This is a genomic window from Pseudoalteromonas sp. SCQQ13, assembly GCF_015864415.1.
Taxonomy (GTDB): Bacteria; Pseudomonadota; Gammaproteobacteria; order Enterobacterales; family Alteromonadaceae; genus Pseudoalteromonas; species Pseudoalteromonas nigrifaciens.
Window position 1 is genome coordinate 2657 of record NZ_JADYXG010000010.1, and the last position, 42486, is coordinate 45142.

Consider the following 42486-nt stretch of genomic DNA (forward strand, 5'->3'; position numbering starts at 1 on the left):
ATTCTATAAGCAATGGTATTTACTTATACTATAAATTAGTATTTTATTACTCTGCCACTTTATATAAAAGTGGTGCCCGAGGCCGGAATTGAACCGGCACGACTTGTTAGTCGAGGGATTTTAAATCCCTTGTGTCTACCAATTCCACCACTCGGGCATCGAGTTTGCTATTTAAAGCAAGTGGATAAAACTAATATGGAGCGGCACACGAGGCTCGAACTCGTGACCTCGACCTTGGCAAGGTCGCGCTCTACCAACTGAGCTAGTGCCGCATCATATTAGTTCTAAATTAAACATTTTATAAATTACACTTGGTAATGTAATAAAACCACAAAGTGGTGCCCGAGGCCGGAATTGAACCGGCACGACTTGTTAGTCGAGGGATTTTAAATCCCTTGTGTCTACCAATTCCACCACTCGGGCATCGAGTTTGCTATTTAAAGCATGTGGAGTGTTGCTATGGAGGCGGAACCCGGAGTCGAACCGAGGTAAACGGATTTGCAATCCGGTGCATGGCCACTCTGCCATTCCGCCTTAACAATGAGATAAACTGGAGCGGCACACGAGGCTCGAACTCGTGACCTCGACCTTGGCAAGGTCGCGCTCTACCAACTGAGCTAGTGCCGCATTTAATATTATTCAGTAAGCTTTCTATCAACTTGCAACGTATTGCAGTAAATATTCAGTAACTGATTAATTACCATTTAGTTTATCTTGGGGGCTATGCCCTCTCAACACGGACGCATTCTACAGAGATTATTAAACGCGTCAATACAAAAAATGCCACTTTCGAACTGTTTGATTATTTTTTATCTAATATGGTGCGTTATTAGACGTTTAGAATCAATTTTTGGTCAATTCACTCCATGCCGATACCAAATATTGCATCATAGAACTCAATGTTAGGAAGGTCGCAATATACAACAAACCAAAACTTAAATAATTCATCCAAGCATCGTATTGCCAAATTAGACCGATAATGGCTAACATTTGTGCTGCTGTTTTTATTTTACCCATATTAGATACAGCCACGTTATCGCGCTTACCTTGTTCTGCCATCCATTCACGCAGTGCAGAGATAACAATTTCGCGGCTTATTATAATAAGTGCTGGGATAGTCATATACATAGACTGATAATGCTCTGATAACGCGACTAAGGCAGCGCACACCATAACTTTATCGGCAACGGGATCTAAAAACGCACCAAAGGGGGTTGATTGCTCAAGTTTACGTGCTAAATAACCGTCGAGAATGTCGGTTATTGATGCAAACCAAAAAATAAAGGCGGCAGCAAAAAGCGCCCATGAATAAGGCAAATAAAATACCACCAAAAAAATGGGGATAAGAAAAAGTCTAAAGGTTGTGAGTGTGTTTGGAATATTCCACATAACTGCTTGGGTATGTCTTTTTTGCTATATTCGCATGAAGGGCTAACCCTTGTCATGCAAATGGTTAAATATCTTGTCAGCCATGTCAGGGCTGATCCCCGGTACTTTCTTTAACTGTTCTATATTAGCAGCTTTTACCCCTTGCATGCCCCCTAAATATTTTAATAATGTTTGTCGGCGCTTAGCACCTACGCCATTTATTTCTTCTAATAATGATTGCGTTCGTTGTTTTTGGCGCTTATTACGGTGCCCCGCAATAGCAAAACGATGTGATTCGTCGCGTATATGCTGAATTAAATGCAGTGCAGGTGCATCTGAATCCATTGGAATAGTTTTTCGACCACCGTCTATTAACAGTGTTTCGAGGCCGGGTTTACGGCTTGTACCTTTAGCTACACCAACTAACAAGGGCATTTTTGCATGTGGCCAAGTAGCAAAATACTGCTCTGCACGCCCTAATTGCCCTTTACCACCGTCTATAAAAATCACATCGGGTATTTTATCTTCATCAACTAATTTGTTGTAGCGCTTATTAAGCGCAAACTCCATGGCAGCATAATCATCTCCACCGGTTATTCCAGTCACGTTGTAACGCCTATACTCTTTAGTATTGGGTCCTTGTGAATCAAATACCACACAGCTAGCAACCGTGTTCTCCCCCATAGTATGGCTTATATCAAAACATTCCATTCTGGTTATATCATCAAGGCGTAGGGTAGCTTTTAATTGCGCATAGCGTTTATTAATAGAGTCTTGGGTGCTTTGCTTAACGGTAATACTATTTAATGCGTTTTTATTGGCTAACTGCAAATACTGGGCACGCTCACCCCGAGTAACTACTTTAAGAGTTACTTTACGCTCACTTATTTGCGTAAGTGCTTGGCCTAATACGTCGCTTTCTTGTATTTCGAACGGCAAAATGATTTCTTTTGCGATACGCCCAGTTGCCCCCGGCGCTAAATAGTACTGGCCTAAAAACGAAGTCAATATTTCTTGTTCACTTGAGTCTTTTGGCACTTTTGGAAAGTAGGTTTTACTGCCCAATACTTTATGGTCGCGGATCATCAATAAGTGAATGCCATTTAAACCATTTAGGTGTGCAAAGCCTACAACATCCATTTCTGCAAAATTACCCGAAATAGACTGTTGTTCCTGCATTTTACGCAGCAACATTATTTGGTCACGCACTTTTGCAGCCAACTCAAAATTTAGCTGCTGGCTAGCTGCTTCCATTTTTTTAATGAGATCGGCGATTACCTCATGTGATTTACCCGTTAAAAACTTACGCACATAATCAACTTGCTCAGTATAATCTTCATCTGAAACTTTATTTACACACGGGGCTGAGCATCGTTTGAGTTGATATTGTAAGCATGGTCGGCTGCGCGCACGGTAATAAACATCTTCGCATTGACGAATGGGAAATATTTTTTGCATCAGTCGTAAGCTTTCTGATACCGCCCCCGCACTTGGAAATGGGCCAAAATACTCACCTTTTACTTTACGACTGCCACGATGAAACGCTAATCGAGGATGTTTATGATTAGTAAGTAATATATAAGGATAGGATTTATCGTCGCGTAATAAAATATTGTAACGAGGCTGATACTTTTTTATCAGATTGTTTTCAAGTAATAGCGCTTCGGTTTCGGTATTAGTAAGCGTTACTTCAACATTACAAATATTACTGACTAAAACACGGGTTTTGCTGTCGGTGATGTTACTTCTAAAGTAACTACTCACCCGTTTTTTTAAATGCTTTGCTTTACCAACATAAATTACTTGATTGTCACTATCGAGCATACGGTAAACCCCGGGCTCACTCGATAGTGTTTTTAAAAACTGGGCGTGATCAAATTCAGACATAAATTATGATTAGTACGATACGTCTATATCAATCATTTTATAGCGAATAGCTAAATGAGTCAGCTCTACATCGCCACTCACATTTAGTTTTTCAAACATACGATAGCGGTAGCTATTAACTGTTTTAGAGCTTAAATTTAAACGCTCAGCTATACTTTGTGCTTTTTCACCTTTGGTGATCATTAGCATTATTTGCAGTTCACGCTCTGACAAACTCTGAAATGGACTTTCATCTGTGCGCCCACTTACCTGTGCTAATGCAATTTGCTGTGCAATTTCAGGTGCAATATAGCGCTGTCCTGCATGCACACAGCGTATAGCACGTACCATTTCATCAGACCCAGCACCTTTAGTTAAAAAGCCATGCGCGCCAAGCTGCATTACGGTGCTAGGATACGGATCTTCACAATTAACAGTAAGCACTATAATTTTTACATCAGGGCAATAACGACAAATCTTTTTCGTCGCCTCAAGGCCACCAATACCGGGCATATTCATGTCCATAAGTACTATATTGGGTGAGTGTTGACGACAAAATTGCACAGCCTCTTCACCTGTTTTAGCTTCTCCAACAACTTTAAAGCCTCGTACATCGTCAAGAATCCGCCTGATCCCTGTTCGTACCAACTCATGGTCATCAACTAAAAGTACATTAATCAATGGAACATCCTCACTAGCCTAATAAAATGCAATTTAATAATATTAATTTGCCACAGTAACACAGTTAAAATAAAACAATAACCGATATTATTTCATCGTTTAAGGTGTGTTAATACATGTATATTAACAGATTAACACACCCAGTTTATTATGCTTTTTCGCTAAAGCGATCTACCCACAAAGCAATAACGCCATCACCGGTTACGTTACACGCAGTACCAAAACTGTCTTGGGCTAAATATAGTGCAATCATTAAAGCTACTGCGCCTTCATTAAAGCCTAGCATAGTTGTTAATAAACCCAGTGCCGACATTACTGCACCACCTGGTGCACCTGGTGCGGCAATCATTACTACACCTAACATCATAATAAATGGCAACATGCCCATTAATGAAGGTGCTTGCATGCTTGGTGATAAAAACATGACCGCCATTGCACAGGTTACAATTGTAATTGTAGAGCCCGATAAATGAATTGTCGCACAAAGCGGAACCGTAAAATTGGCTACGTCTTCTTTTACACCATTCGACTTACTTGATTGTAATGATACTGGAATTGTTGCAGCGCTAGACATTGTGCCCAAAGCGGTAAAGTACGCTGGTAGCATATTTTTAATTAATTCGATTGGGTTGCGTTTTAGTAACAAGCCTGTAGATACATATAAAACAGTAAGCCATAACCAGTGCATAACCAGCGCTGCAATAAGTACTACGCCAAATGCTTGTAGGGTATCAACAACTGTTCCTGCTACCGTCATTTCGGCAAATACACCTGCAATATAAAATGGTAATGCCGGTATTATCACCTTAGATAATAAGCTATCAACAATATCACGCCCCTGATCAGACACTGTTTTAAGCGTAGTCAATTCAAGCTGGCTCATGCCAATACCAAATATAAATGCGCTCATTAATGCAGTCATCACGCCCATTAATGGCGGAATTTCTAAATCAATAAAACTACCAACTTGTGTCGCTGATTCAGCTTCAAATGTAATACCGCCACTTAAAAATGGAATTACTGTGCTAACCAGTAAAAAAGCCAGTGTGCCAGCAATAACAGTAGAGCCATAAGCAAAACCAACTGTTTTACCTAATAAGTGCCCTGACCCTTTTGGTAGTCCAGCAATACCCGATGCAATAAAAAATAAAATGATCAGCGGTATAGTAAAGGAGATCAATTGTCCAATCAGTTCTTTAACAGTATATAAAAGTTCAACGCCTATTAGTGGTAAATAGAGTCCAGCTAAGATACCGGCCACAATACCGGCAATTAATTTTAAGATTAACTTCATTGTGATTGCTTTCTTGAATTTAGATACTGTGTTTTTATCATGTTTTGCATAGCTTGTATCATAAAACTGTTCAACTGCAGTTCATTTGCACAAATAAGCAACAATACGGTGAGTATTAAGTCTTTAATAGATTAATTGTTAGAATATAAATAAATATAACACGCCTTTCAAAAGTTTATTTTTCTACTTAATCTGAACTCTGATTAAGAGATTTACTAACGTATTGAATCATAGTTATATTTAATTTTATTTTCTCTAGCCAGAAGTTTTCAATGAAAACAAGGCGAATTTACGCGTCAATAGCTGGCCTATTGCAAGTAAATTCAACGCAATTAGCGCTGAAAATAGCTGCTTGAGATAGATTTATTATCCGGAGCTCAGGTTCCTTAAGTAACACTTGCAATGATCACGAGGCCAAGTTTTTATTTAATTAGGGTTTATTTATCTTTTAAGCGTCGTTAGCGTCAATTAATGGGCAGTAACCACATTAAGAAGGCCCTGCATAGCTCAAAAATCAACCACACCGCGGTAAATTCAAGCTTGAGAAATAAACACATCCTCGTTATAAGCCCAATAAATATATGTTATAGCCAAACTTTACTTTAAATTTTTTAAACTCACAGTAAAGTATGCTTATATAGTTAATAGCAAAACTACTAACATGTTAAGCGGATTGTATCCAAAGGAACATTATGTCTACTATTTTTGAAGATAACTCACTAAGCATTGGTAATACACCGCTGGTAAAACTTAACCGTGTTACCGGTGGCAACGTATACGCAAAAATTGAATCTCGCAACCCAAGCTTTAGTATAAAATGTCGTATTGGTGCATCAATGATTTGGGAAGCTGAAAAATCAGGGCAGCTAACGAAAGATAAAGAACTAATTGAGCCTACATCTGGTAATACCGGTATTGCGCTGGCGTTTGTGGCAGCATCTCGTGGTTATAAACTAACCCTTACCATGCCAAATACTATGAGTTTAGAGCGCCGAAAACTGCTCAAAGCATTAGGTGCAAACCTAGTACTAACCGACGGCGCAAAAGGTATGAACGGTGCAATTGATAAAGCAAAAGAAATTCAAGCAACCGCTCCCGATAAATATATTTTATTACAACAATTCGAAAACCCGGCAAACCCTAAAATTCACTTTGAAACCACCGGCCCTGAAATTTATGATGCCCTTGATGGTAAAGTAGACTTTTTTGTTGCAGGCGTTGGTACTGGCGGTACTATCACTGGTGTTAGTCGCTACCTTAAAAACGAAAAAGGTCTCAATGTAAAATCGATTGCTGTTGAGCCAACAAATTCACCGGTTATTAGCCAAACGCTAGCAGGTGAAGAAATTAAGCCTGGGCCACATAAAATTCAAGGTATTGGTGCTGGCTTTATTCCTGGTAACTTAGATTTAAGTGTGATTGATGGTGCAGAGCAAGTATCTAACGAAGATGCTATTGCGATGGCACACCTACTAATGAGACAAGAAGGTATATTAGTAGGTATTTCATCTGGCGCAGCGGTTGTTGCGGCGAAACGTATTGCTGAAAAGCCTGAAAATGCAGATAAAAATATAGTGGTTATTTTACCAAGTGCCACTGAGCGTTATTTATCAAGCCCCATGTTTGATGAAGAGTTTAGTGAACAAGAGCTCGTACAATAAGTATTTTGTTTGAAAAAAGGATGCTCTTAGCATCCTTTTTTATTACTTATTTATTCACCCCCCTTTACATCCGTGCAATAAAGCCACACACTTTGTAAAGAATGAATAAATTATATTGATGATGAAAAAACTAACCTCTTTTTTAAGCTTAACTTTTTGCCTATTTATTATTAGCTGCACTGAAGAAGTTGCCCAAGTTAATAGCACGCCGGGCGATGCTGCAACGGCTTATTTTGACGCGCTTTATAATCAAAAAAATCTGCATAAAGCCAGCACTATGGCAACCCCAAACCTTGCCCGCATTATGAAATCATATGGTACTGCTAAGCAATTTTCTCGCACCTTATTAAACATGCAATATGATCAAGTGGTTATAGAAGTTGATATGTCTAATATGAGCTTACGGGAGCAATATGGCGACTCGGCTAAAATTAATCTTATATTCACCGGCACTCTAAATGGTAAAAAAATTGATGATATGCGCAGCGTTAAAATGCGTCATAAAAAAGGCCTATGGTATATAGATAAAATAGTGACCGATCCTTACGCTCGTTAACTTAAATGAATTAAACGCAAAAAGGCCTTACATTTGTAAGGCCTTTTCGTTTTAGTTATTACTTAAAGCACTGCGTTATAGCTCACCAGGTTGAAAGTTATCAACTGCTATGGCTTGCTTTCTTAATTTATTAGCATGATGCATTGCATCGGCATCGGTTTGCTTTAATAAATCGTTTTCAAGCGCATAATTAATCGCCCCCTCAATATCAAGCGTAGCGGGTACCTTCCCTTTACGCTGCCATTGTTTTAGATCTTTAAATTGTGTTTGCATATCATGCATTGCTAAAAATGCACTTTCCATTACACCCGTACCCGCGTTTTCATCCACATAACATAAATGCGTTAAACGGTTTCTAAACACACCTGGTTGAGTCATATGTTTACAAATACTTTGTGCAATGGCATCACTTGGTTTGTGATAATGATTACCGAGTGGGAATACAATACGTTTGAGCACAAAGTTAACCACCGGGTTTGAGAAATTTTTAAAGAAACCATCAAATGCTTGGCCAATTTCATACAATGACGTTTCTATTGCGTATTTAACAAAGGGTAAGTCGGCTTGTTGACGCCCTTCGTCTTCAAAACGTTTTAGTACGGTTGACGCTAAGTACAAATGGCTTAATACATCACCTAAACGTGCCGATATCATTTCTTTACGTTTAAGTTCTCCGCCTAACATGAGCATGGCTACATCTGTACATATGGCAAGGCCACGGCTCATTCTTGTCAGTTGCTTATAGTAAACTGCTGTTTCGCCACTTACCGGTGCTTTAGCAAAACAACTACGCGTTAAACCATGCACAAGTGCCATGCTGGCGTTGCACGCGGCAAACATAATATGGTCCATTAATAAACCATCAAATTGCTCTAATGCAGCGTCATCATCTTCCATCGCTGCCGCTTCCATTTCTTTTAATACAAACGGATGACAACGTGTGGCACCTTGGCCAAATATCATTAAATTACGCGTTAAAATATTAGCGCCTTCTACCGTAATCGATACCGGGATCCCCATATAGCCATGCGCTAAATAGTTATTTGGACCAACCTGAATGCCTTTACCTGAATGAATATCCATCGCATCGTTCATTACTGTACGACCCATTTCAGTCATATGGTATTTAGCAATAGCGGTAACAACTGAAGGGCTGAGTTTTAAATCAATTGCACCTGCCGTCATTAAACGACACGACTCAAGCGCATAGGTTAAACCACCAATACGTGCAAGTGCTTCTTGTACACCTTCAAATTGACCAATAGACACACCAAACTGTTGGCGCACCATGGCGTAAGCTGAGGTCATTTTAGCGGCTAAATGCCCTGTTGCTGTACTTAATGCTGGCAATGAAATGCCACGCCCTGCACTTAAACACTCAACCAACATGCGCCAACCACGTCCAGCGCCTTGCTGCCCGCCTATAATCCAATCCAGTGGAATAAACACATCTTCACCGTACGTTGTGCCATTCATAAACGCCATATTTAGTGGGTAATGGCGCTCGCCAGTTTCAACCCCAGGGTGATCAGTAGGGATAAGCGCACAGGTAATTCCCAGCTCTTTTTCTCCACCTAATAAACCATCAGGGTCATACATTTTAAAGGCAAGCCCTAAAACCGTTGCCACAGGCGCAAGCGTAATATAACGTTTTGACCAATTTAAACGCAGGCCTAAAACCTCTTCGCCATTATGCTCCCCCATACACACCACGCCTGAGTCAGGAATGCTTCCTGCATCAGATCCGGCTTCTGGACCTGTTAGTGCAAAACAAGGTACATCTTCACCAGTCGCCAACGTAGGCAACCAGCGGTTTTGTTGCTCTGTAGTACCGTAATGTAGCAGTAATTCACCTGGGCCTAAGCTATTAGGTACCATTACGGTAACAGCTGCTGTTAAGCTTTTTGTGGCAATTTTTGACACTATAGTAGAGTTTGCAATCGCAGAAAATTCACGCCCACCAAATTTTTCAGGAATTATTAATGCAAAAAAACCTTCCGATTTTAAGTAATCCCAAACATCTTTTGGTAAGTCTTTATCTTTTTGCACAATTTGATAATCGTCAAGCATAGCCAATAAAGTCTCTACTTGATTATCCATAAAGGCGTTTTCTTTATCACTTAGCTCAGGCTTAGGAAAGCGGTGCAGCTTTTGCCAGTCTGGGTTACCACTAAATAACTCACCATCCCACCAAACATCACCAGCTTCCATTGCCTCGCGCTCGGTTTGTGATAACGGCGGTAATACTTTTTTAAACATTTTAAAGGTAGGTCGACTGATTAAATTGAGGCGAATATTTTTAACTGCAAATATAACCACCACCACGACCAGCAATATAATAAAAAATGTCATGTGCATATTCCTTGATACATTGAATGAAAATAGTGGTTTAATTATGACCGTTCTCAAGTTAAATACAATCATTCTTCAGTCGTAAGTTATGCTTAGTTTATTTAAAGATCACCTCTTTTAACTTTCTGCATAGCTTTAGTTATTATTTTTAACTCAATTACTTACTTTAAAAATACAAAAACCCCGCTTAGTATTAAGCGGGGTTTGTTTTTACTCTTAAGTAAATTAACTATAAGCCTTAATTAAAACTGAAAACGCATGTTAGCAAAGTAAGCATCGTTGCCTGAATCATCAGCATTGTTACCGTAACCAACTTTAATACCTACATTTTCATTAATGAAATGCTGAGCACCAAAGCTGTAAGCATCTTGCTTGTTGTAGTTAGCAAATACAGATGTTGCTTTTGAGAAGTAGTAGTTAGTTTCTGCTACCCATTGGTTTTCTTTATCATCAATGCTCTCGTACTTACCTTCAAACGTTAAGAAGTTACCTTGCTGCAAGTCAATAAAGTATTTAGCTGCTACTGCACGGTAATCAAAGTCGTCATCAGCGGTTACTGTTACACCAATGTAGTCAGTGCTGTTTAGCATGTGGTTGTAAGCTAAATCAAATAACGCAAAATCTTCACCGTTTTTGTTTTCAACTAAAGTTACTTTAGCCAGTAAGTTTGGGTTAAAAAAGAAACCACCTGAAAGCGTGTAAAACTCATTGTGCGAACCAGTATCAAGGTTACTGTAAGATGCACCTACCACAAAGTTGTTAATAAAGTATTCGCCACCAACTGAAGTTACGTCACTAGAGTCGTCGTCAGCGTAGCTGCCATATACATTACTTTGTTTATTTATGTATTCAAACTGATCGTACGGGCCTAATGTTTTTTTAGGCGATAAATAGTAAATAGAATCCACCGCAACGGTATTGTTATTGCTGCTAGTTTCATGCTTAAAGCCTAGGTTACTAATTGACTGATAGCTATCTGCTGCCATTGCAGTGGTTGCAGCGCTAGATAATAAAATACTTGAGATAATAACTGCTAACTTTTTCATTATGATAAATCCCTATTTATATGACTTTTTTATGTCTTAGCTGGGTAGCTGAGATCGAGGGACATGCTAACGCTGTGAAACTGAATGAAAACTTAACTAAGCACTTGTATTCATTAAGTTAATTGTAATGAAGTGTAGGTATGTGTAAGATTAAAGTAATTGCAACACCATGCTAACAACTACTTTAACTAAACTAAGTATTACAGTGCATATTGGCTAATAATACGATAAACATCATTAATATTATCGCCAGACTTAAAGTCTTTACTAATAGGTGTAGAGTCTGAGCCAACCCATATTTTCAGCTCGGCATCTAGATCAAAATGCCCTGCGCTTTCTTTACTAAACTTTGTTATTTTTGAGTAAGCTATGCTGATCATTTCCATTTTAGAACCAGTAACACCTTGTTTATCTATCAAGATCAATCGCTTGTTAGTAAAAATAAACATATCGCGTATTACTTTATAAGCCTTTTCAACCTGTTCGCCTTCTATTAAGGTATTTAATAATACTTTTTCTAAGTCGGCATCATCTACTTCGCTAGCGTTACCCATTAACCCACTGAATAATCCCATTATAATTTCTCCTGTTTAAAAATTTGATTCTCTAGGGTGTGTCCGTTCACAAGCTGCCTATATTGCCAGTTATGCTGATGGCAAAAGTTAAGCAATGCAATATCAAGCGGTTCACCTGTAGGCTGGTACTCAATTACAAACTCTTTATGTTGGCTCATATATACACGGCTTATACCTGCTATCGATTGCAACTGCTGCTCTACATTTTGATAATTTTCATTAAGCATTAGGGTATAAAAATGTGTATCTGACTTGTTTTCTTTGGTTTGATGCTCGCTTAAAACGCCTTTATCTAAATGCAATACTTGCGAGCAAAGTCGCTCCAGCTCAGTTAAATCGTGCGAGCTTAAAATAAAAGTAGCCTGCTCACTTAAATCAGAAACCAGCTCGCGTACTTCTCTGGCATGAATAGGATCAAGCCCCGCAGTGGCTTCATCAAGCATCACTATTTGCGGCTCACCAATAAGCGCCTGTGCTATGGTTACACGTTTACGCATACCGTGTGATAAGTCCCCTGCACGCTGCTTTGCAATCTCTTTTAGACCAACCAAGTCAAGTACACGTAGCGCCTCAGTTTGGCTTTGCTTAGCGCCCATACCCTGTAGTTTTGCATAAAAGGCAAGTTGCTTGTCTATATTAAAACGAGGGTCAAGCTGCGCGTCTTGCGGTAATGCACTTACTTTATTAAATAAAGCTGCGCTGCCAGGCTTATGCCCTAATATTTCAAGACTGCCTTTACTGGGCGCTATATAGCCGCATAACAAACTAAATAAGGTGGTTTTACCCGCGCCATTTGGCCCAACAAGCGCCACTGGCGCACCTTTATTTATTTCAAAGTTCACATTATTAAGCGCAAGTTTTGCGCCATACGATTTACTCAAACCGCTGCCTGTAATTAATGCTCTCATAGTGAGCTCCTTGCAAAAACACGCTGAGCAACGCTTAGTAATACCGCTGTTTGGATCAGTGGAATAGCCACCGCGCTTAGTAATGGTAAATTTTGTCCAGCTAATAGCTCTATTTGTACACCCGGAAATAAATAATCAAGCATACCTAATGCGGGGATTTGCCACTGCAAAATACCAACAACAATACCGCCTGCCGTAAAATATAAAATTGCCAACACTATAGATAAACGCGATGAGCGAGCAAAGGTATTTATCAACGTCATAAGAGCTACAAATGGGCACAGAGTAACCACTAATATTAAAAATATAGAAAGTGCGCGGGCAAAGCCACCAGCAAGTAAACTAGGATCTCTAAACCCCAGCACAGCGAGCGTAGCCACCAGGGTAATACCTACCAAGCATGCTAATACCGCTAATTGCCCTAAAAAACGGCCAAAGAGTATTTCAAAACGTGTTGAACGCAGCGATAAAAAACGAAGTGTGCCACGCTCTCTATCGCCTACTGTTTGGTCGCTGCAAATAAACACACTAAATATCGGAAAGCTATACAAAGCAATCAGCCAATACATAGCAAATTCGGCCTCAGGCCAATCAAGTAATTTACTTAAACCTATGGAGCCAGATATGTCACGGGCAATTTGTTCAAAATCGGGCGCACTTACAATGCCTACCGCTTGCCCTATCGGGTAGCGCAGTATTATTAGCCACACCAATGCAAAGGCAGCTAATGCAATGAGCCCACGTTTAGTTAAAAACATACGTACGAGCTCAAAGCCTGCTATTTGCGTTAGTCGCCCTATGTTTATCGGTAATGGTGTTGCCATTGACTATCCTTAATGACTTTTTGTTTTCAGTATATTTATCCACACTAAGTGTAAATACCTTGAATTACCAGCAAAAAAAAGCTCACTAATGGTGAGCTTTGTAACAATACATTTTAATCTAACAGCATAAATTACATTATAAATTATAAATGCTGCTTATAAACCTCAAGTGCTTGGCTTAAGTCGTTGATTAAATCGTCTACATCTTCAAGGCCTATATGCAAACGAATAACGGGCCCTAAATCCCAACCTGTATCCGAACGCAGTCCTTTCATGGTTAAATTAGCGGTTACTAAGCTTTCAAAGCCGCCCCACGAAAAACCCATTTTAAAATAGTGTAGGCTATCTAAAAACGCATCTATGGCAGCCTGATCCCCTACTTTCATTACTATTGAGAACAAACCATTACTGCCATCAAAGTCACGTTTAAAAAATTCATGCCCCGGGCAAGTAGCAAATGCTGGGTGGCGAATATGATCAACAAGCTCATGTTGCTCAAGCCATGTAGCCACTTCTATTGCTGCTTTTTCGTGTTGATTTAAACGCACAGCCATAGTGCGTAAGCCCCTAAGTGCTAAATATGCATCGTCTGCGCTAGTGCATTGCCCGAGTAAATAGGAGTTTTCGCGCAAAGTTAGCCAATACTTTTTATTAGCAACAGCCACGCCCATCATTACATCAGAATGGCCTACTATATATTTAGTAGCTGCTTGAATACTAATATCAACACCGTGCTCAAGCGGACGATAATGCAAACCGTTGCCATAGGTATTATCAAGCATGGTCATTATGTGGTGCTCGTTTGCTACTTTTACCATAGCCGGTACATCTTGAATTTCCATGGTAATAGAGCCCGGCGATTCCAAAAACAATACCTTGGTGTTTGCTTTAATGTAGTCTTTAATTCCAGCACCTATAGTAGGTGGGTAATATGTAGTGCTAATACCCAGGCCGGCTAGAATTTTATCGCAAAAATCACGAGTAGGTTCGTATACATTATCAACCATTAAAATATGGTCGCCGGTTTTTAAAAACGACAGCAAAGTTTGGCTAATTGCAGCTGCGCCACACGGATAAAGTACACACCCTTCGCCGCCCTCAAGCTCAGTTATCGCCTCTTGCAGCGCAAAGTGGGTAGTTGTGCCTCTACGGCCATAAAATAAGGTTTTGTCACCACATGTTTTAGCGGCTTTTTTTAATTCTGCTACTGAGTCAAATACTATGGTTGATGCACGTTGCACAACCGGATTAACTACACCGTGGGTATAGGCTTTTTTACGTCCTGATGTAACAAGTTGGGTATTTTTATTGCTTTTGCTCGTCATGCTTAATCCTTATTATTTAGCCAGTACTCAATTAAATAGCGAGAAATAGAATCTGTTCTGGGAAGCTTTAAATGCTCCCCTTCGTCATGCCAATTACCAAACTGGCGTAACTCTTCACGGCTAAACCACTTAGCATCGTCAAGTTCGTTTTTATCAACATTAATATCTTCTGTAACCGCTTCGGCAAAAAAGCCCAGCATTATTGATGAAGGAAACGGCCAAGGTTGTGATGCAACATAACGTACATTATTTACTTCAATACCCGCCTCTTCTTTTACCTCACGAGCAACTGCTTGCTCGAGTGTTTCACCGGGATCAACAAAGCCCGCTAACGACGAATACATACCGCTCGCCCACGCAGCTTGACGACCTAGTAAACAGCGCTCTACCCCATCGGCAAACACTTTAGTAACCACCATAATTACTGCAGGATCAGTGCGCGGAAAAGCAGGGTGTTTACAGTTTTCGTTTTCGCATACTCGCGAATGCCCGGCTTCTACTAAATGATTTTTACTGCCGCAACGTCCACAAAAACTATGGGTTGCATGCCAATAACATAAGCCGCGTGCAAGTGCCGCTATTGAAGCGTATTTAATGGTTACTTGAGGGCCGTATTGGCGTATGTCAACAAACTGCGCGCCGTCAATTAAAGGATCAAGTATGCTGGTATCTAGCTTAGATACATCAAGAGCAAACACCCCATCTTTTGCATTGTTTAAGCCAACAAAAATAGCATTCGTTAAATCTAAATGGGCAACCTGTTGATACGATAAATAACTAACTTTTGGGGTATCTTTAATAAATAAGGTTTGATTATTTTTAACTAAAACCCACTTACTTTGCGCCGACATATGCGCTTTAAGCCATGCTGGGTCGTTACGAAAATTTGAGCCTCTGTCTAGTGGCATGTTGCTGTAATGAAGCATTTAAATCCTTAGGTACACGTTATGTTTTAAAATTACCATAACCCTTTAGTAAACCCAATTTATTAGCGCGATAAAAAAAGCCTAAAATAGGCTTAATTGCTATATAACACTGCAGTATTAAAAAGTCTCATGTTGCAGGGGCTAATAGCCTATGTGAGTGTTATTTTTTGGCTATTTAGTAAACCTTGATTTAAAGCAAAAATGTATTGTCGATTAAATGAAATTGCTCAGCACTTTGTTTTAATGCCTCTGCGGTTAACCTATCAGCGCCATATACATCACACGGAACATTATATTGGCTTTTTAAATGCCCCAACAATAAAGCAAAGTCGCCATCACCAGAGAGTAAAATAACTTTATCAAGGTTTTTACCATGCTCAAGCATATCAATGGTTATACCCACATCCCAGTCGCCTTTGGCACTGCCATCGCGGCGTTGAATAAATGGCTTAAGTTTTACCTCAAAACCAATTGCACGCAAAATATTTTGAAACTGGCTTTGTTTTTCATCCCCTCGGTAAATTGCATAAGCAAACGCACATTCAATATTATATTGCTGCGCCATAACTCGCCAAAATGCGTTGTAATCAAAGTTTTTTCCGTAACTTTCACGGCAAGTGTAATAAATATTTTGTACATCGACAAAAATACCTACACGGGGTTTGGTATTTTGCAGCTCGTGTTGTGAAGTCATTTAATTTCCTAATCAGGATTTATAGTAATGGCGTGGTGCTATTAAAATAAGTGTACCTTGCATTTTTTATTTAAGTAACCTAAATTGGTTACTTAACTCCATGTAACCAATTTAGGTTACATTTTAAAAAGTAACTATTTCGAGGCTCATATGATTGGTGTGATCAGCGGCGACATTATTAAATCGCAAACTATTCCTCAGCAGCAGTACGATGCCATGCTTTATCAGCTAGAGCAAAGCCTAAGAAGTATTACCACACAGCGCACTCATTGGAATATATACCGAGGCGATGCCTTTCAATTACAGTTAAACAACCCAGAGCAATTATTTAAAACCGCTATTTTAGTGTATTTACACTTAAAAGCATCGGGGTATGAACTACGCCAAAGTATGGCTTTAGGGAAAATAGATAATCCGCGCAGCGATATAAAAACCGCAACCGGCTCTGCCTTTACCCTCTCTGGGCAAGGGCTAGATAAAATAGCCAATCAACGCTTTATTATTAATATTGCAGAGCAACAACTCGATGAGAGCTTAAGCCTTAATCTAGCCTTTGTAGATGTGTTACTCACTAAAATTACGCTAAAGCAGGCCAATGCCTTGTATGTGTACTTAACTAAAGCCGACAACAGCCATGCCGCTGTAGCTAAAGAGCTAAAAACAAGCCGGGAGAATGTTACTAAATTGCTTAATTTAGCGCATTACCAACTAATAGAGCGTTTTATTAAATACACTCAACAATGTATCCAAAAAATAATCGCAGGAAGTAAATAATGGCATTTTCACTCTTACTCGTTGCCCTCATTATTGGCCACCTACTCGCCGATTTTTACTGGCAACCCATGAGCTGGGTAAACGACAGAAACACCCGTCACTTTAAAGCAAAAAAACTTTACTACCATGTATTAGTTCACGGCGTGACTAGCGCACTAATTATTACGCTTTGGGAGTATACCTTTGGCTGGCAACAACTGAGTAGCGTATTTCTTGCCACCAGTATTATCGTGATTAGCCACTACTTTATTGATATTGCAAAATCGTACTCTAATAAAGGCGTAGTGCCTTTTTTATTCGACCAAATTGCACATATCATCATTATTATTGCGATAAGTATTTGGCTAACTGACAATCTGCAGCTTACTAACAGTGTAATGGCGCTATTAACCAACTCAAAAGCGCTGTGGGTTATAGCTGGTTACCTCATTATTTTAAATCCCAGTGCCGTATTTATAAGAATGATGTTAGAGCGTATAACCAACCACTTTTCAAGTGATGGTAGCCTGCCCTTAGCTGGACAAAGTATTGGCATGCTTGAAAGAGTACTGATGCTGACGTTTATCTTATTAGATCAGTTTGCAGGGCTTGGGTTTTTAATTGCCGCTAAATCTGTATTTAGATTTGGCGATTTAAGTGCCAGTAAAGATAAAAAGCTCACCGAATATGTAATGCTAGGCACACTACTTAGCGTAAGTGTTACCTTATTTGTAGGATTAGGAATTAATTACTTAATCAGCTAGCCTGTAATAATAGCAAAGCATACACACTAAAAAATCCCCATTAAAAAACGCGCTACTTGTAAAGCAAGTAAGCGCGTTTTTTGTATCAGCGTTTAAAAGTATTATTAATCGTTGTTACTTGGACGACGACGGCGCTGAGTATTACCACCAACAGATTCGCGTTTTGCCCAAGGGCTTTGCGCTTTATCATCCGTTTTAGCTACTGGCTTTTTAGAACCGCCTCTGCGCGCACCCGTACCGTTTCCGCCATTATTAGGCTTTTTATTATTTGGCTTGCTGCTGTCAGATTTAGGCTTATTAAATGGCTGATTGGTCTTTTTAGCTTTTTTAGGAGCGATTGGACGCGCATCTAAGTCGCGCTCTGGTACTGGGTTAACCGGCTCAAAACCTTCTTCGGTAGCACGAGGAATAAGCTCACCAATAAAGCGTTCAATGCCGTATAAATCCACTGCATCTTCCGTGGTTACAAACGAAATTGCATGGCCCGATGCACCGGCGCGGCCAGTACGGCCAATTCGATGCACGTAATCTTCGTATACGTTTGGTAAGTCGTAGTTAACAACGTGTGGAAGCTCCACAATATCTAAACCACGGGCAACAATATCGGTTGCAACTAACACACGTACTTCACCGCTTTTAAAGCCATCAAGGGCTTTAACACGTGCGCCTTGCGATTTATTGCCATGAATAGCCGCGCCAACAATATCATCGCGCTCTAGTTGTTTAACTAAGCGGTTTGCACCGTGCTTAGTACGGCTAAATACTAATACTTGCTGCCAATCGTTAGTACGAATTAGGTGGCTTAATAACGCTGTTTTACGTGGTTTATCTACCGCGTAAACACACTGAGTAACGCTTTTAGCTGTGGTGTTTTTTGCAGCAACAGAAATTTCAACCGGATCGTTTATCAACCCTTTTGCCAGTGCACGAATTTCGTCAGAAAAGGTTGCCGAAAACATTAAGTTTTGACGTTTTGCAGGCATTTTTGCAATCAGGCGTTTAATATCATGAATAAAGCCCATGTCGAGCATGCGATCAGCTTCGTCAAGAACTAATACTTCAACACTATCAAACTTAACTGCATTTTGATTATGTAAATCGATTAGGCGCCCCGGAGTTGCCACTAAAATATCAACCCCTTTGCGCAAACGCTGCATTTGTGGGTTAATTTTAACGCCACCGTAAACTACAAACGAGCTTACATTTGAATGCTTTGCGTACTCTTCAACATTTTCACTAACTTGCAAAGCAAGCTCACGTGTTGGCGTTAAAATAAGTGCACGCACATGGTTACTTTTAGCTTTAGGACCGCTAGACAAACGCTCAATAAGTGGCAGTGTAAAACCCGCTGTTTTACCTGTTCCTGTTTGCGCTGCTGCCATCACATCACGACGCTCAATAATCGCCGGAATTGCTTGAGCCTGAATTGGCGTTGGCGTTTCATAGCCCTTCTCTAAAACCGCATTAACTAAAGACTGTGATAAACCTAAACCTTCAAAACTCATATAAACTCTCTTTTAAATAAGGCTAAACTAGCCAGTTGCGCGCATTATACCTATAACCTGCAATATTGCATAAAAATATTCACATCCAACTTTTAGTACTCATTTTTTGCTACTATTAACTACCGCTAAAAATAAATTAAAGAGTTACTTATGAGCTTAAAAACCCAAGCAAACCAAATAACTTTAGTTGAGTGTTTACATAATGTAGAGGCTAAGCGGGAAGATGAGGCGAAAACATTACTCGCCCTATTTACAAAAGTCACTAATGAGCAAGCCGTTGTATGGGGTAAGGATATTATTGGCTTTGGCCACTACACCTATAAACATAACTCTGGCAGCAGTGAAAAATGGCCACTCACTGGCTTTTCCCCGCGTAAAACCAAGCTGTGTATTTATATAATGCCCGGCTTTGAAGATGAGACGATTAAAACCCTACTTGACCAGTTAGGAAAGCACAGTTTAGGTAAAAGCTGTTTATATATTACAAACCTAGCTAAAGTGGATTTAACGATACTCGCGCAGATAATTACAAGGTCACTCAACATTATGCAGCAGCGCTACCCGCAGTTATAAAACGCAAAAAACGGCTAAAAAGCCGTTTTTTTATATCGCGATATTTACTAGTTACTTAACGCCAAGCTCACGTAAACGCTCTTGCAAGTAACTATCAGCAGTATAGCGCTCTGATAACACCACATCTGGGCGAGGGTGTAAAAATAGTGGTAATGAAATACGCGACTTACTAGACGCTTTACCTGTTGGGTTAATTACCCGATGAATTGTTGAAGGGAAATAACCACCCGACGCTTCTTGTAGCATGTCACCAATATTAATGATCAAGCAACCAAAATCAGAAGGAACATCTAACCAACCGCCTTCGGTATTTTTAACTTGTAAACCCGGTTCATTAGAAGCAGGTAATACAGTTAGCAAGTTAATATCGCCATGCGCAGCTGCACGAATAGCACCAGGCTCTTCATCGCCGGTCATTGGTGGGTAATGTAAAATACGCAGCAATGTTTGCTCAGAATTAGCAATCATATCTTTTAAGTCAATCGAAAATTTAGCACGCACATCTGCTGGTGCTTCTGCTTGTACCCAACTTAAAAGCGTTGCTGCAAACTCATTAGCTAAACGATAGTACTCACGTATGTCTGCTTCTAACTGGGCAGGTACACGGCCTTTAGGATAAACATGGAAATACTCTTTAATGTCTTTAACTTTACAGCCTTTTGCCACTTCAGATACCGAAGGCGGAAAATAGCCATCTTGGGTGTCTTTAGAAAATAAAAAGTCCTGCTTTTGATCTGAGTTAAAAAAGTCTTGCCAATTTTTATAAATAGACTCAACTAAAGATTGCGGAATTGGATGGTTTTTTAACACCCCAAAGCCGGTATTTCTTAATGATTCAACAAATTGAGCAGCCGCATTGTCCGCTTTATAATCAACAGTAGGTAATTGCATTGTACATTCCAGTGAATAGGTTGTGAGAGATCATTTACATTATAGAGGTAGATTACTCTATTTAAGCAGCAAAGCCTGTATTATTACCACCGTGAGGATAGACAAACAGCCCTAAAATCATAAGGACATATGTCCGCATCTTGGCTAGGTGAACAATCGAGTTGATCTTAATCAAATTATAAATAAAGATTGAAATAACATCACTTCGCACCTATCTCTGAACTATGATAGTAATGTTTATTATTTTGTACTTAAATTTAAGTATTAAGGCTTCTCATGCGACAAAAAGTATCTTTTAAAAGTGGTGATTTAAAATTGGCAGGACAACTTGAACTGCCCTCTGGTGAAATTAAATTTTACGCCCTATTCGCACACTGTTTTACCTGTGGCAAAGATATAGCGGCGGCAACACGTATCAGCCGTGCACTCACACAACAAGGGATTGCAGTATTACGATTTGATTTTACCGGCTTAGGTAATAGCGATGGCGACTTTGCCAATAGTAATTTCTCATCTAATATTCAAGACTTAGTAGCGGCCGCTAATCACCTGCGTGAACATTTTGGTGCGCCGCAGCTACTTATAGGCCACAGCTTAGGTGGAGCAGCAGTGCTGGCCGCTGCAGAGCACATACCAGAAGTATCGGCAATTACTACCATAGGTGCGCCGTCAGATGCACAACACGTAGCCCACAACTTTAAAGCCCACCTAGATGAAATTAACGCAGCTGGCGAAGCTAAAGTAAATTTAGCGGGCCGCGAGTTCACTATTAAAAAACAATTTATAGACGATATAGCTAAGTACGATAAAAGCCACATAAGTAAACTTAAGCGCGCATTATTAGTAATGCACTCCCCTATTGACGCGACTGTAAATATTAGCGAAGCCGAAAAAATTTACGCATCAGCTAAGCATCCTAAAAGCTTTATTAGCCTAGATAACGCCGATCACTTACTTACTAATAAAAACGATGCCGACTACGCAGCAGATATTATTGCCACCTGGGCTAATCGTTATGTAAATTACGACAAAACTAAATATACGGCTAAATTAAATAATGGCAGCGTATTAGTAGAAGAAAAAGACCATGTATTTACTCAGCACGTAAGCACCAAAGAGCATACTTGGCTTGCTGACGAACCACTTAAAATGGGGGGCAAAAATCTAGGCCCAGATCCGTATGAGCATTTACTCGCGGGGCTTGGCGCGTGTACCTCTATGACACTGCGCATGTATGCGAGTCATAAAAAGTTACCGTTGGAACATGTCAAAGTTGAGCTTGAGCACACTCGCGATTATAAAAAAAAAGACGGTGACGCAGAGCAAGGCCAAGGTGTTGAAGCTATTACGCGTAAAATCACCTTAACGGGCGATTTAACCCCCGAGCAACGCGCGCGCCTTCTCGAAATTGCTAATAAATGCCCAGTGCATAAAACCCTACACAATAACCCACTGGTGATAAGTGAATTGGTAGAGTAACGTATAATAATTTTAATTCTGTATATAAAATAGCGCAGTTAAAGCTGCGCTATTTTTTCATCTTGTTAAGCTAAATAATTAATTATTTTAAATGTGTGCGATAATAACCGTCATTGTTCCAATATTTTTAGCAAAAGAATCCATCCATGAAATCATATAACACCATTGCAGAACGAATTGAAATTTTACAAAGCCGAATCGAAGCCTATAAAGACGAAATTGAAGTATTAAAAGCGGAACCTAAAAGTGATAACGAACGCATTATTTTTAAGTTTATTGAAACCGGCAGCACGGGTAAAACCAAAGACTATGTACGTGGTTTAGGCATTAAATCGTCTCGCGATAGCTTATATTCGTCGGGTGATGTAACTAAGCTAATTAAAGATGGCGCAACCGATATTTCGCCAGCGTTGCTTGAAATAGCCAGAGTGCTTGCAAGTGCACGTAATAAAAATGGCCCTAGCTGTTAAAAAAGCTTAATTAGCCGTGTAATAACGGCTAATCCACCAACTCCACACCTAATCCGCTGAGTAAATTCAACGCTTCAAAACGCTCAAATTTAGCCTTGGTTATTTGGTTGCTATTTAAATCGATATTAAATTGCGTGGCACCAACAAAGTCGCACTGGCTTAAATTAGTTTGAAAAAATTCGCTATCACGAAAATCAGTACCGCTAAATTTACTCTTAGCTAAATTTGCGTGCCTAAAGTCTACATTTTTTGCAAAGCAATCTGTTAGTTTAAGTGCTTTTAGAGTTAGTTCAAAAAAGGAACTGTGGCTAAGCTCACAGTGACTAAAACTCACAGCAGCATTAACACTAAGCTGCGGCCAGTTTATATCACTCCACTGTATACTGTTTAATTTACAATGACTAAAGTCAACATTTTCGAGTGAGCTATAACCCCATTTTAGTGATGCTAAATTGCATTTTTTAAAACTGCATTCTATAAAACGGCAGTGTTTAAATTGGCCATTTGAAAAGTCGCAATCTGTAAAAGTACAGTCTTCAAACTCTATATTCTCAAAAACCTGCTCTGTCAGTGCTAATGCTGTAAATTGTTGATCAAAATAGTGATTATTATTTTCTATAGACACGGTCTGAATATTACCTTAACGCGCAAATTGAGCTTTTTTAGGGAGATCTTTTTTCAGCGCGAGTATCGCTATAAATATTAAACCCAGAGGTAAAATTAGCGATAAACAGCCACCAACAAAAGCAATGACACCTGGATTAGTACTTTTTCGTTTACCTAATTTATAACTAATAAAAGCAAAAATAGGCACTAATAAAAGTATAAAAAAAGCGATAAACTCGCCAAAAAGAGTGATGTTAACTGACATAAGAATTCCTTTTCATCTGTATGATTATTGCAGTACTAAATTTAACCATAAAAAAACCCTTAAGCCTACACTTAAGGGTTTAATTTTTAATTATCTAACGCATATTTACAAAACACTGTAAAAATAATTTACTCTGCGCTTAGTACCGCTTTTTCTACTACGCTAATTGCAAGTTCTGCTAACGAATCAGCATTAGGCTTACTTGGCGCATTAGTTAATAAACACGACGCCTGCGTAGTTTTAGGGAACGCAATAACGTCACGGATGTTATCAGTACCACAAAGCAACATAGCTAAACGGTCAAGGCCAAAAGCTAAACCAGCATGTGGTGGCGTACCGTATTTAAGTGCGTCAAGTAAAAAGCCAAACTTGTCTTGTTGCTCTTGCTCATTAATACCTAAAATTCTAAACGCAGCTTCTTGCATATCAGCATTATGAATACGTACCGAACCGCCACCTACTTCGTAGCCGTTTAATACCATATCGTACGCATCTGAAATAGCAGCCGCAGGGTTTGCTTCAAGTTCACTTGCGCTCATGTCTTTTGGCGCAGTAAATGGATGATGTACAGCGTGCAGCGTACCTTCGTCATCTTCTTCAAACATTGGGAAGTCTACAACCCAAAGTGGTGCCCAGCTATCAAGGTTAGTGATTTCTAAATCAATACCAATTTTAACGCGCAGTGCGCCCATTGCTTCATTTACTGTGTTGCGCTTATCGGCACCAAATAAAATAATATCGCCCGACTGTGCATTAGTACGCTCAAGTAACTGAGTAATTACATCTGCAGTTAAAAACTTAGCTACTGGTGACTGCACGCCTTCTGCGCCCGCAGTGTGATCGTTTACTTTCATCCACGCCATGCCTTTTGCGCCGTAAATACCAATAAACTTAGTGTAATCGTCAAGTTGTTTACGCGAAAGCTTAGCACCACCTGGTACAGTTAATACCGCAACACGGCCTTTTTCGTCATTTGCAGGGCCTGAGAAAACATTAAACTCTACGTCTTTAACTAAATCGGCAATATCAACAAGCTTCATTGGATTACGTAAATCAGGCTTATCTGAACCGTATAAGCTCATTGCTTCGCTGTAAGGCATAATTGGAAAATCGCCTAAATCTACATTTAACAATGTTTGCCACATTTCGCGGATCATTTTTTCAGTCATACCACGTACTTGATCAGAGCTCATGAACGAGGTTTCAATATCTATTTGAGTAAACTCAGGTTGGCGATCGGCACGTAAATCTTCATCACGGAAACATTTTACAATTTGGTAGTAACGGTCAAAACCCGACATCATCAACAATTGCTTAAATAACTGCGGCGACTGCGGTAATGCGTAAAAACTACCTTTGTGAACACGACTCGGTACTAAGTAATCGCGCGCGCCCTCTGGCGTTGCTTTGGTAAGTACGGGTGTTTCTATGTCTAAAAAGCCGTTTTCATCTAAAAAACGACGCACAAAGCTGCTTGCTTTAGCGCGTAACTTAATGCGGTCGCTCATTTCTAATCGACGTAGGTCTAGGTAGCGGTATTTTAAACGACGCTCTTCAGAGTTCACTTGGTTAAAATCAAGTGGTAATGGCTCTGAGCGGTTAATAATATTAAGCTCAGTGCCTAAAATTTCGATTTCGCCTGTAGGCATGTCTTTATTTACTTGGCTATCTGGGCGTGCACGTACAATACCTTTTAACTGCACACAAAATTCTTGGCGAAGCGTGTTAGCTGAACTCATCAACTCTTCAATGTCAGAATCGAATACAACTTGTACTAAACCTTCTCTATCGCGTAAATCGACAAAGATAAGTCCACCAAGGTCACGTCGTTTGTTGATCCAGCCACATAGTTCAACTTCTTGATCTACGTGAGTTTTATTTAGCTGTCCGCAGTATATAGAGCGCATAGTTTTCCTGTCAGATAAAAGGCGTGCAACGGTCAAAAAACATTCGTTTTAAGTAGGGTAAATCTTTTTTATAAATACGAATATAAAAATAACACCGCTTGCAATTCAAAATAATCAAATTAAGCCCTGTATTATACGCAAGTGATATGAAGATACTAGGGCGGGTGTCGTTTTTTGCATCGGATTTAAAGCAGCATATTTTATTATTTGATACACTATAGCTACTTTATAATTAGGCGTTAGTTTGTATGCTATATATTGGGTGCCCACAGTGGTCAAGCAATGCGTGGAAAGGCAATTTATTTTCGAGCCAATGTAAAAATGCCGATATGCTAAGCCAATACGCGCAACATTTTAACTCTGTAGAGGGAAATACCAGCTTTTACGCCGATCCATCCCCAAGTACTCTTTTACGCTGGGTAAACAGTGTACCCGACGATTTTAAATTTACCTTTAAGTTTCATCGGCGCTTTAGCCATGAGCTAAAGCTGACTAATGTACACAACGAGCTAACCGCTTGGCTTAACTTATTTGCACCAATTTTAGAGAAAACTGGGCAAATTATGCTGCAGCTGCCAAGTGCTTTTGGCCCTAATGATTTACCCAAGTTAGCGCAATTTATTAGCCTATTACCCAAAGAGCTAAACTTCGGGGTAGAAGTTCGCCATCCGGCATTTTTTCAAAAGGGTGAAGCCGAAATAGCGCTTAATCAATTATTAATGGCAAATAACATAAACCGTATAGCCATGGATACCCGCGCCCTATTTGCAGTTAAAGCGAATACAGAAGCGCTGATTGATGCACAACAAAAAAAGCCGCATCTGCCCGTGCATGCTATTGCTACAAGTGAGCAACCCATGGCACGTTTTGTTATTGCTAATTTACAAAGTGAATATAAAACCTTTTATAAGCCTTGGCTTAGTAAAGTAAAACAGTGGCTTGATGAAGGAAAAACGCCCTATGTATTTTTTCATACCGCAGACAACCGAGAAGCACCGTTATTAGCAAGGCAGTTTTGTAAGGACCTAGGTTATAACCACAAGGTACTAAATCCATTTAGCGGCGAGGCAGAAGCCCACCAGCAAGCACTGTTTTAAATAACCACTTACAACAAATAAAATGATAGAACTTAGAGAGCAACATGAGTGAATACGCACGTTATTTTACCGGCTACCCTGCAAACATTGTTGAGCAAGTATTAAATCTAATCAGTAATGATAAAGTAAGTAAATACTTACTTAAAAAGTATCCGCAGGCACATAATATTACCAGCGACAAAGCACTTTTTAGCTACGCCACAGAGCTTAAAAAACAGTATTTAAAAAATGCCCCGCCGTTTGGTCGCGCCGCATTTAAAAAGCAAGGCGACATGGTCACTAATGCACTTGGCACGCACACCTATCGTATGCAAGGTAAAACTCGCAAGCACGATTTGGCCATCAACAGTGATTTACTGCACGCTCCCGAGCCGTTATTAAAAGCCTTAGTGGTACACGAGCTCGCTCATTTTAAAGAAAAAGACCATAACAAAAGTTTTTATAAACTTTGTTGTCACATGGAGCCAAGTTACCACCAGCTAGAGCTTGATTTACGCATTTTTTGCGTGGCTGTAGAGCAAGGCAATAATCCTTACTTAAAATGAGCTAATTAAATTGCCGTAAACGCGCTAGTAAATGCACATTAGCTAAGGCAAAACTGTAAATTTAGTTAAACCTATAAGTTGCCCCGATTCTGTTACTACTTGCACCTGCCATTTACCGACAGAATCAGTTGGGAAATTTACTTTATGGGTCCACGCTCTATAACCTTGCTCTCGCCCACCACTTATATTTAGTGTGATCCGATCTACTTCTTTATTGTTGTATAGCCACACATGAAATATTTTTTCATTTAATCCTCTGGGCGCTTTAACAGCAGTCCACGTATATAACCCCTGATGATGTAGTGAATAAGAGTCTAATTGCTTAATATTACCAATAGGTTGGCGTTGCTCTAAATCAACCTCGTGCGATAAAGTAATATCGGTTAAGCGCAAAGCCGCTGGCGGCACCCAGCTACGTAGTTGCCATAAGCCAGCACTCAATATACACAAAATCACTACCAATAAAGGAAATCGCCACCAGCGGGTATTAGGCATTAAGTTGCCTAAACTGGGGAGGGTAAAAATAACAGCAGTAACCAAAGCAATTGCTAAGCTTTGGCTAGTGGTTACATTTAATAAAATAGGCAAAGTAACCAATATAACGACAAACAATGCAAAGTTATGAAACACCGCAAATAACATGCGATTTTTTGCTAACTTTTTATAATACAAAGGATCAATTACCGATATGACTGCACACATTATCATTAGCGCGGTAAAAATAGCTTGCGGGTGATCCCACTGCGTTACCGCTAAAAAAAATGGCAAAGCAAAAAACAGGCTTTCTTGTTGCACCATTTGTAAAGCAAAGCGCATAAAGTTGGGCGATACCGCGACACCAAATCTTTGCTCTACTTTATCGCGCAACCAGTTATCAATAATTAACCATACCCAGCTCACTAGCAAAAATATGGCAATAAATTGCGAAAACGATTCTTTTCGCTCAACTAACACATAACTTGCCACACCAGAGCAAAATGCTATTACTGCTAATAATCCCGGCCGCTGTTGCATTGCGATTATAAATTTTGTTATTAAACTTTTAAAATAGTCCATCTAATTTTGGGTCCGTACAAGTGTGCATGCTAAAGCGCTTAAAAACATAAGCGTTTTATCTTAAAGTAATTACCTGAACAACACATAAATAGCATAAAACCCCTTAGCTTATTAACAATATAATAATCGGTAGTAATATTAAGTGATGACTATTTTGGTTGTTTTAAATGGGTGCGCGAAATTTCTTCATTTACCCAGTGTAGTAACTGTTTTATTGCCTTAGATAGCACCTGATTTTGCCGCACTATATAACCTAAACTGGTGGTTGGGAATTGCGGTAAAGCCGTTACTGTATTGGTTAAATTAGCTTTAGAGCGCAGCGAAAACTCAGGAACAATTGCCACGCCAAAACCAGCTTCTGCCCAATCAATTTGTGCATCAACACTACCCACTTCCATAACCCGATAACTCGGTAAATTTAAAGACGGTAGCGCATTATCTAATAACTCTCGGGTGCGGGTATCGTGGCCTAATAAAATTAATGTTGGCGGCTCAGTGAGTACCATACTTTCATCGTTTTTTGCTTGCTGCCATAACGCTAAATTATTTCCCAGCGCACACCACTTTATCTGTTGGAGTTCACTAAAATGCAGTGGCTCACTTTCTTTTTGAGCAATAACAAAGCCTAAATCGGCTTCTGCACTTTTAACCAGCGCCGATGCCTGTGACGAGGTGGTATTAAGCAAGGTAAAATCAATCCCCGGGAACTGGGTTTTAAACAGCTGAAAAGGCTCTATGAGTAACAAGCGAGAAATAATATCACTAGCTGCAATGGTGAGTGTGCCTTGGCTTAAGTTATTTATTGCATTTAGATCAGACTGACATACCTTCAATTCCCATAAGGTTTTTTGCCCCGACTGTAATAAACGCAAACCCGCTTGGGTTAAACAAAAGGGGTTACGCTCGATTAACTTTACCCGCGTCATTTTTTCTAACTGCTTAATATGCAAGCTCACATTAGGTTGCGTCATGTGCAGTGCACTTGCCGTTTTACCAAAGTGCTTTAGCTCTGCTAATGTAACAAAGGTTTTTAACCAATGAATATCTAACATCTCACTTCCTTAATATTGCACACGCCATATGGAATCCTTATTGATATCATAATTATAATTAATTTCTCTTATTTTAACAGCCCGCATATCATATCAGCTTGTTCAATTTGGAGATTAAATTATGCCGTCAATTGTTGTTGTAGGTGCAAACTGGGGTGATGAAGGCAAAGGCCGCATCGTAGATTTTTTAGCTGAGAACGCATCAGCAAGCATTCGCTTTCAAGGTGGTAATAACGCCGGTCATACCGTTGTGAATGATTTTGGCACCTTTAAACTACACCAATTACCTAGCGGTATTTTTAATCCTGATTGCATAGCAGTACTTGGCCCTGGCATGGTAATAAGCCCTAGCGCCTTAAGTGAAGAAATAGCCGAAGTTAAAGCCGCTGGCGTTAATGTAAAGCTGTGTATTTCTGATCGTGCCACTTTATGTCTGCCTTTACATGCCCTTGAAGACACCCTTGAAGAATTACGTTTAGGCGACGCTGCTTACGGCTCGACTCGCCAAGGTATTTCGCCAGCGTATGGCGACCGAGTAATGAAAAAAGGCATTTTAGTGGGTTGGTTAAATCAGCCTGACGTTTTACTAGAGCGTATTCAATTTATGCTTGATTGGAAAATGCCACAGCTAAAAGCCTTATATCCAAGTTGTGATTTTTCGCAAACAGCTGAAGAAATGACGCAGTGGTTACTCGATGTTACCGCGCCTTGGCGTGCATTTATTTGTAATGTAACAGAGCCGTTAAAAGCACTACAAAAACAAAATGCTAATTTATTATTTGAAGCTCAGTTAGGTGCAGGTCGCGATTTAGTCTATGGCGAATACCCTTACACTACCTCTTCAAACGTAACGGCCGCTTATGCAGGCATCGGCAGCGGTTTACCAGCGCTTCGTCCTGAACGTGTTGTTGCGGTAGCAAAGTCGTTTAGCTCATCAGTAGGTACGGGTACTTTAGTTACTGCAATGGAAGAGCAAGACAATTTTCGTGAAAGCGCTAACGAATATGGCGCAGTAACTGGCCGCCCACGGGACATGGGCTACTTTGACGCAGTTGCCACGCGCAATGGTGTTGAGCTACAAGCTGCAACCGAAATTGCTTTAACCAAAATTGATTGTTTATCGGGTATGAAAGATTTAAAAATCTGTGTTGCCTATGACGGCGATCATAGCGAAAACCCAATTTGGCCACAAACAGCTGCATTAAGCCCTGTATATGAAAATATGCAACCTTGGGGTGAAGACATTACCGGTTGTCGTACCTTCGACAGTCTACCAATTGCAGCGCAACAATACGTTGAGCGCATTGAAGCGTTAATGGGCGTACCAATAACTATGGTGTCTGTTGGTCCTGAGCGCGAACAGATGATTATTCGCTAAATAGCGCTATTGTATTTAAATAATTGTTGGGTTTGCATGTAACCCAACAGTTATTAATAAAGGTCACACTGCGCTTGGCTGATTTTATGACCTTAACCACATAATTATTTTAACTTATTCTTACAGCCCTAGCCCTGCCATAAAGTCGTCATCATCACTATCTTCTGCTTCTTTTTCAGCTTTAGCCTTGGCTTTTTCTGCTTTTTGTTTTGCTTCGTTTTCGATGATGTCGTCGGGATCTATTGCTTCGACAATGTCAAAGTCGTGTAATTTAATAAACTCAGTTTTATCCATTGCCAGCTCTAAATAAAATATATTTTGCTTACTGGTGGTAAACGTTACGCGGCGCGCTTGTGGGCGATCCATTGTGGTATCTACAGAAATTTGTACCTGTTTATTAATTGCCATCATTTTTGGCTGATTTTGGGTAATAGAGGTATGTAATTGCTCGCGTACTTTAGAGGTAAAGTCACCAACTATTTGGTTCATTAGCTCGCCTAACACATTTGATACATCGTCAGATAAATGACTATGTGCTATTTCTTCCTCGGGCATACCCATGTTGCGCATGTAATCGCCATAAATTTCCATTGCCGCTTGCGATGTGAAATTAGTAATTACTAGGCCAGTAAAGCCACCATCAAATAACACAAAACAGCCAATATCTGGGCGCATACAAGTACGAGTAATTTTTTGCACCATAGCGGAGTAACTAACACTATTGCCACTGGCCGATGTGAGTACCCCTGTAACCGAGTGACAAAGGGTTGCCAATATATCATCGGTGCTAATAACTTTACTTTTGCTCATTTAATAGTCTCATTTGTACTTATTTTTCATTATTCTAGCCAAGCTACTTAATTTATCACTGACTATCCAGCATAAAATGTTAAAATAGCGCCATTATTTTCAAAGAGACTGGCTTCGTGACCATTAAAGACAGTATTTATGCCTCTGAGCAACAAGTTAAAGACTTTAGTTTTGATCAAAACGTAGTCGAAGTTTTTCCTGATATGATCCAGCGCTCTGTGCCGGGTTACGCCACTATAGTAAGTACTATGGGTAAACTTGCCGGTGAGTATGCGCAAAGTAACTCTAACCTTTACGATTTAGGCTGCTCGCTGGGCGCGGTTACATTAAGTATGCGCCGTAATATTCGCACCGATAACTGCCATATTATTGCAGTCGATAACTCACAAGCTATGGTTGAGCGTTGTAAGGTACATTTACAAGGCTTTAAGTCAGAAGTACCGGTTACCGTTACTTTAGGCGACATTAACGAGCTTGAAATTCAAAATGCTTCAGTGGTGGCAATGAACTTTACGCTGCAGTTTATTCCGCATGCACAGCGCCAAGCAGTCCTTGAAAAAATATACGCCAACTTAAAACCCGGCGGTGTATTGCTGCTGAGCGAAAAAATAAAAGCCGAAAACGAGCTGTGCGATAATTTACTAATTGACCTACACCACGACTTTAAACGCCATAATGGGTATTCGGAGCTTGAAATAAGTCAAAAGCGCACCGCTATTGAAAACGTAATGCGCCCAGATACGCTAAGCACGCACTTTACCCGCTTAAAAGACATTGGCTTTAGCCAAACTCAGGCGTGGTACCAATGTTTTAATTTTTGCTCAATGATCGCAATTAAATAAAGAGAGTAAGTAATTTATGCCTCAATGGTTTAACCAATTTTACGCTGCTATTGCACAAAGCCCACTTAGTCACTGGCTAGAAACTCTGCCTGCGCAATTAAAACATTGGCAGTTAGAGGCAAGTCATGGCGACTTACCACAGTGGCAAAAAGTGCTTAAAAATTTACCTGAGGTTAAAACTCAGCATGTTGATACTACTACTCAGGTAAAAATTGGCACTCCGGGTGAAATGACCGATGGTGAGCAAAAACAAACCCTGCATTTGTTAAAGCGCATGATGCCATGGCGCAAAGGCCCATTTAGTGTTCACGGTATTGAAATAGATACAGAGTGGCGCAGCGATTGGAAATGGGATCGCCTGCTTCCACATATTGAGCCACTCAAAGGCCGCACAGTGTTAGATATTGGCTGCGGCTCGGGCTATCATTTATGGCGTATGCGTGGTGAAGGCGCTCAGTTTGTAGTAGGCATTGACCCTTCTGACTTATTTTTGTGTCAGTTTCAAGCTATAAAACACTTTAATCCCGACGAAAACGTACACTTATTACCACTGGGTGTTGAGGCACTACCCGAGTTAAAAGCATTTGATACGGTATTTTCGATGGGGGTACTTTATCACCGTCGCTCGCCTATCGACTTTTTAGCGCAATTAAAAGCACAACTGCGCCCCGGTGGCGAGCTGGTACTAGAAACCTTAGTCATTGAAGGCGACGAAAATACAGTGCTTGTACCCACTGATCGCTATGCAAAAATGCGTAATGTATGGTTTATTCCAAGCACTGCGGCATTAAAACTGTGGATGGAGCGCGTGGGCTTTAAAAACGTACAAATTAAAGACTGCGCAATTACTACGCTAGATGAGCAACGCAAAACAGCTTGGATGGAAAACGAATCGTTAGTCGACTTTTTAGATCCAAACGACACCAGTAAAACCATTGAAGGTTACCCAGCACCACTACGTGCTATTTTAACTGCTAAAGCATAGCGTTAACGGCAACATCAGCAAACAATAAAAAACGCCTACGGGCGTTTTTTTGTTTATTTAGCCAGCAATTAGCGGACAAGTGTCCTGTTAATTATTTCAATACTATATTTACGCTAGCCGCGGTTACGCAATTGTTGTAAAATACGCGCGTTTCTAAGCAACCCAAAACAACTATTTTGAGGAAAACCTGTGAGCGAACAAAAACAGTCTCTAAGCTATAAAGACGCGGGCGTAGATATCGACGCTGGTAATGCACTTGTTGAGCGTATTAAAGGTGTGGTTAAAAAAACTCGTCGTCCTGAAGTAATGGGCGGTATTGGTGGTTTTGGCGCACTTTGCGAAATTCCAGCAGGTTATAAGCAACCAGTATTAGTTGCCGGCACTGATGGTGTGGGTACTAAGTTACGTTTAGCTATCGATCTTAAAAAGCACGACACTGTCGGTATCGACTTGGTCGCTATGTGTGTAAACGATTTAATTGTTCAAGGTGCTGAACCGCTGTTTTTCCTAGATTACTATGCAACAGGTAAGCTAGACGTAGACACTGCCGCAGACGTAGTAACCGGCATTGGTAAAGGCTGTGAAATTTCTGGCTGTGCCCTTATTGGTGGCGAAACCGCAGAAATGCCTGGTATGTACGACGGCGAAGACTACGATATGGCTGGTTTTTGTACCGGTGTTGTAGAAAAATCAAAAATTATTGATGGCACAAAAGTAGCCGCGGGCGATCAACTTATTGCCCTTGCTTCAAGTGGTCCGCATTCAAATGGTTTCTCGCTAATTCGCAAAGTACTTGAAGTATCTAACGCAGATACAAGCGCTGATTTTGAAGGCAAAACATTAGGCGAAACATTGCTTGAACCTACTCGCATTTACGTTAAACCACTGCTTGAGTTATTCAAGCACGTTGACGTACACGCGCTTTCGCACATTACCGGTGGCGGCTTTTGGGAAAATATCCCACGCGTATTACCTGCCTCTGCAAAAGCAGTAGTAAAAGGCGATAGCTGGCAGTGGCCACCTATTTTTAACTGGTTACAAGAAAACGGTAACATTACTACGCATGAAATGTACCGCACATTTAACTGTGGTGTAGGCATGGTATTAGTTGTTCCAGCCGACAAACTTGAGCAAAGTTTGAGCATGCTAAAAGACTTGGGCGAAAACGCATGGCACCTTGGTGAAATTCAAGACGCAGCGCCTGGCGAAGAGCAAGTTGAAATTGTAGGTGGTGCTAAGTAATGGCACCCACTCGTCTTGTAGTTTTAATCTCAGGCGGTGGCTCTAATTTACAAGCCATTATTGATGCCTGTGAAAGTGGCGAGATAAATGCGCAAATAGCGGCTGTTATTAGCAACAAAGCAGACGCTTATGGCCTTGAACGTGCCAAGCAAGCAGGCATTGCTACACAAGTGCTGAGTCATAAAGATTTTGACTCACGCGAGGCCTACGATACACAGTTAATGAGCATCATTGACTCTTTTATACCGAATCTAGTTGTATTAGCTGGGTTTATGCGTATTCTTACTCCTAACTTGGTGCAAAAATATATTGGAAAAATGTTGAACATTCATCCATCTTTGTTGCCTAAGTACCAGGGGCTGAATACCCACCAAAGAGCAATTGATGCAAATGATGATGTTCATGGCGTAAGTGTTCATTTTGTAACTGAAGAGCTAGACGGAGGTCCGGTTATACTTCAGGCAAAAGTACCTGTACTCAAGGATGATACAGCAGACACACTAGCAAAACGCGTGCACGAACAAGAGCATATAATTTATCCTTTGGTGGTCAAGTGGTTCAGTGAACACAGACTAACTATGGAAGCAGATTATGCAGTTCTTGACGAAACAAAACTTCCTGCACACGGCGCGCAGTACCCACAATAAAAAAATAAGTGCCCTGCTATTATGTGTGGGCACTTTACTTCCAACTAGCCTTATTGCCGGCGAATTGACACAGTACGAAGCTAAGTATGATATTTTACGCAAAGGTAAAAATCATGGTGAAGCCGTGCGTGAACTCAAAAAGATAAGTGACGATAACTACGAGTTAACCTATCACAGCAATATTGAGTGGATGATTTTTTCTGACTCACGCCAGGAAACCTCTAAATTTACCTTTAAAGATGGCAAAGTAAGCCCGCATCATTATTCAATGATCCGTACCGGCACTGGTCCTGATAAAGATTACAACATTGATTTTGACGCACAAAAAAAAGTCGTTAACAGTAGTCGCAGCGAATACCCGCTTGAATGCGAATGGACTGATGACTTTCAAGATGCTATTTCGTATCAGGTACAAGTGCGCGAAGGTTTGAAAAAAGGCGAAACCAGTTTTTCATTCCCGTTAATCGATAAAAAAGGTAATCGCCGCGACTACAATTTTGAAGTTGTTGCAACAGAGATGATTTCATTACCTATCGGCAACGTAGAAGCAATTAAAGTAAAACGCTTATACGATAATGACAAACGCCAAGCACTTGCTTGGTTTGCACCAGAAATGGATTACATGTTAGTGCGTATGTGGAAAGGTGAAAAAGGAATGGAGCAATTTGAAGTGCAAATAAACTCATTTACCGTGACAACACCTGTCATTGCCCCACCTGCTGATATTAAAAAAGTAACAAGCCCAGAGTAAGCAATTATTTTTAGCTACAAATGGCTTTATTACTATTAGTTTATATCTTTATTACTATTAGTTTATATAAAGCGCGATGCAAATCGCGCTTTTTTTATACGTTTTTTTCGCGATTAAATCTAAAAGTTAAGCTTTATTATGCTTCACTTTGCTGCTGCGCAGAAGCTGGCAAGCCAAAAACTCGATCGAACGCCCATGTAAAAACAATTGCATAAACAAAAAAGAATATAAAAAATCCAAGGTTCGCTATAAACGCACTAAGCACTGAAATTTTCAACCACAGCGCCATAACCGGCACTAAAATTAAAACAAGGCCACCTTCAAAGCCAATTCCGTGTAATAAGCGACGATTGAATGAGCGACCTTTTATTGTTTGCTGGGACTCCCAGCGCTCAAATAACGCATTAAATACATAGTTCCAGCTAAGTGCTACGCTGGATAATACAAAAGCGAGGCCTATCGCCGAAGTGGCTGATTTATCAAACATAAAACTTATAATAGGGCCAACAAAAGCAATGGCAAATAATTCATACAACACAGCTTGTAGAATACGGCGTTTTTTAGGAGTCATAATATAATTCCGATAATAAATAATGTACTGGGTCAGCTCAATATAAAAGCCCGCGTCTACTTTACTACGACAGTTGTTTGCCTCTCAACTAAGCGCTAAAGGCAAAAAACAAGCTTAAATCAATTCACCCATCTTAAATAATACAAACTCACCCGGCTGCATTTTTTTCCAGCGCTCGTCGTTAGTCAGTGGTTTTGTTGCTATAACACTAACAATATCGTTGGGCGTGGTTTCTTCGTTAAAATCAACCACCATGTCAGCATCAATCAAGGTCGCTTTTCCAAAGGGCGCACGGCGAGTTATGTAATGTAAGTTATTGGTACAGTAAGCTAAAACAAATACGCCATCGGTCAGCAGCATATTAAAAACGCCCTTTTCACGCAGTGTATGCGAAAGCGTTGCTGCATAACGAAATACCGATGCCATATCCTCTGGCTTATTTGGGTACTTAGTGCGTATTTGATCCAGCAGCCAGCAAAAAGCCAACTCGCTGTCAGTATCGCCAACAGGTCGGTAATGATCAGGCTTTAAATCATGGTAATTAGATAACTGGCCGTTATGCGCATAAGTAATTTCGCGCCCCCACAGTTCACGCGTAAACGGGTGCGTGTTTTCAAGGCATACTTTACCGCGGTTACCTTGGCGAATATGGCTAATAACTGACACACTTTTAATCGGGTATGCTTTAACTAACTTCGCTATTTCTGACTGGTAGCTCGGCTGCGGATCTTTAAAGGTTCTGCAGCCTTTGCCTTCGTAAAATGTAATACCCCACCCATCTCTATGTGGCCCAGTATTCCCCCCGCGCTCCAGCAGCCCCGAAAAACTAAAACAAATATCTGTAGGCACATTCGCTGACATGCCAAGCAATTCACACATAAAATAAATAACCTTTAAACCACGTATTAATAAATAACGTTATATTTTTATATTAAGCGTACACTATTTAGTTATGTGTACGAGCGTCTATATTTACTTAAAAAATAACATTTTACTATTAGATTAAATTTTTTTTGTCGCTATGAATGCATAGACTAAAGCTGTAACTTACTTTATTAACGCTGACTCTATTAAATGAGCTGCTTTTTTACGGTTATTTTGATTAAAATTTAACTACGTAAGGTACTTGAAACTTAGCGTTACTAACGCTACTCTAACTAAGGTGGTCTGACCTCTAATAAGGAATTAGCAATGACACTCATATTTACACTCGGTTTAATCGCACTGCTCAGCGCAGCGGTTTACCACAGAGCAAGTTGGAACACCGCACTTGGTGTTTCTATTGCAACATTATTAATTGGTACCTTTGCGGGTGCTTTTGGTTTAATTAGTTGGATAATATTTTTAATTATAGCGGTGCCTCTCTCTGTTACTGGTATTCGCCAGCAATATATTGTTAAGCCTCTTTTTACTATGTTTAAAAAAGTAACGCCTAGCATGTCTGATACTGAAAAGTCAGCCATTGATGCCGGTACAACATGGTGGGAAGCTGATTTATTTTGTGGTAACCCAGATTGGAAAAAGTTACACCAATATCCAGTGCCTAAGCTAACTATTGAAGAACAAGCATTTATCGATGGCCCTGTTGAAGTAGTGTGTAGTATGCTCGATGACTGGGAAGCAACACACGAACTTACCGATCTTCCTCAAGATGTATGGCAATACCTAAAAGATAACAAATTTTTTGCCATGATCATCAAAAAAGAATATGGCGGTTTACAGTTCTCAGCATTTGCACAGTCGTGCGTACTACAAAAGCTAACCAGTAAATCAACCTTACTTTCGTCAATTGTTGGCGTACCAAACTCATTAGGTCCTGGTGAATTACTCCAGCACTATGGAACAAAAGAGCAAAAAGACCATTACTTACCGCGCCTTGCCAGTGGCCAAGAAATTCCATGTTTTGCATTAACCTCGCCAGAAGCAGGTTCTGATGCAAGCTCAATTCCAGACTACGGTGTAGTATGTAAAGGACAATGGAAAGGTGAAGAAGTTGTAGGTGTTAGCCTTACATGGAACAAGCGTTATATTACGCTTGCACCTGTGGCTACGGTACTAGGGCTTGCATTTAAATTACAAGATCCTGATGGTTTAATTGGTGATAATAAAGAGCCAGGCATTACCTGTGCACTTATTCCAACCGATACTCCAGGGGTTGAAATTGGTCGTCGCCACTTCCCGCTTAATGTGCCGTTTCAAAATGGTCCTACGCAGGGTAAAGATATATTCGTACCGCTTGATTACATTATTGGTGGGCCAGATATGGCAGGCCAAGGCTGGCGTATGCTGGTTGAGTGTTTATCGGTTGGCCGTGCAATTACATTGCCGTCAAACTCAGCCGGTGGCATTAAAATGATTGCTGTTGCAACCGGTGCCTACAGCCGTATTCGTCGCCAGTTCCGCTTACCTATTGGTAAAATGGAAGGCGTTGAAGAGTCGTTAGCAAAACTTGCTGGTTATGCATATAGCTCTGATGCTGCCGTAAGCATGTCTACCGGTGCGGTAGATTTAGGCGAAAAACCTTCGGTTGTTTCGGCTATTATTAAATACCACCTTACAGAACAAATGCGTGACTCTACCCTGCACGCCATGGACGTACTTGGCGGTAAGGGCATCATGCTTGGGCCAAATAACTATTTAGGCCGTGGTTATCAAGGTGCACCTATTGCGATTACCGTTGAAGGTGCCAACATTTTGACCCGTAATATGATTATTTATGGTCAAGGTGCAATTCGCTGTCACCCGTTTGTACTTACCGAACTAGGTGCGTGCGAAATTGAAGACCGTGAAGAAGCGCTAAACGTATTTGATAAAGCATTAATGGGTCACATTGGCTTTACCATGTCTAACCTTGTGCGCACTAAATGGCTCGCGTTAACGGGTGCTCGTTTTACAAGTGTGCCGTACAAAGACGAAACCGCTGAGTTTTACCGTATAGCGTCGCGCTTTAGTGCATCACTTGCACTTATGTCTGACATTAGCATGGCAGTATTTGGTGGCTCACTAAAACGTAAAGAGCGTATTTCTGCTCGCTTAGGTGACTTACTAAGCTACCTATACTTAGTGTCTGCAACGCTTAAACGTTATAACGACGAAGGCCGTAAAAAAGAAGACTTCCCGTTAGTACAGTGGAGCTGTCAAGATCACCTGTATCATTGTCAACGCGCACTTGCTGATTTAATTAATAACATGCCTTCTGCTCCACTGCGTGGCGTATTAAAAGTATTGTTATTCCCGTTTGGCCGTCCGGTTCGTAAACCTACCGACCAACTTGAACACAAATTAGCGCAAATACTACAAGTACCTAGCGAAACGCGTAATCGTTTGGCAAGCTATGTGTATTTAACAAATGAGCCGCTTAACCTTGTAGGCCGTCAAGAGCAAACGCTTAAAGACGTACTTGAAGTTGAGCCATTATTTGACCGTGTATGTAAAGAAAAAGGCCTTAAACTGCCATTCTTTCAGCTTGATAAAGTAGCGCAAATGGGTCTTGAGGCTGGTATTTTAAGCCAAGCAGAAGCTGACAAGTTAGCCGCTGTAGAACAAGCTCGTTTAGACGTTATAAACGTTGACGACTTTGATCCTGCTGATTTACTCGCTGGTAAAGCAGCTCGTAATAATAAACCTAAAAAAACTGATGCCGCTAAATAAGCCCAGCATCTACTTTTAAGTTATAAAAGCCAGCACATTATGTGCTGGCTTTTTTATGTGTAAGATTTTGATACACTTTTATTGTACATAAAACCAGCTGCTTATTGCGTTTAAAAACTGTTCAGGTAAAACTGCTATAAATACTTTAACCTAAATTCGGGTTATAAAAACAACAGTGAAGGAACGTAACAATGAAGCAAATTATTAAACTTACAATAATTACATGCGCAGTTACCCTAGCGCTCTCTGGTTGCAGTGAATCAACCAACTCATCCTCATATACAGCCCCGCTAACCAGCTCTAAAGCGCATGTAAAAGAACTGAGCACCTACTCAGCTGAAACATTTTTTGATACCACCTCAATTATGGGGAGTAGCTTTTCACCCCATGGCGATAAAATTTTAGTCAGTAGTGATGAAAGTGGCATTTACAGCCTATATGAGGTTAATGTCCAAACAGGCGGCAAAACTCGCTTAACCGATTTTACCGACAGTACCTACCCTATCCGCTATTTTCCAAATGATGAGCGAGTGTTGTTTACAAAAGACACGGGCGGTAACGAACGCTTTCATATTTATGTACGCGAAACTGACGGCACAGTAAAAGACTTAACCCCTGGGGATGAAACCCGCGCTAGTTTTGCCGGCTTCACTAAAAATGCCAGCCAATTTTTTATTACCAGCAATCAGCGTGATGCTAAGTTTATGGATTTATATCGCGTTAATAGTAAAACCTATAAAGTGACGCCGGTTTATCAAAATACTTTAGGACTAAATGTAGGTGCAATAAGCCCAAATGGTCGTTTTATTGCGCTGTCTAAAAGTAATAGCAACAAAGACAGCGATACCTTTATTTTAGATACTTATACTAAAACACTAAAGCCACAGTTAATTTCAAAACACCATACACCTGCTCAATACAGCCCTGAAACCTTCTCTGCCGATAACAAATACTTATACTACTCTACAGACGCTAAAGGCGAGTTTTCGCAGATGTGGCGTTATGACCTAGCTTCTGGCGAGCACAGCCCAGCTTTAGCCGATGACTGGGACGTAAGCTTTATTTATTTTTCAACGTCGGGGCGCTACCAGGTAAGTGGTGTGAACGCCGATGCCAGCACTAAAGTAACCGTGATCGATACGCAAACGAATAAAGAAATTGCCATGCCTAAGCTACCGGCAGGTAATTTACGGGGTGTGAGCTTTTCAGCTGATGAGCAAAGCATGGCCTTTTATTTAAATTCAGACACTGCACCTAGTAATTTATTTGTATGGCAAGTAGGCAGTAATAACACGCAGCAATTAACTAATACCCTCAGTAAAAAAATTAATCAAAACGATTTAGTGCAAAGCACTATAGTACGCTTTAAGAGCTTTGATGGTTTAGAAATACCAGGTGTTTTATATAAACCCAAGCAAGCGAGTAGCACCAACAAAGTGCCTGCGTTAATTTGGGTGCACGGTGGGCCAGGCGGACAAAGCCGTACCGGTTATAGTGCGATGCAACAGCATTTGGTAAATCATGGTTATGCCATTTTTGCAGTTAATAATCGAGGCAGCTCGGGCTATGGTAAAACCTTTTTTCATTTAGATGATAAAAAGCACGGCACCGATGACCTACAAGATATTGTATACGGCAAAAAACATTTACAGAGCTTAGAGTGGGTCGATACCGATAAAATTGGCATTATGGGTGGTAGCTATGGCGGCTTTATGACCGCGGCAGCCCTTGCCTTTGAACCCGAAGAGTTTAAAGTTGGGATTAATATTTTTGGAGTAACCAACTGGGTACGTACACTTAATTCTATTCCACCTTGGTGGGAGAGCTTTAAAAAGTCGCTGTACGACGAAATGGGCGATCCGGCAACAGACGGTGATCGTCACCGCGCCATTTCACCGTTATTCCACGCTAGAAACATCATTAAGCCACTTATGGTTATTCAAGGCGCTAACGATCCGCGCGTGTTACAAGTTGAAAGTGATGAGCTTGTAGCTGCAGTTAAAGCCAATGGCGTACCAGTTGAGTATGTATTGTTTGACGATGAAGGTCATGGTTTTAGCAAAAAAGAAAATCGGATCACGGCATCAAACGCTTACTTGAAATTTTTAGAGCAGTATTTAAAAGCTGAATAAGTTTGCACTGATTAATTTATGCCTGCATTTTTGTGGGCTTTTTTATGTGCTAAGAAATGTAATTTATGATTTTGATTGTATTCAACTTGTTATTGAGGAAATAACAAGTGGCGGAGTGGACGGGACTCGAACCCGCGACCCCCGGCGTGACAGGCCGGTATTCTAACCAACTGAACTACCACTCCGCAGTGGTATGTGCATGGGGTAATGCACTTACTAATTTTGTTACTGATATCAAATGGCGGAGTGGACGGGACTCGAACCCGCGACCCCCGGCGTGACAGGCCGGTATTCTAACCAACTGAACTACCACTCCGCAGAGATATCATATTACTTTTACTTTACTTGTATTACTTAATTTGTTGGCGGAGTGGACGGGACTCGAACCCGCGACCCCCGGCGTGACAGGCCGGTATTCTAACCAACTGAACTACCACT

Annotated in this window: 39 protein-coding genes and 7 tRNA genes; 17 read left to right on the forward strand and 29 right to left on the reverse strand. The window is 40.4% G+C overall.

Translation table 11 applies throughout. The annotated features are described in order from the left end of the window. Nucleotides 1-70: 70 nt before the first annotated feature. From I6F41_RS09550 to I6F41_RS09590, 9 genes are all read right to left on the reverse strand, one after another. Nucleotides 71-157, reverse strand: a tRNA-Leu gene (locus I6F41_RS09550). Between the two features lie 39 nt (nt 158-196). Further along, a tRNA-Gly gene (locus tag I6F41_RS09555) sits at nt 197-272 on the reverse strand. 64 nt (nt 273-336) lie between these two features. Then, a tRNA-Leu gene (locus I6F41_RS09560) sits at nt 337-423 on the reverse strand. A gap of 37 nt (nt 424-460) precedes the next feature. Next, nucleotides 461-534: transfer RNA gene (locus tag I6F41_RS09565), tRNA-Cys, on the reverse strand. A gap of 17 nt (nt 535-551) precedes the next feature. Further along, a tRNA-Gly gene (locus I6F41_RS09570) sits at nt 552-627 on the reverse strand. 216 nt (nt 628-843) lie between these two features. Further along, nucleotides 844-1389, reverse strand: a complete 546-nt coding sequence (gene pgsA, locus I6F41_RS09575) for a CDP-diacylglycerol--glycerol-3-phosphate 3-phosphatidyltransferase (RefSeq protein ID WP_089368514.1) — start codon at nt 1387-1389, stop codon at nt 844-846. Nucleotides 1390-1431: 42 nt separating this feature from the next. Continuing rightward, entirely contained in the window at nt 1432-3255 is a 1824-nt protein-coding gene (uvrC, locus tag I6F41_RS09580) for an excinuclease ABC subunit UvrC (RefSeq protein ID WP_192532205.1), read from the reverse strand. A 9-nt stretch (nt 3256-3264) separates the two neighbouring features. Continuing rightward, nucleotides 3265-3915, reverse strand: coding sequence for a UvrY/SirA/GacA family response regulator transcription factor (uvrY, locus tag I6F41_RS09585; RefSeq protein WP_011328582.1), 651 nt, complete (start codon nt 3913-3915; stop codon nt 3265-3267). A gap of 148 nt (nt 3916-4063) precedes the next feature. Beyond that, nucleotides 4064-5209: a dicarboxylate/amino acid:cation symporter gene (locus tag I6F41_RS09590; RefSeq protein ID WP_011328583.1), complete on the reverse strand. Its 1146-nt coding sequence runs from the start codon at nt 5207-5209 to the stop codon at nt 4064-4066. Nucleotides 5210-5901: 692 nt separating this feature from the next. Here I6F41_RS09590 and cysK point away from each other — a divergent pair. Together cysK and I6F41_RS09600 are read left to right on the forward strand one after the other, a co-directional pair. After that, nucleotides 5902-6870 (forward strand): cysteine synthase A, encoded by a 969-nt coding sequence (gene cysK / locus I6F41_RS09595; RefSeq protein ID WP_011328584.1) that lies wholly within the window; start codon nt 5902-5904, stop codon nt 6868-6870. 121 nt (nt 6871-6991) lie between these two features. Beyond that, nucleotides 6992-7426 carry a hypothetical protein gene (locus tag I6F41_RS09600; RefSeq protein WP_041454731.1) on the forward strand — a complete coding sequence of 145 codons (435 nt, stop codon included), beginning with the start codon at nt 6992-6994 and terminating at the stop codon, nt 7424-7426. Between the two features lie 75 nt (nt 7427-7501). Here I6F41_RS09600 and I6F41_RS09605 read toward each other — a convergent pair whose 3' ends face one another. The 8 genes from I6F41_RS09605 to I6F41_RS09640 all read right to left on the reverse strand — a co-directional run bounded on the left by I6F41_RS09605 (nt 7502) and on the right by I6F41_RS09640 (nt 16076). Next, complete coding sequence (locus tag I6F41_RS09605) at nt 7502-9778, reverse strand: acyl-CoA dehydrogenase (protein ID WP_011328586.1); 2277 nt, start codon at nt 9776-9778, stop codon at nt 7502-7504. A gap of 242 nt (nt 9779-10020) precedes the next feature. After that, on the reverse strand, nt 10021-10824 hold the full coding sequence (locus I6F41_RS09610) for a putative porin (protein ID WP_011328587.1): 804 nt from the start codon (nt 10822-10824) through the stop codon (nt 10021-10023). Nucleotides 10825-11024: 200 nt separating this feature from the next. Next, nucleotides 11025-11399 (reverse strand): PH domain-containing protein, encoded by a 375-nt coding sequence (locus tag I6F41_RS09615; protein WP_011328588.1) that lies wholly within the window; start codon nt 11397-11399, stop codon nt 11025-11027. Further along, a complete protein-coding gene (locus I6F41_RS09620) occupies nt 11399-12307 on the reverse strand; it encodes an ABC transporter ATP-binding protein (protein WP_011328589.1) in 909 nt (302 codons plus the stop codon). The genes I6F41_RS09615 and I6F41_RS09620 overlap by 1 nt, the downstream gene beginning before the upstream one ends. Then, nucleotides 12304-13131, reverse strand: coding sequence for an ABC transporter permease (locus I6F41_RS09625; protein WP_086999203.1), 828 nt, complete (start codon nt 13129-13131; stop codon nt 12304-12306). The genes I6F41_RS09620 and I6F41_RS09625 overlap by 4 nt, the downstream gene beginning before the upstream one ends. Nucleotides 13132-13274: 143 nt before the next feature. Continuing rightward, nucleotides 13275-14456: a cystathionine beta-lyase gene (locus I6F41_RS09630; RefSeq protein ID WP_197108261.1), complete on the reverse strand. Its 1182-nt coding sequence runs from the start codon at nt 14454-14456 to the stop codon at nt 13275-13277. Between the two features lie 2 nt (nt 14457-14458). Then, complete coding sequence (nudC, locus tag I6F41_RS09635) at nt 14459-15382, reverse strand: NAD(+) diphosphatase (protein WP_197108263.1); 924 nt, start codon at nt 15380-15382, stop codon at nt 14459-14461. Between the two features lie 190 nt (nt 15383-15572). Beyond that, nucleotides 15573-16076, reverse strand: coding sequence for a LabA-like NYN domain-containing protein (locus I6F41_RS09640; RefSeq protein ID WP_086999215.1), 504 nt, complete (start codon nt 16074-16076; stop codon nt 15573-15575). A 150-nt stretch (nt 16077-16226) separates the two neighbouring features. Between I6F41_RS09640 and I6F41_RS09645 the strand changes: the two genes are divergently transcribed. Further along, nucleotides 16227-16850 (forward strand): hypothetical protein, encoded by a 624-nt coding sequence (locus tag I6F41_RS09645; RefSeq protein ID WP_041454486.1) that lies wholly within the window; start codon nt 16227-16229, stop codon nt 16848-16850. Then, entirely contained in the window at nt 16850-17593 is a 744-nt protein-coding gene (locus I6F41_RS09650; protein WP_192532208.1) for a DUF3307 domain-containing protein, read from the forward strand. The genes I6F41_RS09645 and I6F41_RS09650 overlap by 1 nt, the downstream gene beginning before the upstream one ends. A 104-nt stretch (nt 17594-17697) precedes the next feature. On the opposite strand, the gene I6F41_RS09655 is transcribed toward I6F41_RS09650, so the two are convergent. After that, nucleotides 17698-19098, reverse strand: a complete 1401-nt coding sequence (locus tag I6F41_RS09655) for a DEAD/DEAH box helicase (RefSeq protein ID WP_011328596.1) — start codon at nt 19096-19098, stop codon at nt 17698-17700. 150 nt (nt 19099-19248) lie between these two features. On the opposite strand from I6F41_RS09655, the gene I6F41_RS09660 reads away from it, so the two are divergent. Further along, entirely contained in the window at nt 19249-19671 is a 423-nt protein-coding gene (locus I6F41_RS09660; RefSeq protein ID WP_197108265.1) for a DUF1801 domain-containing protein, read from the forward strand. Between the two features lie 51 nt (nt 19672-19722). Here I6F41_RS09660 and I6F41_RS09665 read toward each other — a convergent pair whose 3' ends face one another. Further along, on the reverse strand, nt 19723-20562 hold the full coding sequence (locus I6F41_RS09665; protein ID WP_058373708.1) for an isopenicillin N synthase family dioxygenase: 840 nt from the start codon (nt 20560-20562) through the stop codon (nt 19723-19725). A 276-nt stretch (nt 20563-20838) separates the two neighbouring features. Here I6F41_RS09665 and I6F41_RS09670 point away from each other — a divergent pair, with 276 nt between their 5' ends. Continuing rightward, nucleotides 20839-22041 carry a bifunctional alpha/beta hydrolase/OsmC family protein gene (locus I6F41_RS09670; RefSeq protein WP_197108267.1) on the forward strand — a complete coding sequence of 401 codons (1203 nt, stop codon included), beginning with the start codon at nt 20839-20841 and terminating at the stop codon, nt 22039-22041. 146 nt (nt 22042-22187) lie between these two features. Continuing rightward, a complete protein-coding gene (locus tag I6F41_RS09675) occupies nt 22188-22511 on the forward strand; it encodes a hypothetical protein (RefSeq protein WP_011328600.1) in 324 nt (107 codons plus the stop codon). Nucleotides 22512-22539: 28 nt separating this feature from the next. On the opposite strand, the gene I6F41_RS09680 is transcribed toward I6F41_RS09675, so the two are convergent. From I6F41_RS09680 to aspS, 3 genes are all read right to left on the reverse strand, one after another. Further along, nucleotides 22540-23136, reverse strand: a complete 597-nt coding sequence (locus tag I6F41_RS09680) for a pentapeptide repeat-containing protein (protein ID WP_011328601.1) — start codon at nt 23134-23136, stop codon at nt 22540-22542. Nucleotides 23137-23151: 15 nt separating this feature from the next. Next, nucleotides 23152-23382, reverse strand: a complete 231-nt coding sequence (locus I6F41_RS09685; RefSeq protein ID WP_011328602.1) for a hypothetical protein — start codon at nt 23380-23382, stop codon at nt 23152-23154. A 128-nt stretch (nt 23383-23510) separates the two neighbouring features. Beyond that, nucleotides 23511-25289: an aspartate--tRNA ligase gene (gene aspS / locus I6F41_RS09690; RefSeq protein ID WP_011328604.1), complete on the reverse strand. Its 1779-nt coding sequence runs from the start codon at nt 25287-25289 to the stop codon at nt 23511-23513. Between the two features lie 248 nt (nt 25290-25537). On the opposite strand from aspS, the gene I6F41_RS09695 reads away from it, so the two are divergent. Together I6F41_RS09695 and I6F41_RS09700 are read left to right on the forward strand one after the other, a co-directional pair. Then, nucleotides 25538-26386 carry a DUF72 domain-containing protein gene (locus I6F41_RS09695; protein WP_197108269.1) on the forward strand — a complete coding sequence of 283 codons (849 nt, stop codon included), beginning with the start codon at nt 25538-25540 and terminating at the stop codon, nt 26384-26386. A 44-nt stretch (nt 26387-26430) separates the two neighbouring features. Continuing rightward, complete coding sequence (locus I6F41_RS09700; RefSeq protein ID WP_197108271.1) at nt 26431-26931, forward strand: M48 metallopeptidase family protein; 501 nt, start codon at nt 26431-26433, stop codon at nt 26929-26931. Between the two features lie 42 nt (nt 26932-26973). Here the strand turns inward: I6F41_RS09700 and I6F41_RS09705 are convergent, their stop codons facing one another. Together I6F41_RS09705 and I6F41_RS09710 are read right to left on the reverse strand one after the other, a co-directional pair. After that, on the reverse strand, nt 26974-27987 hold the full coding sequence (locus tag I6F41_RS09705) for a DUF5924 family protein (RefSeq protein WP_197108273.1): 1014 nt from the start codon (nt 27985-27987) through the stop codon (nt 26974-26976). Nucleotides 27988-28136: 149 nt separating this feature from the next. Continuing rightward, nucleotides 28137-29039: a LysR family transcriptional regulator gene (locus I6F41_RS09710; RefSeq protein ID WP_089368523.1), complete on the reverse strand. Its 903-nt coding sequence runs from the start codon at nt 29037-29039 to the stop codon at nt 28137-28139. Nucleotides 29040-29160: 121 nt separating this feature from the next. On the opposite strand from I6F41_RS09710, the gene I6F41_RS09715 reads away from it, so the two are divergent. Next, nucleotides 29161-30417: an adenylosuccinate synthetase gene (locus I6F41_RS09715; RefSeq protein ID WP_197108275.1), complete on the forward strand. Its 1257-nt coding sequence runs from the start codon at nt 29161-29163 to the stop codon at nt 30415-30417. A 120-nt stretch (nt 30418-30537) separates the two neighbouring features. Here I6F41_RS09715 and I6F41_RS09720 read toward each other — a convergent pair whose 3' ends face one another. Next, on the reverse strand, nt 30538-31227 hold the full coding sequence (locus I6F41_RS09720; RefSeq protein ID WP_011328610.1) for a DUF3334 family protein: 690 nt from the start codon (nt 31225-31227) through the stop codon (nt 30538-30540). Between the two features lie 116 nt (nt 31228-31343). Here I6F41_RS09720 and cmoA point away from each other — a divergent pair, with 116 nt between their 5' ends. The 5 genes from cmoA to I6F41_RS09745 all read left to right on the forward strand — a co-directional run bounded on the left by cmoA (nt 31344) and on the right by I6F41_RS09745 (nt 35694). Further along, nucleotides 31344-32069 carry a carboxy-S-adenosyl-L-methionine synthase CmoA gene (gene cmoA, locus I6F41_RS09725; RefSeq protein ID WP_011328611.1) on the forward strand — a complete coding sequence of 242 codons (726 nt, stop codon included), beginning with the start codon at nt 31344-31346 and terminating at the stop codon, nt 32067-32069. A 16-nt stretch (nt 32070-32085) separates the two neighbouring features. Continuing rightward, nucleotides 32086-33054 carry a tRNA 5-methoxyuridine(34)/uridine 5-oxyacetic acid(34) synthase CmoB gene (gene cmoB / locus I6F41_RS09730; RefSeq protein WP_197108277.1) on the forward strand — a complete coding sequence of 323 codons (969 nt, stop codon included), beginning with the start codon at nt 32086-32088 and terminating at the stop codon, nt 33052-33054. Between the two features lie 189 nt (nt 33055-33243). Then, on the forward strand, nt 33244-34296 hold the full coding sequence (purM, locus tag I6F41_RS09735) for a phosphoribosylformylglycinamidine cyclo-ligase (protein ID WP_011328613.1): 1053 nt from the start codon (nt 33244-33246) through the stop codon (nt 34294-34296). Next, nucleotides 34296-34943, forward strand: coding sequence for a phosphoribosylglycinamide formyltransferase (purN, locus tag I6F41_RS09740; RefSeq protein WP_011328614.1), 648 nt, complete (start codon nt 34296-34298; stop codon nt 34941-34943). Before purM ends, purN begins: the two co-directional genes overlap by 1 nt. Then, nucleotides 34888-35694: a DUF3108 domain-containing protein gene (locus I6F41_RS09745; RefSeq protein WP_080516814.1), complete on the forward strand. Its 807-nt coding sequence runs from the start codon at nt 34888-34890 to the stop codon at nt 35692-35694. Before purN ends, I6F41_RS09745 begins: the two co-directional genes overlap by 56 nt. Nucleotides 35695-35830: 136 nt before the next feature. Here the strand turns inward: I6F41_RS09745 and I6F41_RS09750 are convergent, their stop codons facing one another. Then, entirely contained in the window at nt 35831-36265 is a 435-nt protein-coding gene (locus I6F41_RS09750; RefSeq protein WP_011328616.1) for a PACE efflux transporter, read from the reverse strand. A 114-nt stretch (nt 36266-36379) separates the two neighbouring features. Further along, on the reverse strand, nt 36380-37144 hold the full coding sequence (locus tag I6F41_RS09755; RefSeq protein ID WP_011328617.1) for a class II glutamine amidotransferase: 765 nt from the start codon (nt 37142-37144) through the stop codon (nt 36380-36382). 312 nt (nt 37145-37456) lie between these two features. Between I6F41_RS09755 and fadE the strand changes: the two genes are divergently transcribed. Further along, nucleotides 37457-39916, forward strand: coding sequence for an acyl-CoA dehydrogenase FadE (gene fadE, locus I6F41_RS09760; RefSeq protein WP_011328618.1), 2460 nt, complete (start codon nt 37457-37459; stop codon nt 39914-39916). Nucleotides 39917-40107: 191 nt separating this feature from the next. Continuing rightward, a complete protein-coding gene (locus I6F41_RS09765; protein ID WP_182678566.1) occupies nt 40108-42048 on the forward strand; it encodes a S9 family peptidase in 1941 nt (646 codons plus the stop codon). Between the two features lie 108 nt (nt 42049-42156). Here the strand turns inward: I6F41_RS09765 and I6F41_RS09770 are convergent. Continuing rightward, a tRNA-Asp gene (locus I6F41_RS09770) sits at nt 42157-42233 on the reverse strand. 54 nt (nt 42234-42287) lie between these two features. Next, nucleotides 42288-42364 (reverse strand) — tRNA-Asp (locus I6F41_RS09775). Between the last annotated feature and the right edge of the window lie 122 nt (nt 42365-42486).

Bases quoted from the DNA above. Each gene is read 5' to 3' on its own strand.
- purN (WP_011328614.1), top strand. From the start codon at position 34,296: ATGGCACCCACTCGTCTTGTAGTTTTAATCTCAGGCGGTGGCTCTAAT.
- I6F41_RS09685 (WP_011328602.1), bottom strand. From the start codon at position 23,382: ATGTCAGTTAACATCACTCTTTTTGGCGAGTTTATCGCTTTTTTTATA.
- I6F41_RS09715 (WP_197108275.1), top strand. From the start codon at position 29,161: ATGCCGTCAATTGTTGTTGTAGGTGCAAACTGGGGTGATGAAGGCAAA.
- I6F41_RS09605 (WP_011328586.1), bottom strand. From the start codon at position 9,778: ATGACATTTTTTATTATATTGCTGGTCGTGGTGGTGGTTATATTTGCA.
- I6F41_RS09620 (WP_011328589.1), bottom strand. From the start codon at position 12,307: ATGAGAGCATTAATTACAGGCAGCGGTTTGAGTAAATCGTATGGCGCA.
- I6F41_RS09705 (WP_197108273.1), bottom strand. From the start codon at position 27,987: ATGGACTATTTTAAAAGTTTAATAACAAAATTTATAATCGCAATGCAA.
- I6F41_RS09700 (WP_197108271.1), top strand. From the start codon at position 26,431: ATGAGTGAATACGCACGTTATTTTACCGGCTACCCTGCAAACATTGTT.
- I6F41_RS09745 (WP_080516814.1), top strand. From the start codon at position 34,888: ATGCAGTTCTTGACGAAACAAAACTTCCTGCACACGGCGCGCAGTACC.
- pgsA (WP_089368514.1), bottom strand. From the start codon at position 1,389: ATGTGGAATATTCCAAACACACTCACAACCTTTAGACTTTTTCTTATC.
- I6F41_RS09625 (WP_086999203.1), bottom strand. From the start codon at position 13,131: ATGGCAACACCATTACCGATAAACATAGGGCGACTAACGCAAATAGCA.
- I6F41_RS09655 (WP_011328596.1), bottom strand. From the start codon at position 19,098: ATGAGTTTTGAAGGTTTAGGTTTATCACAGTCTTTAGTTAATGCGGTT.
- uvrC (WP_192532205.1), bottom strand. From the start codon at position 3,255: ATGTCTGAATTTGATCACGCCCAGTTTTTAAAAACACTATCGAGTGAG.
- I6F41_RS09610 (WP_011328587.1), bottom strand. From the start codon at position 10,824: ATGAAAAAGTTAGCAGTTATTATCTCAAGTATTTTATTATCTAGCGCT.
- I6F41_RS09650 (WP_192532208.1), top strand. From the start codon at position 16,850: ATGGCATTTTCACTCTTACTCGTTGCCCTCATTATTGGCCACCTACTC.
- I6F41_RS09665 (WP_058373708.1), bottom strand. From the start codon at position 20,562: ATGCAATTACCTACTGTTGATTATAAAGCGGACAATGCGGCTGCTCAA.
- I6F41_RS09660 (WP_197108265.1), top strand. From the start codon at position 19,249: ATGAGCTTAAAAACCCAAGCAAACCAAATAACTTTAGTTGAGTGTTTA.
- I6F41_RS09675 (WP_011328600.1), top strand. From the start codon at position 22,188: ATGAAATCATATAACACCATTGCAGAACGAATTGAAATTTTACAAAGC.
- I6F41_RS09670 (WP_197108267.1), top strand. From the start codon at position 20,839: ATGCGACAAAAAGTATCTTTTAAAAGTGGTGATTTAAAATTGGCAGGA.
- I6F41_RS09615 (WP_011328588.1), bottom strand. From the start codon at position 11,399: ATGGGATTATTCAGTGGGTTAATGGGTAACGCTAGCGAAGTAGATGAT.
- I6F41_RS09695 (WP_197108269.1), top strand. From the start codon at position 25,538: ATGCTATATATTGGGTGCCCACAGTGGTCAAGCAATGCGTGGAAAGGC.
- cysK (WP_011328584.1), top strand. From the start codon at position 5,902: ATGTCTACTATTTTTGAAGATAACTCACTAAGCATTGGTAATACACCG.
- I6F41_RS09765 (WP_182678566.1), top strand. From the start codon at position 40,108: ATGAAGCAAATTATTAAACTTACAATAATTACATGCGCAGTTACCCTA.
- nudC (WP_197108263.1), bottom strand. From the start codon at position 15,382: ATGCTTCATTACAGCAACATGCCACTAGACAGAGGCTCAAATTTTCGT.
- cmoB (WP_197108277.1), top strand. From the start codon at position 32,086: ATGCCTCAATGGTTTAACCAATTTTACGCTGCTATTGCACAAAGCCCA.
- I6F41_RS09720 (WP_011328610.1), bottom strand. From the start codon at position 31,227: ATGAGCAAAAGTAAAGTTATTAGCACCGATGATATATTGGCAACCCTT.
- fadE (WP_011328618.1), top strand. From the start codon at position 37,457: ATGACACTCATATTTACACTCGGTTTAATCGCACTGCTCAGCGCAGCG.
- I6F41_RS09600 (WP_041454731.1), top strand. From the start codon at position 6,992: ATGAAAAAACTAACCTCTTTTTTAAGCTTAACTTTTTGCCTATTTATT.
- I6F41_RS09630 (WP_197108261.1), bottom strand. From the start codon at position 14,456: ATGACGAGCAAAAGCAATAAAAATACCCAACTTGTTACATCAGGACGT.
- I6F41_RS09755 (WP_011328617.1), bottom strand. From the start codon at position 37,144: ATGTGTGAATTGCTTGGCATGTCAGCGAATGTGCCTACAGATATTTGT.
- I6F41_RS09640 (WP_086999215.1), bottom strand. From the start codon at position 16,076: ATGACTTCACAACACGAGCTGCAAAATACCAAACCCCGTGTAGGTATT.
- I6F41_RS09590 (WP_011328583.1), bottom strand. From the start codon at position 5,209: ATGAAGTTAATCTTAAAATTAATTGCCGGTATTGTGGCCGGTATCTTA.
- I6F41_RS09645 (WP_041454486.1), top strand. From the start codon at position 16,227: ATGATTGGTGTGATCAGCGGCGACATTATTAAATCGCAAACTATTCCT.
- I6F41_RS09710 (WP_089368523.1), bottom strand. From the start codon at position 29,039: ATGTTAGATATTCATTGGTTAAAAACCTTTGTTACATTAGCAGAGCTA.
- aspS (WP_011328604.1), bottom strand. From the start codon at position 25,289: ATGCGCTCTATATACTGCGGACAGCTAAATAAAACTCACGTAGATCAA.
- I6F41_RS09750 (WP_011328616.1), bottom strand. From the start codon at position 36,265: ATGACTCCTAAAAAACGCCGTATTCTACAAGCTGTGTTGTATGAATTA.